At 39.6% G+C, this 52,037-nt stretch carries 43 protein-coding genes, 2 pseudogenes and 1 riboswitch; of the genes and pseudogenes, 23 read left to right on the forward strand and 22 right to left on the reverse strand.

The window, feature by feature from the left end; translation table 11 throughout:
* Positions 1-470: 470 nt before the first annotated feature.
* On the forward strand, positions 471-1,400 hold the full coding sequence (locus ACFQIC_RS09175) for an LCP family glycopolymer transferase (protein ID WP_204708968.1): 930 nt from the start codon (positions 471-473) through the stop codon (positions 1,398-1,400).
* Between the two features lie 229 nt (positions 1,401-1,629).
* Positions 1,630-2,001, forward strand: coding sequence for a hypothetical protein (locus tag ACFQIC_RS09180; protein ID WP_204708967.1), 372 nt, complete (start codon positions 1,630-1,632; stop codon positions 1,999-2,001).
* A 36-nt stretch (positions 2,002-2,037) separates the two neighbouring features.
* On the opposite strand, the gene ACFQIC_RS09185 is transcribed toward ACFQIC_RS09180, so the two are convergent.
* The 4 genes from ACFQIC_RS09185 to pxpB form a co-directional block, all read right to left on the reverse strand.
* The gene (locus ACFQIC_RS09185) at positions 2,038-3,225 is read right to left on the reverse strand and encodes an NRAMP family divalent metal transporter (protein ID WP_204708966.1); all 1,188 of its coding nucleotides are present in this window, start codon (positions 3,223-3,225) and stop codon (positions 2,038-2,040) included.
* A gap of 182 nt (positions 3,226-3,407) precedes the next feature.
* The gene (locus ACFQIC_RS09190) at positions 3,408-4,178 is read right to left on the reverse strand and encodes a LamB/YcsF family protein (RefSeq protein ID WP_204708965.1); all 771 of its coding nucleotides are present in this window, start codon (positions 4,176-4,178) and stop codon (positions 3,408-3,410) included.
* Positions 4,179-4,703: 525 nt separating this feature from the next.
* Positions 4,704-5,681: a 5-oxoprolinase subunit C family protein gene (locus ACFQIC_RS09195; RefSeq protein WP_204708964.1), complete on the reverse strand. Its 978-nt coding sequence runs from the start codon at positions 5,679-5,681 to the stop codon at positions 4,704-4,706.
* Positions 5,665-6,381, reverse strand: coding sequence for a 5-oxoprolinase subunit PxpB (gene pxpB, locus ACFQIC_RS09200; RefSeq protein ID WP_204708963.1), 717 nt, complete (start codon positions 6,379-6,381; stop codon positions 5,665-5,667). The genes ACFQIC_RS09195 and pxpB overlap by 17 nt, the downstream gene beginning before the upstream one ends.
* A gap of 268 nt (positions 6,382-6,649) precedes the next feature.
* Between pxpB and ACFQIC_RS09205 the strand changes: the two genes are divergently transcribed.
* Entirely contained in the window at positions 6,650-7,534 is an 885-nt protein-coding gene (locus ACFQIC_RS09205) for an NAD(P)-dependent oxidoreductase (RefSeq protein ID WP_204708962.1), read from the forward strand.
* 1,248 nt (positions 7,535-8,782) lie between these two features.
* On the opposite strand, the gene ACFQIC_RS09210 is transcribed toward ACFQIC_RS09205, so the two are convergent.
* Positions 8,783-9,184, reverse strand: coding sequence for a YkvA family protein (locus ACFQIC_RS09210; RefSeq protein WP_204708961.1), 402 nt, complete (start codon positions 9,182-9,184; stop codon positions 8,783-8,785).
* Positions 9,185-9,275: 91 nt separating this feature from the next.
* On the opposite strand from ACFQIC_RS09210, the gene ACFQIC_RS09215 reads away from it, so the two are divergent.
* Positions 9,276-10,298, forward strand: a complete 1,023-nt coding sequence (locus tag ACFQIC_RS09215; RefSeq protein ID WP_204708960.1) for a YecA family protein — start codon at positions 9,276-9,278, stop codon at positions 10,296-10,298.
* A 146-nt stretch (positions 10,299-10,444) separates the two neighbouring features.
* Complete coding sequence (locus ACFQIC_RS09220) at positions 10,445-11,329, forward strand: EamA family transporter (protein ID WP_204708959.1); 885 nt, start codon at positions 10,445-10,447, stop codon at positions 11,327-11,329.
* Positions 11,330-11,365: 36 nt separating this feature from the next.
* Here ACFQIC_RS09220 and ACFQIC_RS09225 read toward each other — a convergent pair whose 3' ends face one another.
* Positions 11,366-11,614, reverse strand: a complete 249-nt coding sequence (locus ACFQIC_RS09225; protein ID WP_204708958.1) for a GlsB/YeaQ/YmgE family stress response membrane protein — start codon at positions 11,612-11,614, stop codon at positions 11,366-11,368.
* Positions 11,615-11,765: 151 nt separating this feature from the next.
* On the opposite strand from ACFQIC_RS09225, the gene ACFQIC_RS09230 reads away from it, so the two are divergent.
* The 3 genes from ACFQIC_RS09230 (at position 11,766) to ACFQIC_RS09240 (ending at position 13,739) form a co-directional block, all read left to right on the forward strand.
* Positions 11,766-12,548: a sulfite exporter TauE/SafE family protein gene (locus ACFQIC_RS09230; protein WP_390217050.1), complete on the forward strand. Its 783-nt coding sequence runs from the start codon at positions 11,766-11,768 to the stop codon at positions 12,546-12,548.
* A 27-nt stretch (positions 12,549-12,575) separates the two neighbouring features.
* Complete coding sequence (locus ACFQIC_RS09235; protein ID WP_204708956.1) at positions 12,576-12,743, forward strand: Spo0E family sporulation regulatory protein-aspartic acid phosphatase; 168 nt, start codon at positions 12,576-12,578, stop codon at positions 12,741-12,743.
* A gap of 90 nt (positions 12,744-12,833) precedes the next feature.
* Positions 12,834-13,739, forward strand: a complete 906-nt coding sequence (locus tag ACFQIC_RS09240; protein ID WP_204708955.1) for an acetamidase/formamidase family protein — start codon at positions 12,834-12,836, stop codon at positions 13,737-13,739.
* A 51-nt stretch (positions 13,740-13,790) separates the two neighbouring features.
* Here the strand turns inward: ACFQIC_RS09240 and ACFQIC_RS09245 are convergent, their stop codons facing one another.
* The gene (locus ACFQIC_RS09245; RefSeq protein WP_204708954.1) at positions 13,791-15,158 is read right to left on the reverse strand and encodes a TrkH family potassium uptake protein; all 1,368 of its coding nucleotides are present in this window, start codon (positions 15,156-15,158) and stop codon (positions 13,791-13,793) included.
* A 382-nt stretch (positions 15,159-15,540) separates the two neighbouring features.
* Between ACFQIC_RS09245 and ACFQIC_RS09250 the strand changes: the two are divergent.
* A pseudogene (locus ACFQIC_RS09250) lies at positions 15,541-15,881 on the forward strand (transposase); the annotation flags it as partial.
* Positions 15,882-16,487: 606 nt separating this feature from the next.
* Positions 16,488-17,669 (forward strand): cation:proton antiporter, encoded by a 1,182-nt coding sequence (locus tag ACFQIC_RS09255; protein ID WP_204708953.1) that lies wholly within the window; start codon positions 16,488-16,490, stop codon positions 17,667-17,669.
* Positions 17,670-19,068: 1,399 nt separating this feature from the next.
* Here the strand turns inward: ACFQIC_RS09255 and ACFQIC_RS09260 are convergent.
* Positions 19,069-20,001 carry an LCP family glycopolymer transferase gene (locus tag ACFQIC_RS09260; protein ID WP_204708952.1) on the reverse strand — a complete coding sequence of 311 codons (933 nt, stop codon included), beginning with the start codon at positions 19,999-20,001 and terminating at the stop codon, positions 19,069-19,071.
* A gap of 161 nt (positions 20,002-20,162) precedes the next feature.
* On the opposite strand from ACFQIC_RS09260, the gene ACFQIC_RS09265 reads away from it, so the two are divergent.
* The 6 genes from ACFQIC_RS09265 to ACFQIC_RS09290 all read left to right on the forward strand — a co-directional run bounded on the left by ACFQIC_RS09265 (position 20,163) and on the right by ACFQIC_RS09290 (position 27,910).
* Positions 20,163-20,540: a hypothetical protein gene (locus ACFQIC_RS09265; protein ID WP_204708951.1), complete on the forward strand. Its 378-nt coding sequence runs from the start codon at positions 20,163-20,165 to the stop codon at positions 20,538-20,540.
* Between the two features lie 83 nt (positions 20,541-20,623).
* A complete protein-coding gene (locus ACFQIC_RS09270) occupies positions 20,624-22,762 on the forward strand; it encodes a type IA DNA topoisomerase (protein ID WP_204708950.1) in 2,139 nt (712 codons plus the stop codon).
* Between the two features lie 756 nt (positions 22,763-23,518).
* A complete protein-coding gene (locus ACFQIC_RS09275; protein WP_204708949.1) occupies positions 23,519-24,337 on the forward strand; it encodes a pyruvate, water dikinase regulatory protein in 819 nt (272 codons plus the stop codon).
* Complete coding sequence (ppdK, locus tag ACFQIC_RS09280) at positions 24,334-27,009, forward strand: pyruvate, phosphate dikinase (RefSeq protein WP_204708948.1); 2,676 nt, start codon at positions 24,334-24,336, stop codon at positions 27,007-27,009. The genes ACFQIC_RS09275 and ppdK overlap by 4 nt, the downstream gene beginning before the upstream one ends.
* Before the next feature lie 167 nt (positions 27,010-27,176).
* Positions 27,177-27,347, forward strand: a complete 171-nt coding sequence (locus tag ACFQIC_RS09285; RefSeq protein WP_390217057.1) for a beta-galactosidase trimerization domain-containing protein — start codon at positions 27,177-27,179, stop codon at positions 27,345-27,347.
* Between the two features lie 35 nt (positions 27,348-27,382).
* Positions 27,383-27,910: a beta-galactosidase trimerization domain-containing protein gene (locus tag ACFQIC_RS09290; protein WP_204708947.1), complete on the forward strand. Its 528-nt coding sequence runs from the start codon at positions 27,383-27,385 to the stop codon at positions 27,908-27,910.
* 11 nt (positions 27,911-27,921) lie between these two features.
* On the opposite strand, the gene ACFQIC_RS09295 is transcribed toward ACFQIC_RS09290, so the two are convergent.
* The gene (locus tag ACFQIC_RS09295) at positions 27,922-29,403 is read right to left on the reverse strand and encodes an esterase/lipase family protein (protein ID WP_204708946.1); all 1,482 of its coding nucleotides are present in this window, start codon (positions 29,401-29,403) and stop codon (positions 27,922-27,924) included.
* A gap of 422 nt (positions 29,404-29,825) precedes the next feature.
* Positions 29,826-30,013: riboswitch (cobalamin riboswitch) on the forward strand.
* Positions 30,014-30,145: 132 nt separating this feature from the next.
* Between ACFQIC_RS09295 and ACFQIC_RS09300 the strand changes: the two genes are divergently transcribed.
* Positions 30,146-30,619 (forward strand): acyl-CoA thioesterase, encoded by a 474-nt coding sequence (locus tag ACFQIC_RS09300; protein ID WP_204709046.1) that lies wholly within the window; start codon positions 30,146-30,148, stop codon positions 30,617-30,619.
* Between the two features lie 46 nt (positions 30,620-30,665).
* Here the strand turns inward: ACFQIC_RS09300 and ACFQIC_RS09305 are convergent, their stop codons facing one another.
* Positions 30,666-31,385 (reverse strand): DsbA family oxidoreductase, encoded by a 720-nt coding sequence (locus ACFQIC_RS09305; RefSeq protein ID WP_204708945.1) that lies wholly within the window; start codon positions 31,383-31,385, stop codon positions 30,666-30,668.
* 1,563 nt (positions 31,386-32,948) lie between these two features.
* On the opposite strand from ACFQIC_RS09305, the gene ACFQIC_RS09310 reads away from it, so the two are divergent.
* Positions 32,949-36,146, forward strand: a complete 3,198-nt coding sequence (locus ACFQIC_RS09310; protein ID WP_390217051.1) for a chitobiase/beta-hexosaminidase C-terminal domain-containing protein — start codon at positions 32,949-32,951, stop codon at positions 36,144-36,146.
* A 587-nt stretch (positions 36,147-36,733) separates the two neighbouring features.
* On the opposite strand, the gene ACFQIC_RS09315 is transcribed toward ACFQIC_RS09310, so the two are convergent.
* From ACFQIC_RS09315 to ACFQIC_RS09330, 4 genes are all read right to left on the reverse strand, one after another.
* On the reverse strand, positions 36,734-36,940 hold the full coding sequence (locus tag ACFQIC_RS09315; protein WP_204708944.1) for a hypothetical protein: 207 nt from the start codon (positions 36,938-36,940) through the stop codon (positions 36,734-36,736).
* A gap of 875 nt (positions 36,941-37,815) precedes the next feature.
* Entirely contained in the window at positions 37,816-38,115 is a 300-nt protein-coding gene (locus ACFQIC_RS09320; RefSeq protein WP_390217058.1) for a phospholipase, read from the reverse strand.
* 97 nt (positions 38,116-38,212) lie between these two features.
* On the reverse strand, positions 38,213-38,317 hold the full coding sequence (locus tag ACFQIC_RS09325; protein ID WP_204708943.1) for a YjcZ family sporulation protein: 105 nt from the start codon (positions 38,315-38,317) through the stop codon (positions 38,213-38,215).
* 493 nt (positions 38,318-38,810) lie between these two features.
* Positions 38,811-38,981, reverse strand: a complete 171-nt coding sequence (locus tag ACFQIC_RS09330; RefSeq protein ID WP_390217052.1) for a hypothetical protein — start codon at positions 38,979-38,981, stop codon at positions 38,811-38,813.
* Between the two features lie 1,045 nt (positions 38,982-40,026).
* Between ACFQIC_RS09330 and ACFQIC_RS09335 the strand changes: the two genes are divergently transcribed.
* The 3 genes from ACFQIC_RS09335 to ACFQIC_RS09345 all read left to right on the forward strand — a co-directional run bounded on the left by ACFQIC_RS09335 (position 40,027) and on the right by ACFQIC_RS09345 (position 43,335).
* A complete protein-coding gene (locus tag ACFQIC_RS09335) occupies positions 40,027-41,169 on the forward strand; it encodes a DUF2515 domain-containing protein (RefSeq protein WP_204708942.1) in 1,143 nt (380 codons plus the stop codon).
* Positions 41,105-41,560 carry a CBO0543 family protein gene (locus ACFQIC_RS09340; protein ID WP_390217053.1) on the forward strand — a complete coding sequence of 152 codons (456 nt, stop codon included), beginning with the start codon at positions 41,105-41,107 and terminating at the stop codon, positions 41,558-41,560. Before ACFQIC_RS09335 ends, ACFQIC_RS09340 begins: the two co-directional genes overlap by 65 nt.
* Positions 41,561-42,438: 878 nt before the next feature.
* On the forward strand, positions 42,439-43,335 hold the full coding sequence (locus ACFQIC_RS09345) for an AEC family transporter (protein WP_204708941.1): 897 nt from the start codon (positions 42,439-42,441) through the stop codon (positions 43,333-43,335).
* A gap of 22 nt (positions 43,336-43,357) precedes the next feature.
* Here ACFQIC_RS09345 and ACFQIC_RS09350 read toward each other — a convergent pair whose 3' ends face one another.
* The 3 genes from ACFQIC_RS09350 to ACFQIC_RS09360 form a co-directional block, all read right to left on the reverse strand.
* Positions 43,358-43,525, reverse strand: coding sequence for a hypothetical protein (locus tag ACFQIC_RS09350; RefSeq protein ID WP_390217054.1), 168 nt, complete (start codon positions 43,523-43,525; stop codon positions 43,358-43,360).
* Between the two features lie 91 nt (positions 43,526-43,616).
* Entirely contained in the window at positions 43,617-43,907 is a 291-nt protein-coding gene (locus tag ACFQIC_RS09355) for a hypothetical protein (protein ID WP_390217055.1), read from the reverse strand.
* 66 nt (positions 43,908-43,973) lie between these two features.
* Positions 43,974-44,495 carry a sigma-70 family RNA polymerase sigma factor gene (locus ACFQIC_RS09360; protein ID WP_390217056.1) on the reverse strand — a complete coding sequence of 174 codons (522 nt, stop codon included), beginning with the start codon at positions 44,493-44,495 and terminating at the stop codon, positions 43,974-43,976.
* Positions 44,496-44,673: 178 nt separating this feature from the next.
* Between ACFQIC_RS09360 and ACFQIC_RS09365 the strand changes: the two genes are divergently transcribed.
* A complete protein-coding gene (locus ACFQIC_RS09365) occupies positions 44,674-45,174 on the forward strand; it encodes a sigma-70 family RNA polymerase sigma factor (protein ID WP_204708937.1) in 501 nt (166 codons plus the stop codon).
* 39 nt (positions 45,175-45,213) lie between these two features.
* On the opposite strand, the gene ACFQIC_RS09370 is transcribed toward ACFQIC_RS09365, so the two are convergent.
* From ACFQIC_RS09370 to ACFQIC_RS09390, 5 genes and pseudogenes are all read right to left on the reverse strand, one after another.
* Positions 45,214-45,594 (reverse strand): hypothetical protein, encoded by a 381-nt coding sequence (locus tag ACFQIC_RS09370; RefSeq protein WP_204708936.1) that lies wholly within the window; start codon positions 45,592-45,594, stop codon positions 45,214-45,216.
* Positions 45,595-47,180: 1,586 nt separating this feature from the next.
* A pseudogene (locus tag ACFQIC_RS09375) lies at positions 47,181-47,418 on the reverse strand (IS1595 family transposase); the annotation flags it as partial.
* A gap of 490 nt (positions 47,419-47,908) precedes the next feature.
* A complete protein-coding gene (gene thrB / locus ACFQIC_RS09380) occupies positions 47,909-48,823 on the reverse strand; it encodes a homoserine kinase (RefSeq protein WP_204708935.1) in 915 nt (304 codons plus the stop codon).
* Entirely contained in the window at positions 48,820-49,872 is a 1,053-nt protein-coding gene (gene thrC / locus ACFQIC_RS09385; protein WP_204708934.1) for a threonine synthase, read from the reverse strand. Before thrC ends, thrB begins: the two co-directional genes overlap by 4 nt.
* Before the next feature lie 4 nt (positions 49,873-49,876).
* The gene (locus tag ACFQIC_RS09390) at positions 49,877-51,172 is read right to left on the reverse strand and encodes a homoserine dehydrogenase (RefSeq protein ID WP_204708933.1); all 1,296 of its coding nucleotides are present in this window, start codon (positions 51,170-51,172) and stop codon (positions 49,877-49,879) included.
* A 367-nt stretch (positions 51,173-51,539) separates the two neighbouring features.
* On the opposite strand from ACFQIC_RS09390, the gene ACFQIC_RS09395 reads away from it, so the two are divergent.
* The gene (locus ACFQIC_RS09395) at positions 51,540-51,770 is read left to right on the forward strand and encodes a hypothetical protein (protein ID WP_204708932.1); all 231 of its coding nucleotides are present in this window, start codon (positions 51,540-51,542) and stop codon (positions 51,768-51,770) included.
* The last annotated feature ends 267 nt before the right edge of the window (positions 51,771-52,037 follow it).

Consider the following 52,037-nt stretch of genomic DNA (forward strand, 5'->3'; position numbering starts at 1 on the left):
CAGGACGAAGTCCGAGGAGGCTCAGCGCCCGCCCCATGGAAAGCGAGCCGTTTCCCGCAGCCCCTACATTCACACAAACATCTCGAATTCAAGTCTTCAACAATACGGTTTCGTTAGTTTAATTGAAATCGTCCACAATATATATATATTTAATTGTGTGGTACCTGGTACCACACAACGTTAGCTTAAGTGCGTTTCGCATTCTCTATGCTTATTTTACGTAAACATCCTTTTTCCTATATAAATTTCCTATAGAATATTTCACTCTTGTACGGTTCCGTGAATAAACTCGAAATATTTTATCAAACCTTGCTTAAGTGGTATTTTTTTGTGACTTTGTTCAAAACCTAATACATAATAGTAATGTAAGGATTTGAAACATAAATCCTTTACCTATCCTCCTTTCATGATATATTAATTAGATGCAGAATAATTTATAATAGAGGTACTTAGGTCGAAGGGGTGTATGAATGGTAAGCAGATCAGACAAACATAAAGGGAAAAAAAAGAAATGGCTATGGATATCATTAGCGATCGTCTTATTTATAGGCGTGGGAGCATCTGCCTACGTGTATTCCATATATCATAATGTGAAATCAACAGTTGATAACGACATCCATGAATCAGTTACAAGTATTGACCCTGAAGCAACGAAAGAAAAAGTGGATGCTCAAGATCCGATTAACGTCTTATTATTAGGTGTGGATGAGCGTGAAAATGATAAAGGACGTTCTGATACGATGATTGTTATGACTTTAGATCCTGCAAATGAACAGATGCAAATGGTCAGTATTCCTCGAGATACACGAACGAAAATTATAGGGAAAGGTTTTGAGGATAAAATTAATCACGCTTATGCTTTCGGTGGTAGCGATATGTCTGTCGATACAGTTGAGAATTTTCTTGATATTGAACTAGACTATTACCTACGGATGAACATGGAAGGATTAGGACAGCTTGTAGATGCTGTTGGTGGAATCACAGTTACTAATGAATTTGCCTTTGATTATAAAGGAAAATCATTTCCTGAAGGAGAAATAAACTTGAATGGCAAAGAGGCCCTTGCCTGGGTACGTATGAGGTATGACGATCCTGAGGGAGACGCTGGTCGTAACAAACGTCAGCGCCAAGTGATTCAAGGTGTTATTGAACAAGGTGCTAATATTAATGCTGTCAACAAGATCGGTGATATTATGGATGTTCTTGGAGGTAATGTTGCAACAAATATGAAGTTTGAGGACATGCGTAATTTAGCTGCAAACTATCGAGGGGCTCGAAAAGATATTTCTACGTACCAAATGTCGGGGAATGGAACGAGGATTGATAACATTTACTACTTACAAGTTCCTGACTCTGAAGTTGAAAAAACAAATCAATTAATTCAAGACTTTAGTTCATAATATAAACACCTAGGACTCCTTACAGTAGTCCTAGGTGTTTATTGTGTTTTTTCTTAGTAAATTCGGGTATAGCCTAATGATAGAGAAGTGTGATAATGGAAAATTCACTCAATGAATTAGAAGTGTTTGTATTATTTCCGGGGAAATAAATAGAAAGTGTCGTCTAGTGACAAACTAAAAGGGTTACTTATTTTTAATAATTTTAACAAATTAAAAAGGAGAGAGTCCTATGACTACCAAAGTACTACTAGGCTGTCTTTTACTTTTGTTTCTAATGGGGTGTAGTTTAGAAAAACCTGTAGATGAAAAATCTATAGAAGATAATAACAGTGAGGTGTCAAACACTTCCGTTCGTCTTAAAGAAGGAGAGTGGGTATTTAGTGAGGATTTAGATAAAAGGTTAACAGCAGCTTTAGGAAAACAAAAAGATACAGCAGATGAGGAAGAACTGTATGAAGTTTTGGGAAATGATGTGGAATTGAGGAAACAGTATCTGTCTGAACTAAATCAATTATTGGACCATCAGGTAGAGGATGGGGAAATTAGCAAGGAAGAAGCAGTCGCTCAGATAAAAACGATGGAGTTTATATTTGATGAATAGAACCATGATGAGAAAATCATCATGGTTCTGTGAAATTTATTCGAATAATTGAGGTATTCCTTCAATCAGTGTAATGATACCCATGTAGGACATTGCTACGACAATAACGACTCCGAACACTGTCATCCATAGAGGGTGCTTATAATCACCAACAATTTTGGTCTTATGAGCGGCAAGAAGCATAACACCTAGAGCAATAGGAAGGATCAATCCATTAACTGAACCTACGAGTACTAGGATACTTACAGGACGTCCTACAAAAACAAATACAATAGTAGATATAGTAATAAAGCTAATGGTTAAGTATCTGTGGTACTTTTCTAATATAGGACTAAATGAACGAATAAAAGATACAGATGTATAAGCTGCTCCGACGACGGACGTTACTGCGGCTGCCCACATAACAATACCGAAGATCTTATATCCAATATTTCCGGCTGCATGTTGGAAAACAGAAGCAGGTGGGTTGCCTTCATCTAATGGCAAGCCTTGTGAAACAACTCCTAGTACAGCTAGGAATAGGAAAATCCTCATGATTGAAGCAACCCCAATGGCATATACTGAGCTTTTAGTTACTTCTGGGAGTGCTGCCTTCCCCTTTAATCCTGCATCAATTAGTCGGTGTCCACCAGCAAAGGTAATATATCCACCGACAGTACCTCCTACAAGAGTTACAATAGCTAGAAAATCAATTGTATCAGGTACGAATGTTTTGGTAACAGCTTCGCCAATGGGTGGTTGAGCTGTAAACATCACATAGATCGTTAAGGTGATCATGACAAAACCAAGCATTTGTGTGAAACGATCCATCACACGTCCCGCCTCTTTGACCATAAATATTCCAATAGCTAAAATCCCACTAAGAATAGCACCTAGTTCAGCGGAAATTCCAAATAATACGTTAGTACCAAGGCCAGCGCCGGCAATGTTTCCTATATTAAAAGCAAGTCCACCAGCTACAACTAGTGCTGCTAAAAAGTAACCTAAACCGGGGAAAACATCGTTGGCAATGTCTTGAGCTCGTTTTTCGCTGACTGCAATAATTCGCCAAATGTTCATTTGCGCCCCAATATCAATGATGATGGAGATAAGAATAACAAATCCGAAACTTGCTAATAATGTTTCAGTGAAAACGGTTGTTTGTGTTAAAAATCCTGGACCAATGGCTGAAGTTGCCATTAAAAAAGCCGCGCCAAGTAATATGCTGCGATTAGTATTTTTCATTGGAATCTCCAATCTTTGTTGTTATAGTGCGTGTTCAAAAAAGACGCCAAATTAGAAGCAAGCAGGTCGAGGCGGCGAAGTTTCTGAGGACCAGGGTGTAGGTCTTTCCTACATGAGGACCGGAAGAAAGAGTCAACGAATAGATGCGCCGCTTATCATTTGGTGACTTTTTGAACATCCTCTTATAGAATATCTTTAATTTTTTTAACTTGTATACCAGATTCAGCTAATGTGGATGAAATGTTCTTAGCAAAGTCTAAAGCATGGATTCCATCCCCGTGAATGCATATAGTATTTGCCTGGATAGATATATCTTGACCTTGTACAGTATTTACTTGGTTTTCTTTAACCATTCTCACAACTTGTTGAATGGCTTCGTTTGAGTCTGTAATAAGTGCATTAGATTCTAAACGGGAAGTAAGGGACCCGTCATTTTGATACGTTCGATCGGAAAAAACTTCATTTGCAGTTTTCAATCCGATTTTTTCACCAGCTTTAACTAGTTCGCTGCCTGATAGCCCAAATAATATGAGTTCGGGGTCAACGTTATACACTGCTTCTGCGATGGCTTCAGATAAAGCGGCATCTTTAGCGGCCATATTAAAAAGGGCGCCATGGGGCTTAACGTGTTGAAGTTGACCGCCTTCTGCCTTTACAAATGCGCTTAAAGACCCGATTTGATAGACCACCAATTCATAAGCTTCTTTTGGAGAGATATTCATATTTCTACGGCCGAAGCCAACCAAATCTTGTAAACCTGGGTGAACCCCGATCCCGACTCCTTTTTCTATCGCTAACTTTACAGTGGTTCTCATTGTTGCAGGATCGCCTGCGTGAAATCCACAGGCGATGTTAGCGGATGTTACATAGTCTAAGATTTCCTCATCTCGTCCTATAACGTAGGCACCAAAACTTTCTCCCATGTCACAATTAATATCTACAGAGTAACTCATAAAAATACCTCCTTATGTTCAGGTTGTGTTTTAAATTATAATACCGAGCTAGTGTCTGACCATAAAACATTCGCATCATGGTTCCGTTTTTATACACAGAGAAAGGGGTTTAGAGGAACGATTCGCTTTCCGCGGACGAGAACGGTCAAGCCTCCTCGTTACGATGCGGGGACTCGACACGTGCGTTTTTCCGCAGGAGTCTCACCGTTCCACTTCCCCCCTCTACCATATTGAAATGAACGGAATCGTTACAACTTCTAGCGTTTATCATTTATGCGACTCTAGTCACGTTAAAACTATCGATCACACGGTAAAATCGTTGAATCAATAGGCTACCGAAATCTTAGTATGATGAAGAAACCTTATAATGAAGAAGAGTTTTTTCTAATCGTTGTATTTGTTATCCACGGAACCCCGCAGTGAGGGACGAACGAGGAGACTCGCAGGTTTGTCCGCAAAAAGCGAGCTAAGATTCCCATCCAGTCAACAACACCATCCCTAGTCAGGGGACAACAACTCTTTAACTTAGCCATTTTTTAATGAAATTGATCGTTTTAACTGTTGGATAGCATGCTCTTGTTGAATATACGCTTTCTGTGCTTGTGCTAAAGTAATCTCTTTGAATGTCAACTGCTCTCCCGGTTTCATCTGACAAAGAATAGGTAAGTCTATGCTGGCTACTTGTCCAATTTTAGGGTACCCACCGGTGGTTTGTCGATCGGCTAATAAAATAATTGGATTGCCATCAGGCGGGACTTGAATCGATCCGAACGCAACAGCTTCAGAAATAAGCTCTTTAGAATTTTGTAAGGAAAGGGTAGGCCCGTTCATGCGGTACCCCATTCGATCTGATTGAGAAGAAACTTTAAATGCCTCTGAATAGAGGGAATGTTTGCTCTTCTCATCAAACCATTCGTATTGTGGCCCGTTGATTAGTGAAATAACCGGTCGGGAAGAATAGTTAGGAATCATGTGAGCTGCTATCGCCCAGTCAGTTTCAACAAAGTTACTACTACCTGTTTCAAATTGATAGTCAGGCGAAGAACGGAGAGAAATTTCATCATCTGTTTGTAAAGCCCTACCTTCATATCCCCCGATTTTTGCGCGTATGTAAGTCGAATGGCTTTCCATAACTTTAGCAATGTCCATTCCTCCGGCAATAGCAATGTAAGACCGACAACCGCTTTGAGGTCGGCCGAACTTTAACAAAGCCCCCGATTTAACAAAAATGGATTTCCACATGCCCACCTGCTGACCATCAATTGTAGGAGATAGATCGCCACCACATATAGAAATCAACGTATTTTTCTGGAATTTAATAACAGGACCAAGTAAAGTAGTCTCAATTGTGGCTTCATGTTCATCATTTCCTACGAGCAAATTAGCTATACGATGGGCATAAGTATCCATGCTTCCACTAGCAATTACACCATATTTTTGATAGCCTGTTCTACCTAAATCTTGAATCGTAGTTAAAAGTCCATCTTTAACGATTTTCATCATTGTGAGGACCTCCCCAGTTGTTATACTCTTCTTCGCTGATTTGCTTAAACGTAATCTTGTCTCCTGCACGTAGAAGACTAGGAATATCTTCTTCAGGCGTAAACAACTTCTTAGGTGTTCGACCAATTAACTGCCAGCCTCCTGGAGTTTCTATTGGATAAACGCCCGTCTGCATCCCGGCAATTCCAACCGTTCGTTCAGGTATTGCTAAACGAGGAGAGTCTCTCCGAGGTGCAGCAATTTTCTCTGACATTCCTCCTATAAATGGAAAACCGGGAGCGAAACCAATCATATAGACGGAATATTCTCCTGATCGGTGAATGTCGATTACTTCTTCTGGGCTCAAGTTATTATGTTCAGCAACGAAATGAAGGTCTGGCCCAAACTCTCCTCCATAACAGACTGGAATTTCTATCGTCCTCGGTTTTTCTACTTTCCCTGTTGTAACATTGGATAGTAACTGATTCACTTTCTCTTTTACAGCCTCATAAGGTAACAGGTCACAGTCGGCTAATTTAGTAGGAAGGTAGAATACAGTGACTGTTGTAAAGGCAGGGATGTACTCAACCATCCACTCTGGCTTTTGTTGATCTAACAAAGAAGACAGCAAACGAACTTTGGTTTGGGCTTCTTCATTAATTGTATCGCTTATCGTAATCACAATGGCTTGATCTCCCAAGGGGGATAGTGTGTAATCCAACCTCTCACCTCAAATCATATTAAAATATTCAAAAATATATAATAAATTATAGAGCATTGTTCAGGTAGTGACAAATGTATTTTCGTGTATCATATTGTTGAAAAACGGTTTAAGTAGTGAACGGGGTTAATATTCCCTTGTTTTCTGATAATCATTCTTAGTGAAAAATAAGATTTTGGGTAGAAAAGTTAGAGTATTTGTAATATTTATCTTAGGTGATTCTATGTTATATTATGGGAAAGATATATTGAGAGGAGCAGGATAATTTATGGGCATAAATGAGAAACCAACAATAGGATTTGTGGGAACTGGTGTTATGGGGAAAAGTATGGCTCATCGATTATTACATGCAGGTTATCCTTTACATATTTACACACGAACAAAGGAAAAAGCAGAAGAACTTATGACTAGTGGAGCCAATTGGCAGGCAAGTGTAGCAGATGTAGCTAACCATTCTGATGTGGTTATTACCATGGTTGGCTATCCTAGTGATGTTGAGGAGATTTACTTTGGTCAAAGAGGAATCATAGAAAATGCAAGACCTCAGTCGGTAGTGATCGATATGACGACTTCATCACCTGAACTTGCGAGTAAGATTGCAGAGGAAGCGGCCAAAAAAGAAGTCAGTGTTTTAGATGCACCAGTTTCTGGTGGGGACATAGGAGCGAGAAATGGCAAGCTATCGATTATGGTCGGTGGGGAACAAAAGATATTTGAAAAAGTTGCACCTATTTTTGAAGAGTTGGGGAGCCAGTATGTCTGGCAGGGACTTGCAGGTGCCGGTCAATTCACAAAGATGTGCAATCAAATTGCCATCGCATCAACTATGATTGGTGTAACAGAGGCATTGGTTTATGCAGAAAAATCAGGCCTGGACCCAGATACAGTTTTAGAAAGTATTAGTGGTGGGGCAGCAGGCAGTTGGTCTTTAAGTAACCTTACGCCTCGTGTTATTAAGAGAGACTTTTCGCCAGGGTTCTTTGTGAAACATTTCATTAAGGATATGAAAATTGCTCTTGATTCGGCAGAAAAAATGGAACTTGAACTTCCAGGGCTAAGACTTGCTAGACAAATGTATGAACAAATTGCAGAAAGTGGCGAAGAGAATAGTGGTACTCAAGCCTTATATAAATATTACGGATTACAAAACTAATGGGTCTCTTCGATAGAAACAGAGAAACGGGTTCAAGCATCGGTATTCCATATAACTGCCTTCATCTAAAGTAAGAAAAAAGCGACAATCTCTTAATTGAATAATCGCTCCGTTATTTGTAAGATCGGTTTCGTTGCTTTTGATTGAAGAAATGGGGTCTTGGAAATGGCTCGCTTTCCGCGGGGAAGACGGCAAGCCTCCTCGAGCTAAAGCTCTGCGGGGTCTCGCCAGTCTATCCCTTCCCGCAGGAGTCTCACCATTTCCAAGACCCCATTAACATGATTGGAGGAAGAAACTACCATTACAAATCATAAAGCGCTTTCTCCTCTAGATTACAAAATCCGCACAAAGCTCCCCCATCTTGGATGAAAAGATTGGATCCCCAAAGTTCTCGTCATGCACAGTTGCACGCGTCATTTCCCCGTTAAGATAATCGTACCTAATTGATATTGAACACCGGAACCACTTTTTTCAGGGTGAGAAGGATATTCTCCTTTCAAGGTGAACGATGTTGAATCCATAATTAAAATGTGTGAAAAGATTGCATTTAAATCTAAGGGACAGGCCAACCACCCTTGTTGTGTGTAGTTAACTTATGAAAGCATTCCTTCAGAAAAAATACGGCATTTTCATTAAATTTATTATGGATGGCTTGTTTATATATATTTTTTCGGAATGTTTAGAAAGATTATCGCAATGTGATCGAAGTGAACTTCCTCCCACGGTGGAGTCAAATAGGGTTCACAGAAGCAAAAAATATATGGGTCCACACTTTTTGACTCGCTGAATGAAGCATTTCTCTATGGAAAGGTCATTCATATAGGGTTTTGAAAACACTTCTTCCAATGTTTGAATTAAAGGTTGGATATCATTTTTGAAGTCCATGACAAAGCCTCCTTTATTCCTCCAAAATAAAGGAGGCTTTGTCATGATTTATAGGTTTGCTTAAGTTGACGGCTATGGGGTCTCGTCTACGTGCCGACTTCTAAGATTAGTTGATGTTCCGTACCTCTTCTTCATGGCAAGGTGGTCGGGGAAATGACGAGCCTCCTGTGGGATTAGAGGACATGGTGAGACCCCGTAGGACGAAGTCCAAGGAGGCTCACCGTACTCCCACGGAAAGCGAGTTATTTCCCCGACCACCTTCTCCTCATACCAATGACGGAACAGCCACACAATCTCGGAATCAAGTCTTCAACAATGCGGCCCGTTAGCCCAATTTACATATCTATTTTTTCTTCCTCTCACTTATCGTTCTTCACCAATCCACACCTTGTATTCGTTTAAGTCTGATTGGACCTGCTTAATAACTAAATGCAGGATATAGACGTCATCTAGTAAACCTGCAACGGGAATAAAATCAGGAATAGCATCTAAAGGTACTAATAAATATAGAATTCCGCCGATAATGGCGATAATCGATCGAGTGGGAGTGTTACGATAGTTTCCACGCATCCAATCACGAACTAAATCAAACATGAGTTGAAGCTCATGCCACACTTCTTCCAGCAGACTTTTATTATCCTGTGATTTCTCTTTTGCACGTTGGATCATTTCCATTGTTTTATCAGGATTATTAATAAGGCTTTGTGCTTTTTTCTTTGTCTTTTCAAAAATGAACTGACTTTTTTGTTTTTTAGTGCTTTTCATATTGGATTCTCCTAAACAAACAGTGTTTTTTCTCATTTCCTTAAAATCGTTTATACTAAACTATAAGACCATCTTTGAGAGGAGGATTTTTATGGCTAAAGTGGGAAGGAATGACCTTTGTCCTTGTGGTAGTGGCAAAAAATATAAAAAATGCCACGGTCAATCGAATGTACTCGAATTCCCAGTGAAAAGGGTAGAAAAGGAAGTTGATCGATACTTTTTACAATTTCAAGATTTTATGTATGATCACTATCCTGATCTTTTTCCTCATACGAAGCCAACTTCTGAAGAAGAAGAGGTAGAAGAATTCATACGTCTCCTGTATAAAGGAATTTTTGAAATACAAGAGGATGACGCTACGATCTATCAGCAATTCATTGATGAAGAAGAATCTACTATTCTAAGTTCTTCAACCCTTAAGACGTTAAAAAGCTGGAATTTTGCTAAGGCTAGTATATATAAAATGATTGAACAGAATGAGCAACGATTTATTCAGGTTGAAGATTTACTCTTTGGTGGAACGTTTAAAGTGGATCGTGAACGGATTCCTTTAGAGAACGAAGACTTTAAAGTGGCTCATTATCTTACAGGAATCTTGTTAAATTGGGGAGCCTATTACAAATTTGTTCCCATGGCTGTGCCTGTTGAGTCAGAAGCATATGCTAAACATCGAAAAAAACTAGATAATGAATTTAGTAATCAATCACAGTATGATTTATTGAGTGATTATTTTCATGCTACGTTTCTTAACCATCTTCCCTTATGGATTTATGGAATCAAGGAAGAGGAGTACGAAGCGGCAGCACCTGAAAATAAGGTGATCAATATTTTAGAGGCAAAAACAGATGCTCATGTCCTTGAAACAGTACGATATCACAGGCTTAGACAAATGTGGAACATGTATTGTGAACAAGAATCTCCGATCATTCGCAAACCTGCTGTATTTGCAGCAGCCTTAGAGTATGTGTATAAGAAATCTTCTTATTTTGATGGGGTACACCCTGTTTCTCTTAAAGAAGTTGCAGAGAAATATGAAGTGGGTACAAGTAGTATGTCCAAAAGACAAAAAGAATTAAAGAACTTTTTCTTTAATAATGAGGACCGCTTGAGTTAATTATAATAATGGAAAAAAGCCAGCATCGTTATCAAACGCGGTGCTGGCTTTTATTTAGGTATCGACACTGACGCTATATTTTTATGTGAAATATGTTAAGCTATGTTCGGCTGAAGAGTTTAATTGAGGAAGTATGGTGATTGTCTATGAGTCAAAAAAGAGCAATATTGTTTGTGCTAATTGGAGCGGCTAGTTTTGGCTTCACCCCTATATTTGTAAAATTAGGATTTAGACAAGGCTATTCCTTAGGAGAAATAAACATTACGCAAATGAGTGTAGCTTTCATTGTGCTGTGGTTATTAACATTTATCGTGAAAGCTAAAGCTTCCAACCTGAGAAAAAAGTCAATAGCTACCATTATGATTACAGGTACGTTTGTTGGATTAACTGGTATTTTTTATTATGGGGCTATTCAGTATTTGACGGCATCTCTAGCAATTATACTATTGTTTCAGTTTGTTTGGATGGGGATCTTTTTTGAATGGACATTTAATAGAAGAACACCTAGTATACGTACCCTTATGTCAATGGTAATTACGCTTGCCGGGGTTTTCTTAGCATCTAATATTTTAAGTGAAGGCCAACTTGAGCTTCCCTTGATAGGACTAATCTATGGGATGTTATCAGCTTTTACATATGCGGGGTTCATTTTCTTTAGTGGTCAAGTAGCTGTCGAGGTAACTTCGTGGATTCGCAGTTCATTAATGGTTACAGCTTCACTTATTTTAGTGCTGATTATATTTATGAAGGATATCCCCACATTGCCAGTCAATGATGGTAATCTCTGGTTAGTTGGGGGAGGAGTAGCTTTGTTTGGGGCGGTTTTACCTCCGTTGTTTTTTTCATTTGGTTCGCCGCATTTATCCGATGGTTTAGCTAACGTTCTCAGTTCTATCGAATTGCCTGTCGCTCTGATCTCAGCAAACTTAATTTTGGCAGAATCCATTACAATCTTGCAATGGAGTGGAGTAATGCTCATTATTCTAGCTATCATTTTAAATAACGTAGGGTCTGAACGTGAGTCAGTATAAATTGGCCCCAGACTATCGATAGTCTGGGGACTTTCATTATTTCTTTGAACCGCGGGAAATTAAACTGATTATAAAAATGAAGATGATCGCCCCAATCAGAGCAGGGATAATAGCGATCCCAGCCAGACTAGGTCCGAAACTACCAAATAATTCGCCGCCAATCCAGGCACCAACAATCCCAGCGATTATGTTACCGATGATCCCTAAAGGCATATCTCGACCAATGATGCCACCGGCAAGCCAACCTATTAAACCACCAACAATTAAATATAAAATAAGTCCCATAAACAATACCTCCTAACTATAATCATATTTATCCACTTTTTTATAAGTTAAAACATACGAATTTACTATCAATAACGGCATGATTATTTTTTATGACTTGTTATACATGAAAATTCAGGGGATACTAAAGAGTGGAATTTTTTTCTGTGAGTTGGCAGATTTGAAAGTTGGGATTACTATGGACGTCTTGCTATTGTTCTTCATAGGGTTATTTTCTGGAGCATATGGAATAATGGTAGGAGCAGGAGGGGGATTTATTTTCGTTCCCGCCTTGTTGCTCTTGTTTCAAATGTCACCGGCAATGGCTGCAGGTACAGGGTTACTTGTCGTATTAATAAATTCTGTATCTGGTTTATATGGCTATGTTAGGCAACATAGAATTGAATACAATATAGGAATTTGGCTTTCACTAGGGGCCATTCCGGGTTCTGTAATAGGTGTTTGGTTAGCAACAATCATACCAGTGAATTATTTTCATGGCATTTTTGCTATAGTACTCATAGGTTTAGGTCTTTTTTTGTTTATTAAAAAAGCTCCTGTGAAAACAAGTGACTCGTTAGATGGTGAAGAAGGAAAAACCTCTATCCCCATGTTTCCGATGATTGGATTTGGAATTGTCATGGGAGTCGTGTCTACTTTTTTTGGTATAGGCGGTGGGTGGTTAATCGTACCTGTATTGATTTATCTATTTAAAATGTCACCACATAAAGCTACGGCAACATCGATCTTTTCGTTAAGTTTGTATTCTGCAGTCGGAGTGGGAATTCATCTTTACTATGACCATATTGTGTGGTCTACTGCTTTAATAGGAGGCGCGGGGGCATTCTTAGGAGCGCAAATTGGTGTATATGCTTCAAATAGAGTTTCGGGGAAACTTCTTATTCAGCTACTCTCCATTTTACTCATAATAATAGGAGTTAGAATGTTTTTCTGATGAGCCCTATCTTTAGGAGGTCTATGTGTGAATAAAATTCAAATACTCGAAGATAAAATCGAACAAGTGAGATTTAAAATGTACAATTATTATACAAAGAACCCTTCTGATTTTCGTGTATTGGAAGTTTCTAGAGAATTGGATGAACTATTAAATCAACTAAATAAGGAAATGAATGTATTAGGCAATCACTAAGCGTTAGCGAACTTATAAATGGTCGCTAACGCTTTTTTTATTACAATTTATAATATTCTGTTAAAGTATAAATAAAAGGAGAGAGATTATATGACACAAACCATTTCAAGGGATACATTTGTCTATGCAATGAGCCAAGAACATAAGCCTTCATTGAGAGTATCAACAGGAGAATCAATTAAGATTGAAACATCGGACTGTTTCAATGATCAAATTAAGTCTGAAGACACTCCTTTTAATCGTGTGGACTGGGAGCGGATTAATCCTGCAACGGGTCCAATTTATATTGAAAATGCACAACCTGGAGATATTTTAAAAGTAAACATTGAACATATTGAATTAGGTGACCTTGGTGTGATGGCAACAGGTCCAAACCTTGGTGTGATGGGTCATCGTATTAATGAGTTTCAAGTGAAGATGGTGGAAATTAAAGATAATCAAGCTGTATTTAACGATCAAGTCTCTCTCCCTGTTCATCCGATGATTGGTGTAATAGGAGTAGCACCTGAGAAAGGGGCCGTTTCATGCGGTACACCCGGTGCTCATGGAGGAAATATGGATACAAAGTTAGTAACTACTGGTGCCTCCTTATATTTCCCAGTTTTTCACGAGGGGGGACTTTTTGCATTAGGAGATTTGCATGCTGCCATGGGAGATGGTGAGGTTGGTGTTACTGGGATCGAAATTCCGGCTGAAGTAACTGTATCCTTTGACATAATTAAAGGACAAAAAATTCAGTATCCTTTTTTGGAGAATGATGAGGGGATCGCTTCATTAGTTTCCAAGGAAACCCTTGATGAAGCAGCGGATTTTTCTGTTGAGCATATGATCGATATATTAATGCCTCAAACGGATTTATCGCTAGCTGAATTTACAATGTTAATGAGTGCAGCAGGAGAAGTGCAAGTGAGTCAGATTGTTGATCCCTTAAAAACCGCTCGCTTTTTTGTCCCAAGGAGAGTTTTAAATGCTTGTGGAATCCATTTATTTAAATAGAAAAAAATTCACCCCCATCTTTCATTTAATAATAAGGTGGGGGTGAATTTATTATCCAATAATCATCGGTTCTGTAGGATAACGATAATTCTCTGTTACCCCTTTCCCTCTTAAAATAAATAAGAAGGCAAAGATCCCAATTCTTCCGATAAACATAAGCGTGATAATAATAGCTTTCCCTGTCGAGTGAAGATCTGGAGTGATCCCTGTGGAGAGACCCGTTGTTCCAAAAGCAGAAGAGGCTTCAAATATAATCTCAATCAGTTTAAACTGAGGTTCAAAAACACTGAGTAAAATAACTCCAAAACCAACAATAACAATGGCTGTATTGATAACTATAAAAGATCGGAAAATATCTTCTTGAGCGATTTCTCTTCTGAAAATTCGTACATGGCTTTTTCCTCGTGCATAAGCAAATACACTTAGAAGACTTATCGCAAATGTTGTTGTTCGAATTCCCCCACCCACACTACTAGGTGAAGCACCGATAAACATAAGCACACAAATAACTAATAATGTAGGAGAAGTAAATTCACTTATATCCATTGTAGCAAGCCCGCCATTCCTCGTCGTCACAGACTGAAATAAACTAAAAAATAGAGATTCATGCCATGCTTTACCCGCAAAAAAATGCGTACGGTCAAACAAGTAAATAAGAATTGCGCCAACCACAACTAAAGCACCAAATGTCACAGAGGTTAACTTCGTAAATAATGAGAAAGAATAAAAGTCCTCATGACGATGAGTGATGTAATCTTTAATTTCTATCAGTACGGGAAAACCAATAGCTCCCAGTGTTAAAAGTAGAATATTAATAAATTGAACAAAATAATCATTTGAAAACATCTCAAGTGAATTACCTGTGATATCGAAACCCGCATTAGTAGTAGCACTAACAGAAGCGAAAAGTCCTTGAACAAAAGCTTCACCTATCGTTGGGAAGTATTGTATGAAATACGTACCAAGAATAAGAGCTCCAATAAGTTCGATAATTAAAATGATGATTAAGATTTGCCGAACGATCGTAACTAATCCAGAAAAAGTCGATCTGTTTTGGTCTGTTTTAATTAATTCACGTCTTCTTAAACCGATTTTTTTTCCTAGAACAAGCCAAATGAACGTTCCTAGCGACATGACTCCGATGCCACCAAACTGAAGAATAAACATAAGTACAAAATAGCCGGTTGTATTAAAAGTATCTGCTGTTGAGACAACGGTTAAACCTGTGACGCTTACTGCACTGACGGCTGTAAACAGGCTATCAATGAAGCTTAAATGCACTCCTTCTTGATGGAGGAAGGGGAGACTAATCAGTATCACTGATGCGGCTACTGCTGACAAGTAAAACAATACAATGATTTGAAAAGGTGTTAAATGATCGACGAAGTGTTTTTTATAAATAGGATAAGAACCAAACATACGTGTATTCTCCTTTACTAAGCCAACTATAATAGGATTCTATTCTTATAGAAAGGAATTGTAAAGCACCTTTAGAATTGTGTGGTATCTGGTACCACACAAAGGGATAGGGTGGCTTTGAAACAACTCGCTTTCCTGCGGGGGAATGGGCGAGCTTCCTCAGGCTTCGCCTTGCGGGATCTCGCCTAGCTCCTTCTCCCGCGGGAGTTTCGTCGTTACAAAGCCACCCTTTCGACATGGAAATGAACGAACCCCTGGCATAGGAGAATGGGTCTTACCTATGCTATAGGTTAAAGCTTCACCTGGATAGGTTATACTTAGACGGACATAATCGATAAGGTCATATAAACTTGATTCAATAAACGCTGGAGGAGAATCAATTATGGGCAAAAGAGAAAGAAGAATATTTTCAAAAGAATTTAAAGAACAAATTGTTCAGTTGCATGCTTCAGGTAAACCAAGAGTTGAGATTATCAAAGAATACGAGCTGACGCCATCTGCCTTTGATAAATGGGTGCGACAACATCAGTCAACTGGGTCTTTTGAAGAGAAAGACAATAGAACTCCAGAGCAAGAGGAATTAATTAAACTTCGCCAAGTAAATCAAAGATTAACGATGGAGAATGATATTTTAAAGCAAGCGGCGCTGATTATGGGACGAAAGTAGATGTGATTCGAAATAACAGTCATAAATACTCGGTAACAGCAATGTGTGCCGTCCTGCTTGTGTGGTACCTGGTACCACACAATTGGCCGTTAGATAAGGTTGTAAAAAATCGGGTGTGATAGCGTGATTATATGAAGTGTAGGAGCCTGGTGTGTATGCTTACCATCACCACATCTCCTTGTGAAGACCGTTTGAATTTATATTACACAGGATCTATTAATGGTAGAAGTGGATCATTTCAATGGCATTATTCACACAGCCCCCCTCCATAAAAAGGGTTCCGCTCCACTCTTCATAGTCATGGGGGATGGGAAACCATGAGACTCCTGCGGGAAAGGATAGACTGGCAAGACCCCGCAGAGCTTTTTAGCTCGAGGAGGCTTGCCGTCTTCCCCGCGGAAAGCGAGTGGTTTCCCATCCCCCATTCTCTGATGAAAAGCAACGGAACCGCCATTCAATCTGAGGCTTTATTTTACTGTTATTCTTGCGATGTCGGACGGAAGGGAATTTCGCTATCTTTGTCTTCCTGATTTGTAATCAGAACAGCTACGGAGAATAACTGTTGAAGGTGCTCAGCCAAATGTTTTAGATTCATGAGTGATTCCTCCTTCATTGTGGTATTTATAATCATAGCGTCAATTAGCTAGATGGAGGTGTGAAAGATGTCAGCCATACAAGCAATCGTACTCCTAATCATAGGATACACCGTATTCACATTGGATAAAAAGCAAGAAAACATTCCTGTACCTGTTGTATTACTATTGATCGGAATAGGTTTTTCCTATCTTCCTTTTTTCGACTCCGTATCAATTACAGAAGAATTAATCTATGATTACTTTTTACCCGCTTTATTATTTATATCAGCCTATCAATTTTCTCCTAAATCGTTAAGGAATCATGCAAAAATTATAGGATTTTTAAGCACGATTGGTTTAATATTAACAGCTCTTTTGTTAGGCCTCTTTATTTATATCGTAGGAGGAACGCTACTTTCTATTTCTTTTGTGGGGGCTCTCGTTATAGCGGCAATTTTAACTCCGACCGATCCTATTTCTGTTGTTTCTATTTTAAAAAAATCTTCTTCTGATCACGAAGTTGCGGATATTGTCGAAGGAGAGTCGATGATCAACGACGGTACAAGTATTGTTTGGTTTACTATGTTATCAACGATGCTTCTAAATGAAGAGCATTTTAAGTTCTTTCCATTCATTGGTGAATTCGTGTTTGTTTCTCTCGGTGGGGTCGTTATCGGCATACTTTTTGGTTGGGGTGTCAGCAAAGCGGTTCACATTACCCATCACCGTGAATATCAAGTAATGTTAAGTATTATATTGGCATATGGATCTTTTCATTTAGCAGAACATGTAGGTGTGTCTGGAATTCTTGCTACAGTAGCTTCGGGAATTATGCTTGCTTGGGAATTTGATCACACGAACAAAGCAGATCATTATCATGAATCACTATCGGGATTTTGGGATGTCGTTGAACCAACGATTTTATCCTTGGTGTTTTTAGTGATTGGAATAGAAGCAACTAAGCATTTAACGATCAACAATTGGTCATTTGCCCTTTTGATCTTTGTGGCTTCGTTAGTTGTCCGATTTATTGCGGTTGGAGGAACTATGCAGCTTTCCTCTGAATTTCGTGGGAAAATGAGTGCTAAGAAAGCAGGAATTATTACTTGGGCAGGAATTAAAGGAACAATGAGCGTTGTTCTTTTACTTAACTTGCATGCAGAATCAGGTGGACAAGCAAGCCAAATTCTTTCGATATCGTTCGCTGTAGTGATTTTATCTATCGTTATTCAAAGTATAGGTGTATACCCTTTATCTAAACGATTATAAATAAAAACAAAACGCTTGGAGTAATATTAACGGGTTCAGTTTTCGAGTACAAAACATGATATAACAAGGAATATCGGTATTTAACATATAAATTAGCATACAAAATCACACCACAAATAACATAGTGACAATAGCTATAGTCAACGTGCTAAATACTATACTAATTATGGTGCAATTTGTAATGTTGATTTTGGTAAACCAAAAGGAATATTGAAACGACAATATTGTTGAAGACTTGAATTCGAGATGTTTGTGTGAATGTAGGGGCTGCGGGAAACGGCTCGCTTTCCATGGGGCGGGCGCTGAGCCTCCTCGGACTTCGTCCTGTGGGGTCTCAGCTGTCCCGCACATCCCATAGGAGTCTCGCCGTTTCCCTCCGCCCTTTACCATATAAGTGTCTCGATACCCCTTCAAGAAAAGGCAGCCATTCCTAAGTTTGCATGCAAATCTTGATAGCGGGCGGTCCTATTAAATCCTTGATATAGAGAGGTTCATTGCCATAGAACACGGATAGTGGAAGATAGTCCTTCTGGGAAAGGGATTCGTTTCTAACACATCGAAGCGGGTGGCTTGGGAAGCTCCCCGTTTCCTAGCCACCCATCCTTTGCTTTTAATGAACGGCCCTATTGCCATGAGTCGTCTTCTGTGTTCGCTTCACCATATGGAACAAGTGTGCAGTTGCAAACTCCCATCTATGAATAGCCTACAATTTGAAGAACCAGTTACTGAGGTTTCCGTCTGCCTCACAATGGCAAGGAGGTCCGGGAAATCGCGAGACTCCACTTTTAAAAGCGGAGGCGCCTTGGTCAGCGGCGTATGGACTGGACTGAGCTGTCGGAGATAAAGGAAACACGAAGAACATCGTGATTCGATGTTGACTTATCGTACAGAAGCGAGGGAAGTCTCACTAGCCGCTAGGCGCTGGAGCTGGATAACGCCCGATAGGATTGATGAACTAGATTTAGCCTTCGTCTTTAAAAGGCGTAAGAGCTGGGATGAACATGATCGGTGAGATCCCGCAGGGCGATAGCCCGAGGAAGCTCGCCACATGCCCATGGAAAGCGAGTGATTTCCCGGACCTCCAAACGCTTTCAACCATAACGGAAACAACATCTCTCGAAGCTGAGTCTTCAAGTAAATTACTTGAAGAAGAAAATATAAAGAAAAACGCTTGGATATTAAAATATCCAAGCGTTTTGTTTTTTATATGTTGTTGTTAAATAAAAGAACACTTCATCTGCTAAGAAAGCAAAACGTTCGAAATAGGATTAGACAGGCACAAAAACATACAGGCATTTTAAATTAAGGAAAGTCCGTTGAAATAAATCCGAATTTATACCATGATATATTGTGTTTACTACACCGAAACAAAACTACTTATCATGAGGAAGGGCTTTTACTACGAACCAAAATTAACGATCATGTTATGTGTCTTTTCGATCTCGCTGTTCGACATTTCAATTAAGTACATCCCAGAACTTGTCTTGCTGCTACCAGACATTTGGTAGGTAGTTGCCTCTTTACGAGCTCCACTGTAATTAGCAGCCAATCGTCTCATGTCACTGAATTCCATATTAGTGCTTACGTTATCGCCTAATACATCCATAACCTCTCCAACCTGGTTTACCATATTCAAGCTGGCCCCTTTATCCATCACCCCTTGAATGACTTCTCTCTGTCTTTCATTACGTCCTAGGTCCCCTTGAGGATCTGCTTTTCTCATACGAACAAACGCAAGGGCTTCCTGTCCGGTCAGTTTAACTTGTCCTTCTGGAAATTGATAGCCATCATAATGAAAAGCAAGACTGTTATTTACGGTAATTCCATTAACAGAATCAACAAGTTGGGATAAACCTTCCATATTCACCCTAGTAAAATAATCAATCTCAATATTTAAGAAATTCTCGACGGTGTCAACCGCCATATTACTTCCACCATAAGCATACGAGTGATTGATTCTAGTAACCCGGCCATCACCAATGATTTTAGCCTCTGTATCTCTAGGGATACTGACCATTTGCATTTTTTCATTATTGGCATCAAGTGTCATTACAATCATAGTATCGGAACGTCCTTGATCATTCTCGCGTTCATCCACCCCAAGTAATAAAATATTAAGAGGGTCCTTATTATCCATTTTCTTTTTTGTAACGGTAGTGTCAATAGATTCTATATCTTCGTGAAGCTCATTATTGACCGTACTCCTCACATCCATAAATATATAGCCAGCATAGGTGCCGATACCCAAGAGTAAGAGTCCAAAAATGAGAAGAAAGATTTTTAATCCTCGCTTCCTTTTACCTTTAGTTTTTCGCCTATTCTTACGTCTCATCATATCCACCTCTATAAAATTAAATATCAATTACTTAATCTATTATACTGTGACTGGTGTAAATTGTAAAAGAATTTTCTGTAAATTAGTAACGGTAAACTAGTTGCTCAACCCGTATGGTAAAATATGAACTAGTTTAATAGAAAGCAGGGTGTTTTATAATGGGAGAAGTAATTCTGCTATTAGCTGACGTTGTTAACTTTTTTCATGAATTAATATGGGGAATATCACGGGGGCTAGGGTTGAATTTTACAGATAAACAACTTCACTTTTGGGTGATTGGAATTTTGGGGATTATTGGACTAATATTCATCGATATAATATTTCATATGTTGGCGAAATGGAGCATTACTTCTATTTCATTTTTATTTACGTTTGCGATGGTGCTTGTGTTTGTTTTTGCAGTAGAGATTCAACAGAGAATTACGGGAGCAGGAAATATGGAATTTGCTGATGCTGCATACAGTGTACTTGGTTTTCTAGCTTTTTGTGTAGTGTATTTAATGGTGAAAGGGGTTACGAAGTGGATTCGTCGATAAAATTTTAAGTTTCCCTTAATCATTTAGATACCATAATCATGCTGGTGAAAAGTGGATCCCGATAAAAAATAGGAGGTACCAAGATGACAACCGTGATTTTAGCAGAAAAACCAAGCCAGGCTAAAGCTTATGCCGCGGCCTTTAAACATACGAAAAACAAAGATGGCTATATTGAAGTGCAAGATGATCGTTTCTTCTCGAAAGCTTTCATCACCTATGGATTTGGTCATTTAACGCAGTTAGTGGAGCCCAGACATTATAAAGAAGAGTGGAAAAAATGGAGCCTTGAAACTCTCCCTATTCTACCGAAAGAGTATCATTTTGAAGTTCCAAAAGATAAAAAGAAACAATTCACTATTGTTCAAAACCTCCTCAAACAAGCTAGTGAAATTATTGTGGCGACCGACCCGGATCGAGAAGGAGAAAACATCGCTCGTAGCATTATTCAATTGGCAGGGCAAAGTCAAAAGCCGACCAAAAGGCTATGGATCAACTCCTTAGAAGTGGGAGCGATTCAAGAAGGGTTTCGCCATTTAAAAGAAGGAAACGAGTATCTATCGCTATATAAAGAAGCGCAAACCCGACAGATAGGCGATTGGCTTGTAGGCATGAACGGATCTCGCCTCTACAGCCTCTTGCTCCAGAAACAAGGGATACGGGATTCCTTTAGTATTGGCCGAGTTCAAACGCCCACCCTCTACATGATTTATCAGCGGAAACAAGAGATTGAACAATTTCAACCTACTCCATTTTTTGAATTATTTGCTGATGTAGAAGTTAAGGAAGGGGTATTTCAGGCAAAGTATGAGCAGCGATTCTCGAAAAAAGAGGATGGGCAAGCATTAATGATCCAACATGATATAAAAGAAGAAAATGAAGCTGCTATTAAAAAAGTAGACAAGAAGAAAAAGAAAACGGGTTCTCCCAAGTTACATAGCCTTTCCTCGTTGCAAACCAAAGCCAATAGGACATGGGGAGATAGTCCAAGTGATGTGCTGAAAACCATGCAATCCCTCTATGAAAAGAAAATTCTATCTTACCCAAGAACAGACACGCAACATATCACGGAAAATGAGTTTTCTTATCTCACGAAGCACTTACAAGACTACCAAAAGCTAGCCCATGTATCGTTTGACCCTACCTATACGAAACCTCGGAAAAAATATGTGGATCGTTCAAAAGTCCAAGAGCATTATGCGATCATTCCGACGAAAAAAATCCCAACCGTTCAGGAACTTCAAAGTTTAACGGGGAGAGAAAGACGGATGTACTTTGAAATCCTATTCACCACGTTAGCTATGTTTCATGATGATTACCACTACGAAGAAACAAAGGTAGAGGTTGATATTAACGGTGTAATTTTTAAAGCCACGGGAAAAGTAGAAATTGAAAAAGGGTGGAGACGTCTCTTTCAGAAAGAGAAAAAAGATTCCCAAGAAGAAATGCCAAAGCTTCCTTTGATTCAAGAAGGAGAAAAGGGTAGAGCTCACATTAATCTAAAAGAAGGGGAGACGAAACCTCCCAAACCTTATACAGAAGGTCAGCTGATTACCATGATGAAAACCGCAGGAAAAGCATTAGATGATGAAGAAGCGCAAGCCACATTAAAAGAAACTGAAGGAATTGGTACGGAAGCGACGCGAGCTAACATTATCGACACCCTGAAATATCAAAAGTACATCGACGTGAGAAAGAATCAAGTCAATGTAACGTCTAAAGGGGAAATGATCTGTCAGGTAGTAGCTAAAACATTATTATCAAGTCCGGAAATGACTGCTAAATGGGAACAATTCCTCGAAAAGATTGGAAAGGGCAGTGCACAACAACAAGGCTTCTTAGATAATATTGAAAAATTTGTGCTTCATTTAATAGAAAAAGCTCCAAAAGAAATGACAAATCATGATTTCACTTCATCAATTGAGCAGACTCAGAAGGAAGAACATGTTGCTTCTTGTCCCTCTTGTAACAAGGGCTCTTTGATCGACAAGGGAAAATTTTATGGCTGTAATCGATACAAAGAAGGATGCAAACAAACCTTGCCTAAAACGTTTCTTAAAAAGAAGATCAGTCCAACTAATATAAAGAAACTAGCCCAAGGGAAAAAAACAGGCCTGATCAAAGCGATGAAAGGAAAATCTAATAAACCTTTTGACGCTTATTTGAAATTGAATCAAGGTCAAATTGAGTTGGAATTCAAGAATAAAAGTTCGAATCCGAAGTAAGGAGTATTTGACTTAAATAAAAGATGCAAAGAGCCTCTTATGAGGGTAACAGGTTCCGTTCGTTTCCTATCACAAACAAAAAACGTAATGTAAAGTGGCCATCAATTTGTATGTTAATTAGATGGTCTTTTTTTGGCGGTATGATAGGATTTATGACTTAACTAAAGGAACAGTATTGTTGAAATGGTTCCGGTGGTAAAGACAAAGGAATAGGGCGGAGGAAAAGTCTCGCTTTCCGTGGGTATACGGTGAGCCTCAACGCTTCGCTGTGTCCACTTTAAACCATGTTCATCCGACTTTATGATAATAAGAAAAATCTCAGTTCACAGAACTGAGATTTTTCTTATTTGTTAACAACCAAAAGGATGGCGGTGATTTTGGACATCACCATAAATAAAAAAACTATCCCAAGGCTTTTTAATTCAAATTTGATGGGGGGATGCAATTTTCTGAAATATTTAAAAAAACCTAACAAAAAGGATTGTATGTAATCATTATTGATGATATTATACTATTCAAATAAATTGTATAACACATTTAATAATTTTTGTGTTTTAGTATGACATAATCTATTAGATAAACACATTTTGAGGAGGGGATGAAAAAAGTTGAGCTACTAGCTCGCTCGTTTTTACATAGATTCCCTGTTTGTTTCAAGTAAAGGGGAGTATGGATGATGAAGACCAACGATGATTAAATGAAGACTTGCTAAACGATTTCAAACGTACACGAAGCCAAAAGAATAGGAGCTCGGATGTGACTAATAAGGAAATTGTCTATGTAGTTTCTGACTCGGTGGGTGAAACAGCTGAGTTAATGGTAAAAGCAGTGACCAGTCAATTTAATGGGGGAAATGTTGAAATCCAGCATATTTCCTATGTTGAAGATATTCAGGATATTAAAAATATCATTAATATCGCAAAGTATAGTCATTCCATCATTGCCTATACGATCGTCATTCCATCCTTAAAGCAATATCTGGATCAGAAGGCACGAGAAGAAGGAATTATTGCCGTCGATTTAATGAATCCACTGATGGAAGCCTTCACTCAAAAATTTAATAAAGACCCCAAGCATCAACCAGGGTTAATGAGAAGAATGGATGATAACTATTTTCGAAGAGTTGAAGCTATTGAGTTCGCCGTGAAATATGATGATGGACAGGATATGCGAGGGATTCAACATGCCGATATTGTATTAATAGGGGTTTCTAGAACATCAAAGACACCGCTTTCAATGTATTTAGCCCATCAAAAGTTTAAGGTAGCCAATATACCTTTGGTACCAGAAGTTCCTCCTCCTGATGAACTTTTTGATATTCCAAGAAATAAATGTGTTGGTTTAATGATTACGCCAAATAAATTGAATGACATTCGTAAGGAACGGTTGAAAAGTTTAGGTTTACTAACCGAAGCGAATTATGCAAACTTTAATCGCATTCTTGAAGAATTAGATTATTCGGAAAAAATCATGAAACGAATAGGCTGTCCGGTCATTAATGTTTCAAATAAAGCAGTAGAAGAGACAGCCGATTTAATATTAGCAATGTTGAAAAAGAGAGGAGTTCAATTATGAGTAATCAATTTGTCTATAGGTTTGATCAGGGAAAAAACGCAAAAAAGGAACTTCTAGGTGGAAAGGGTGCGAACCTTGCAGAAATGACCCGCATTGGTTTGCCCGTTCCTTATGGTTTTACTATTTCAACAGAGGCTTGTAATTCATATTATAATGCAGGGGAATCTATTTCGAAAGAAGTTGAATACGAGGTGTTAGAAGCTCTTCAAACACTTGAAGAAAAAACAGGAAAACAACTTGGAAATCCATCAAACCCACTGCTTGTTTCCGTTCGTTCCGGTGCTGTTCATTCGATGCCAGGAATGATGGATACTGTTTTAAATCTTGGAATGAATAAGGAGACGGTAGAAGGGATGGCAATGCTGACAAACAACCCGCGTTTTGCCTATGACTCGTACCGTAGATTTATTCAAATGTTCAGTAATGTGGTCCTACATGTGGATGATTTTTATTTTGAGCAATTTTTAGAAGAAATCAGAGAAGAAAAAGGATATGCTTCCGATCCTGAAATGTCTGCAGAAGATTGGCAAGAAGTCATTCAAGGATACAAAGGGATAGTGAAGAAGCATGCTAAAATGAATTTTCCTGAGAACCCAAAAGAGCAATTATTCCTTTCCATCCGTGCTGTTTTTGATTCTTGGAATAACCAACGGGCTAAGGTATACCGACGTCTTCATAAAATTCCGGGTCATCTTGGAACAGCCGTGAACATTCAAAGCATGGTCTTTGGCAATATGAGTAATGATTCTGGTACGGGTGTAGCCTTTACACGGAATCCATCCACAGGGGAAGCTAAACTTTATGGTGAATATTTGATCAATGCTCAAGGGGAGGACGTTGTGGCAGGGACTCGTACCCCTCAACCCATCGCAACCCTCCAAGACGAAATGCCAGATGTCTATCAGCAGTTTGTAGAGACTTGTCTCCTTCTTGAAAAACATTATCAGGACATGCAGGACATTGAGTTTACGGTAGAGCGCGGGGAATTATTTATTCTGCAAACCCGGACCGGGAAACGAACAGCTCAAGCAGCCATTAGAATAGCCGTTGAATTAGCAGAAGAAAAAATTATTAATAAGAAAGAAGCGATACTACGTGTAGAGCCCGATCAGCTTAACCAGCTTCTTCATCATCGAATTGATGATTCCTATGAACGGAAAAGGTTAACTAAAGGTCTACCTGCCTCTCCTGGAGCAGCTACAGGACAAGTTATATTTGATGCAGATGAAGCAGAAAGATTAGCGAAAGATGGGAAAAAGGTTATTCTTGTTCGTCCAGAAACAACCCCTGATGATATTCATGGAATCGTTGCTGCACAAGCAACGGTCACTAGCCGTGGGGGAATGACTAGTCATGCAGCTGTAGTTGCAAGAGGAATGGGAAAAGCTTGTATATGTGGCTGTGAATCACTGACTATTGATTTAAAATTAAAGCAGTTCAAAGTAGGGGATACGATCGTATACCAAGGGGACATTATTACGATTGATGGTTCAACGGGTGAAATCATGTTAGGTGAGACTCCGATGATCGAGCCCAAGCTTTCGAATGAGTTTCAATTGTTGCTTACATGGGCAGATGAACAGAGAAAGCTTGGTGTAAGAGCCAATGCGGACAACCCAGAGGATGCCAAAAAATCACTTGAGTTTGGAGCGGGTGGCATCGGGTTATGTCGTACAGAACATATGTTTATGGATGCCCATCGAATCCCCATTGTTCAGGAAATGATACTTGCTGAAACATATGAGGAGCGAGAAGAGGCTCTGACTAAACTATTACCTATGCAACAAGAGGATTTTGAAGGAATCTTTGAAGCGATGCAGGGAAATCCTGTAACGATTCGCTTATTAGACCCCCCACTTCACGAGTTTTTGCCGGATAAGGAAGAACTGCTCGTTGAAGTGACAAAGCTTCAGATGACAGATCCAAATTCTCAGACATTAAAGGATAAGGAGCAACTTTTAAGAAAAGTCCGCCAATTAGATGAATCTAACCCTATGCTTGGGCATCGTGGCTGCCGATTGGGAATGATTTATCCTGAAATTTATGTCATGCAGGCGAAAGCCATCTTTTATGCAATTACAAAAGTAACGGAAAAAGGCATAAACGTAAAACCAGAAATTATGATTCCTTTAGTTGGCCATGTCAATGAGTTAAAGGAAATGCGTCAATTGGTTATCAATGCTGGGGTACAAGTGAAGGAAGAAACCGGACAAGAATACAATTACCTTATTGGTACGATGATTGAAGTTCCACGAGCAGCGATAACAGCTGATCAAATTGCTCAGGAGGCAGACTTTTTCTCCTTTGGAACTAATGATTTAACTCAAACCACTTTCGGATATAGTCGTGATGATGCAGAGGGAAAATTCCTTCAAAACTATATCGAAAACAAAGTTCTACCAGAAAATCCATTTGCTTCTCTTGACCAAGAGGGTGTAGGGAAACTTGTAGAAACTGGTGTGAAACTCGGGAGAGAAACAAAGAAAGATTTGAAAACAGGCATTTGCGGAGAGCATGGAGGAGATAAAGATTCAATCCAATTCTGTCATGATGTAGGGCTGGATTATGTAAGCTGTTCCCCCTACCGCGTCCCGCTTGCACGACTTGCAGCTGCTCAAGCTTGTATTAAAAATGAACAAAAACAAAGTATAAGTGATCCTCTACCTATATAAGATCTCTGGTAAAGTAAATCACACTCATTTTAGCAAGAGTACATAAATTTATGTGCTCTTGCTATTTGATGTGTTCAAACCATCTTTATTTACTGAGATTAGTAAGTATGAGCGGCTCTTAAAAGAACCGATTGAATCAGATATAGCTGCTGTATGATTACGAAAACATATGGTCATGGCGTGCACAGGTCCAGAGTAAAGCTTTTAATTTTAGTAAAGAGTTGTTGAGATTATACGAACCTTTTTATAAGTTAAACTCTCGTATTGACGTTGTTCCGACTGATCGTGATTTGTCCGCATATAAAGTAGTTCTTGTTCCTGTTGCAATTAATGGATGATATTTTGGCGGAAAAGTTAGAGAATTTTGCGCACAATGGGGACAGTTATTTTTTCTTTCCGTGCAGGTGTGAAGGACTCAGATAATAATGTGCGATTAGGTGAAATTCTCCCCGGTCCAGTTCGTTCAATGATCGGTGCACGCGTCGACGAAATAGAGTCTCTTACCAAAGAGCATAAATTGAAAGGAAACGGCGAGTTTGCTAATGTATCAGCAGAAATTTCCGTCTGGAGAGACTTACTCATTGCTGAAGAAGCAGAAGTACTATATCAATATTCAGATCAGTTTTATGATCAGTATGCAGCAGTAACTAGGAATTATTTTGGTAAAGGGACCGTGTTCTATATTGGAGGTGGCTTAAATAAAGAGCCTCTCGAGATCATGGCCAAGTCTATAGTAGAATCGAATAACATCCAATATGTGCAGTCACCTGATCAAGTAGAAGTGTACCAACGAGAAATCGATGATGAAACGTATGAATTTGTCATGAATCACAGTGATGAATTAAAGAGTTACCAAGGGGAAGAGTTAAAAGCCTTTGAAAGTAAAATTATAAAGAAGTAGTCGCAAAACAGCTATTTAACAATCTCACCATTACTATCTAAATAAAAGGAAGCAACAATAGATCGATTAAAGTCCTTATCTTGAGGAGTTTTTCCTTTTAGATCCATCGTAATGTTATAGATGCCCTCCCCTAAGTTGGGGATTTTTCGAAAAGAATTGCTACTAAGAGCCTGCCATTCTAATTTTCGAGAATCTCTCATATCAGCCTTGTAATATTCCAAATAAATGGTACTCATCATTTTCTTGTTATCGAGCGTATTAAAAGAAGCAATCCCAACTTGTAAAGGATCACGTACTTCTAAGTTAATGTACCTATTTATAGCACTATCAAAATGGACGCCCAGTAAATAATGCTCCTGATTAGACAGTGCTTTAATTTTCCAAACGCCTTCAGTAGGATTATGAATGGTTAGCATATGGTGATACGTTCCTTTAAAGATAGTCTCAGAGTCTGCAATTGGAATAAAGGATTTGTTCACGGATCCACCTGGGCTAATGAGAGATATGTTCGGCTTTTCGTGTTCACTCATCCAATTTACCGTAATAGTGTTCACGTCATTTTCTACAAAAAAGGTTTCAGTAGTTTCACCTCGGTAACTTCCTCCGTGAAAATAGGCATGTGCTGAGGGTTTTTGTTTTTCCAAGGATCTATTATTATGGCTGTCACTTTTAAAAGTACTAGATTCGTATAGGTGATCAGCGAACAAGTGGAACGTAGAATGACCTTTAATAATTTCTGAATGATTCCAATCACTAACACGTAACTCTGTAGTGTAGGGCAATCGGGATCTTTCAACTGTGATAGCTCCGTCATTTTCACCATAGCTGCTTAAATAGAGGCCACCCCAGTAAAGGGAAGAGCCAAAGGAGCCCCAGCCGGTCCCACTTAACGTATAAAATGGAATATGATCGACCATCGAACAGCTATCTGTCTTACTGCGAAAATAATCCATATAACCTGTTTGAAGGGATTTTATTGCTTCATTTTTATTACCAATGATGTCAGCAAGCCACCCAGCCCAAGTACTGAAAGCTAAATCTGCCAATTCTGAACCTTGATGGGGAACAGAGAGGTTTATGACTTTTGCAACGTAAGGAATTGCCTCATAGTGAATCATAGCAGATTGAGTATCAATTCCACCCTTACTATGGGCGACTACAATTAACTTTTCATTAAAATGTTGATAGATTTCCTCTAGTTTACTAGCTAGGAGTCTGCCGTTATCCCACATATCGAGAGTTGAGTGCAAATCAATAAATGCTGTTTTAAATCCATTAAAATAGGCTATTTCATACATGTCATTTCCATTCCACCATGTGTGGGAGGAACTATTTATTCCATGGATAAACACGATCGGTCGTTTAGAAGGGGCTACATATGGTGGAACTGTTCCTTTATACCATTGACCTGGGGTGCCAGAAGTTGAATTTTTTCTATATTTATCGGCTTGAAAAGGATAAGTGACAGGCAATGATCCGTTACGATTTGTCATAACAATCTCCTTTATAAATTGAGTGTGTTCAATGTTATGGTAGATAGTTGCCCGAGTTGAGTAATAAAGAGTTATAAAAGCCAGAGGAATGGGGGCGAGGGGGAAACGGCTCGCTTTTTCGTGGTTGGATCCTATGAGATAAACAACCTAGGAGTTTTCGTATATGCCAACAGAAAACGAGTGTTTTTTAAACTAAATTAAAGTAAGGGAATCGTTCTTCCACAATCGGGAGCTTTAACGGAATGAGATGAGCAACTTTCTTAATAAAAAAAATAATCAATATAGATACTATCATTATCTATGATTTAAAACTTTTGTAAAGCGATATTGTGATGAAGAACGATTCCCCCTAGAAAGAGAACGTCAAAGATTGACATCCACACCAGATTAATAGATATTAAGTAGAAGGGAAACATCCCTCCAAACTAAATGAGCTTTATGGTTGCTTCAATATAAAGAAGCTGAAAAGGGAAGTTGGTGTAAATCCACGCGGTCCCGCCACTGTAAGGAGTAGACATCTTTTAATTAACCACTGCTTTATCAAAAAGCGGGAAGGAAAAAGAAGTCGTTGACTCCAAGCCAGGAGACCTGCCATAAGGAAGAACATGATCATCCTACGGGAGATAGGAGTGTGTTACATGATGAGAAATCGCTATGGCTAGCAGAAGGATCTATTTTTCGAATCTCATGCATAATACGCACCTCCAGAAGGTGTATTTTTTATGAAAAAGGAGAAATGATGATGGATCAAATCCTGCCCGTAAGTCATTCAAAAATGGTACAGACGCGTCTAGTATTACCCCCAGACACCAATCATTTAGATACAATATTTGGTGGGAAAGTGTTAGCTTATATTGATGAAATTGCAGCATTATGCGCTATGAAACACAGTAATAGCGTTGTTGTGACAGCTTCTATTGATTCAGTTGATTTTTTAGCTTCTGCCAAGGTAGGAGATGCCTTGCAGTTAGAGGCAAACGTCACTGCCACTGGTCGAAGTTCAATGGAAGTCTATGTGAAAGTATTTGCTGACGATATGTTGCAAGCAAAAAAAGTAATGACGACAGAATCCTTTTTAACGATGGTAGCTGTGGATGAGAATGGTAAGCCGAAAGTTGTTCCAGGGATTTTGCCTGAAACTGAAGAGGAACAAAGATTATTTGAGACGGCTCCAGCACGCAAAGAGCATAGAAGGAGTCGGGCAAGTTTGAGATGAAAAAAAAGCTGTCTCATTTTGTGAGACAGCTTTACCTTGTCTAAGATTATTTCTCAGGCACGTCACAGTTATCATCTGTACAAGAAGCTCCGTTATCTTCAGGAGACAACGATTCAAAAGCTGGAGTAGATTTTTCCTCATCCAAAACCTTTTGTAAACTTTGCACAAAAACTTCTGTCGGTTGAGCCCCGGAAATGGCATATTTGCGATTAACGACAAAGAATGGAACGCCCTGCACACCAATCTCTTGAGCTTCTGCTTCCTCGGTGCGAACTTCCTTTGAATATTCCTCGCTCGCAAGTACTTTACGAATTTCTTCTTTATCTAAACCAATCTCACTTGCTAACTCTACTAGTGTTGTATGATCACCTACATCTTTAGCCTCTGTAAAAACAGCATGGAAGAAACGCTCGGCTACTTCTTTTCCGAACCCTTTAGTTTCAGCGAATTTAGCTAGGCGATGGGCGTCAAATGTATTCGTAGAAATCATTTGATCGAATTGAAAATCAAGTCCAACTTCCTCCGCTTGCTGAGTCATATTTGCAGTCATTTCTTTAGCTTCATCCAAGCTCTTTCCATATTTCGCAGCAAGTTTTTCGTGAATGGTTTGACCCGTATTTTTGATAGCTTGTGGGTCTAATTCAAAGCTTTTATAAACTATATCTATCGGTTGTTCGGCCGATAGTTGCTCTAATGATTGTTCTAATCGACGCTTTCCTATATAACAAAATGGACATACGAAATCGGACCATACTTCTATTCTCACTTTATCACCTCATGAATTATTGTACTCTTATTTTAATAGCATGGGCAGTTGAAAGCTATTATTCTGTTTGAATGCTGTTTGTTATTGCATGGATGAACATTTCAAGACTTAGAACATAACAAATATTTTTAAAAAGATGAGTAAAGGTCGAGCTCTCGTGGTATATAGATATCACTGTATATTAAAGATTCGATTCCAAGCTTGTGCGGCGGTTCCGTTGCTTTTCATCGGAGAATGGGGGATGGGAAACCACTCGCTTTCCGCGGGGAAGACGGCAAGCCTCCTCGAGCTAAATTTAATAGGGACGGTAGAACAGCGCGATTTCGATAGATACATAGGGATAGCGACTCCTTCTCCACCGCTTCTATCCCCACACTAGTATCTCGGAATCGAGTCTTCAACAATCCTGGCCTTATGTGGAAGACTCAATTTCGAGACATTCCGGTAATTTCCGTTACCAAGGATGGCGTTAGAAGGTCCGGGAAATCACTCGCTTTCCGTGGGCATGAGGTGAGCTTCCTCAGGCTACGCCTTGCGGGATCTCACCGATCATGTTCATCCCACAGGAGTCTCGCAATTTCCCGGACCTTCTTGCTTTCGTGAGGAGAACGGAAGCATCAGATGTGGTGATTCAAGTGAAAAAGCACTCCTTATGAGTGATGAGAATTGTGCTGGAAGTTGCTTTATTGCATATCGCATAAAGCCTCGGATTATTCAATAAAAGAATGGGCGGTTCCGTTGCTTCTTACCGGAGAATGGGGGATGCTGGGTGAATATTGCCATTGAAATGATCCACTTCTGCTATTAATAGATCCTGTACTATTGATCTGTACTATAAATTCAGAAACGGTCTTCACAAGGAGAGGTGGTGATGGTAGGCATACATCACCAGGTAAGCCTCCGTTTATGGCTTGAAATTATTGCCGGAGAGATTTTTTTCAAGGTCCCTTAATAGGTAACTTATATAAACAGGATATCACACCCGTGATGGCAATATTCCGTGGTCTGTATCGGGCTTCAATTGGCGTTATAACAGATATCTCATACTTTAACAGGGAAGGGACGGTAGAACAGCACGATTTCGATAGCAACATACGGCAAGGGGCGGTGGGGAAGGGGAAGACTCCTGTGGGATACGCGGGTTAGATGAGACCCCGCAAGGCGCCAGCCTGAGGAGGCTCAGCGCACGCCCACGGAAAGCGACTCCTTCCCCACCGCCCCTTTCTCCACACAATCATATCGGAGTCGAGTCTTCAACAATCCTGTTCTGGTAGTTTAGTAAAGTTATCCATTAATTTTAACAAAATATCCAGAATACCTTCGTAAAACCTGAATTTTAACTATGATATAAGCCACTCGTTTTAACACAAGAATTCAATTGATAAACTTCATAAAGCAAACGGATGTTCTTGTTGTATAGGCTTATATCCTTATTTCACTAAAGTTATTTATGCATAATATGATTCATTCTCGACTATTTTGAATTTTTTGATAGTTATTGACGGAATTTCTATTTATACTTGGGCAGAGGTTAATTATGGAAAAATGAGAAGGAGGAGTTGGATGTACAAAAAGAAATCATTAATTACAAGTATGATTGCTGTATTGGCATTAAGTCCTTTTTTAAGTACTATTCCTACAGCACAAGCAGAAACGGAAGGTGAAGTTGGCGAATTATTTTTCTCTGAATACATAGAGGGAAGTAGTAACAACAAAGCAGTCGAGATTTACAATGGTACAGATTCTGATGTTGATTTGTCGGAATATGAAGTGGAATTGTATTCAAATGGTGCTATTGAAGCCACAGGATCTTTTGAAATGGAAGGAACACTTGCAAGTGGTGACGTATTTGTAGCGGCAAATAGTCAAGCTGATCAGGAATTATTAGCTGTTGTTGATACAACCAATAATTCAGCGATTAATTTTAATGGAAATGACCCACTAGTCTTAAAGAAAAATGGAGAAATCATTGACTCCATTGGACAAGTTGGAAGTGAAGAGGATTTTGGAAGTAATGTAACTCTCGTACGCCAAGGAGACGTAATTTCGGGTGATGCGAATCCTGAAGATGATTTTTCTGTTAGTAATGAATGGGATAGTTATGCATCGAACACCTTTGACTATCTAGGTACCTATGATATGCCGGAAACAGAGCCAGTTGATCTTCAGACGATTGAAGAGGCAAGAGGAGAGGAAGCAGGCTCAACAGTAAAAGTAGAAGGGACAGTAACAGCTTCTATCGATACGGGTGGTCAAACGAATTATTACATTCAAGATGACTCTGCAGGAATTATCGTACGTGTGCCAGGGAAGCAAGCAAGCGTTGGTGATCAGATCACAGCGACGGGTGAGTTCTCTGACTATCACGGGATGCAACAAATCCTATCATCGTCCGCCAATATCGAGATTACCGAAGAAGGAGCAGGGGTTCCGAATTCGGAATTAGTAACAGCTGACGAGTTTACCGCTGATCAGGGAGAGGCGATCGAAGGTGAATTTGTTAAAGTAGAAAATGTTAAAGTTCTTTCAAAAAATAGCTATGGGGATTTTGCAGTTGAAGATAGCAATGGTACGTTCACCATCACTCCTGAGAATGAAGACTTATTAGAAGTTGGGAAAATTTATGAGCGGATTTCAGGAGTAGTAAACTATAGCTTTGAAGAATATAAGCTTGTCCCCCGCAATGAACAGGATATTGCTGAAGTTATCTTTGCGGTAACAGCTAATCCTCAATCCGGATCGATCGTTGAAGGTGGAGAAGTTACTTTGAATACGGCTGAAGATGGAGCGGCCATTCATTATACGACAGATGGCTCAGAACCAGATGCACAAAGCCAACAGTATGATGGACCTATCACAATTCAAGAAGATACTTCGCTCCAAGCTGTAGCTGTTCGTGCTAATGGTGACGTCAGTCCTGTAGCAACATATGAATATGAGTTATTAACTCCAATTGATGAAGTGGAGATTCACGACATTCAAGGTGCAGCTCATACCTCTCCATATGAAGGAGAAGTTGTTGAAGACGTGAGTGGAGTTGTTACGAAGGTTGATGGATCCAATGGTTTTTATATGCAGTCAACCAATCCTGATGATGAGGTAGCAACGTCTGAAGGGATTTATGTTTATAACCGACCTAGTGAGGTTCAAGAAGGTGATGCGGTAGAGGTTAATGGAGAAGTAACTGAATATAGAGAAGACGGGTATTCAGATGCTGATGATCTTCTAACAACACAGATTAGTGCGTTAAATGTAAACGTACAATCTTCTGATCATGAAATTCCTGCTCCCGTTATTATCGGGGAAGACCGGGAACAACCGACTGAAGTCATTGAAAATGATGGGATGGAGTCGTTTGACGCTCAAGAGGATGGCTTAGACTTTTATGAAAGCTTGGAAGGGATGTTGATTGCTGTAGAAGATGCTACGGTTTCTGGTCCAATCAACTATGATGAGCTTTCAGTTTATACCGAAACAAGTGAAGACCAACGAAAAACACAAGCTGGTGGACTGAGGGTATCCCCAGACGATTACAACCCAGAGCGCATCATGTTTGATGTGGACGGTATGAGTCTGGACGCCGTAACAGGTGATCAGTTGGATGGCACAGCTACAGGTGTTGTTAGTTACGACTTTAGTAATTTCAAGATTCGCCCGACAGGAGATTTTCCTGAGCTGGTCGATGGAGGTACAGAATCACAAGTAACTGAACTTAGTGGGACCGAGGATGAGTTATCAGTTGGAACATACAATATGGAAAATTTTTCAGCGGAAACAGATACAGACAAGGCTGAACGGATTGGTGAACAAATTGCTACCAACATGAATGCTCCTGATATTGTAGGATTAGTTGAAGTTCAAGATAATAATGGTTCGACTGATGACGGAACAGTGGAAGCGGATGAAAGCTACGAAGCTGTGATAGAATCAATCAAAGCAGCAGGAGGCCCAACTTACAAATATACAGATATTGCACCTGAAAATAATGTTGATGGAGGTCAGCCAGGCGGGAACATACGAGTGGGTTACATTTACAACCCAGAGCGTGTAACTTTACTTGACAAGCCAAAAGGTGATGCAACGACAGCTGTCGAAGTAAGCGAAGCTGGACTATCACATAACCCAGCTCGCATTGATCCTGCAAATTCAGCTTTCGATGATTCAAGAAAATCACTCGCGGCCGAATTCGAATTTAATGGAGAAACATTTATTTTAATAAATAACCACTTTAATTCTAAAGGTGGAGATGATGCGCTATTTGGAGCTAGTCATCCTGCAGAACTAGGTAGTGAGGAACAACGGATTCAGCAAGCGACAGTTCTAAATAACTTCGTTCAAAAAGCGGAATCAGCGGTAGAAGAGGCTAACGTTGTAGTAATGGGTGATTTGAATGATTTTGAATTCTCCAACCCGCTTCAAACTTTAAAAGGGGAGGAACTCGCTAATTTAACTGAAAACCTACCAGAAGAAGAACGCTACTCTTATATCTATCAAGGGAACTCTCAAACGCTAGATCATATTTTAGTAAGTAATTATTTAGAAGAGAGCACGCAAATCGATTCCATTCATATTAATGCAGACTTTTCTGAGGCAACGGGGCGTGCTAGTGATCATGATCCAATAGTGGCCCAAATAAATACGAATTTTGATAGTGATGAAGATAAAGGAAAAGGAAGTAATGGTAAAGCGAAAGGCCATGATAAAGGCAAAGGAAAAGGGCACGAAAAAGGTAAAGGACAAGGTCATAAAAAGCATCATTAAAAGGACATATCCCATGGAACGTTGTTGAGCGACGTTTCGTGGGGTTTTTTTCGTTAATAAGATTCCTGCTTTTATGGGGACGTATACCATCTATCAAAGAAATCTATTGTCTGGCTGGTGTGGAGTGCATTCGTTTGGTGGAATTGTTAGAGTCGTCGATATCTCATGAATAATCAGTGGTGATATAGGTGGGGCAGAAGGATCAACAGTAAGGCTTAACATAGCCATTTTTATCAATGGTTCAGCGTGATAGCGCTGGCAAAGTTTGAATAGCATTTTTTTGCCACAATCAATTTTTCCATTCGTGGCGGTTTCGTTCATCTCAATGTGGTAAGAGGGGAGAGGACGATGAGATTTTTGCGAAAAACTATGCGTCGAGACCCGACAGTGCAGCAAAGCGACTCAATGGCATGAGCTCTGTTTCTAACGACGGGACTATGATTTTATCCCCAATATTTATTACAGATAACTGCTTCAATTTTGGTTAAACGTCGCCTCTCAGCCTCTCATCAATGAACAACAACATTACACAGCCTTGATCTAAGGAAATTTTACCTGATTCTATTTACCACAATACCAGTTTCTGTTTATTTCTTGAATTTATTAACGAGCGGCTGGACTAAGGGAGAAACTGCCTTCCATGTTTTTTGACATTCCTTTGCAAGTGAAATCCAGTCAGCATTATTTTCTGTTTCAGGTCCTTTATTTTGTTCAGTTTCTTTGGGGGAATCGTTTGATGGATGTTGTCCTCCCCACATAAAGGAGTCAAAAGAAGAATGGCGTTCTTGTTTCATATTATCATCACCTCCTTCTTTACAGTATGTGGAATTCTTGTAGAATGTGGATGAATATGCCTACCATTAGTGTTTGTTTAAATAAAATCTACCAACTTGATGTTCGTTGATCTAAGTCCCTTTGATTAAAAAAGCAGTTAACCTGTTGATTTGGTTAGCTGTTTTTTAGTAACAGCTCATGATAGTTTAATCAGACATAATTTGAAGCTTATTGGGTTGGTGAAACGGTGCCTGGTTCGGAGGCCACTGAAAAAGTCCTTTTCTATTAATAATAAACTTTTGAAAAACACTATCCCAAAATCTAACGGGTTCAGTTTTCGAGTACAAAACATGAAATAACATACGAATGAAGAGACCAAATTGCATACAAAATCAGAGATTGTGTGAACTCGAGATGTTTGTGTGAATGTAGGGGCTGCGGGAAACGGCTCGCTTTCCATGGGGTGGGCGCTGAGCCTCCTCGGACTTTTTCAGTGGCCTTTTGGTTCGTGGGGGGGTGGCATGAAGAATGAATGGAAATTCCCTAGACGACTGAGCCTATACTGTCATTTTACACAAAACGTATGAAATGGAGAAGGGTTGAGTATATTCTGCACTGACATCTGTCACTTGAATACTAGGAATGATTATCTAGAATTATTTCCGCTTAAAGTGTCACGAGTGGTACCCGCAATAGCCCCTCCCAATTTGATTAAAGTCGCTTTTTTGAAATAAATCCCTTAAATGTTCAATATTATGAGGTAAGATGATTAGTAAAGAAGCTGATGGGCCTATCAATCACTTTGCAAAAGGCCATCTGGTATCAACTCACCACAAAAGACTTACTCTACATCTGGAAAATCAGGTAGTCCAAGAATAGAAAAATTACTTACAAATTAAAAAGAACATGTAAAAAAACGCTGTATTCTCATGTATTGTAGCATCATTCTAGCGTGGCGGCCTTCTTCTGTGTAGGGATTTTGAAGTGATAAGAGTTGCTTGATGAATGCTTGATCGCAAGCACAATAGTTTCCGTATTTCCGATAACATTCATCATGTGCTTTACAAGCTGCGTCGACAGCATTAACGGGAGTGCCTGGTCCACTACATCCCGGACCGCACCAGTTATATCCAGGGAAAATACAAAATTGTGGTGATATACCTCTTCTTCTATTATTAGGCCTAGGAATTGTAATCCTCTCCTTTTTATCGTAAAAATTTCATGTGTACATTCACGTCGGGGTTAAACATTTGTATACAAGAGACGTTGAACGTCTCTTGTAAAATTAAGAATTAATAGCCGTATCCACCATACCCGCCGTATGAAGCTCCAATAATAATTAACAAAATAAACAACACAACGATCAGAGCAAATCCTCCACCATAACCGTATGACATATTCTCAACTCCTTATAAATTTATACGAGGGCTGATTTTCCCTCTCCTTTACTATATGGTGGTAATTAATGATTTGAGTGGTTATTTGCCTTATTTGTTTTTAGATTAATGGGAGCGGTTTAAGAGTAAAAAACTTTAAATCAAAAGATCAGCGGCTTATAAATTGGCCGCTGATCTTTTGATTTAACAATGTTTATAGATGACAAGTGCTATTTATGGTTTCAATTTGCCTTTTATTTTTTTACAAGAGAACATAACATCTTGTCATCCGCATAGCTTCTGAAAGGCAGTATTGTGTAATAAAGAGTTGTAAAAAAAGAATGGTTCCGTTAGTAAAGATAGAGGAAGGACGGTCCGCTTCTCGTGGGTGCACTGAGGGTCTTATTCTGTTTAATTCCCACAGAAGTATTCCCGTTCATGCACCTTGTCCGAAAATTGCATTTCAATGGAATTCACTAACTTAAGTTGTTTTTAAATTGTTTTGCCAATTCCATCATGTACCATTTTCAATTTGTTTTGACTGAATACGTTTTACTAATTTCCATATCAATTCCTCGTCATTTATCACAAGGGACCTTAATAGAATAATCATATATGCATCTGTCATTGGACTGCCTTCAAAACAATATCGCCAAGTACCGTCCTTTGATTGCTTCTCTTGCAAACATTCAATTAGACGATTTTATTTATGTTTCGACACCATTCCTCATACACAATCAGCCCTTCTATGGCGTAATGTTATAGATTTACTTTATTTATTCGAAAAAAACCAATATAACAATGAACGGTGAATAGATGTAAATCTACATATATATGTATTTGGCATTTAATTCATGTATGAAATGGTAGTATGTTGAAGTTTTTTTGATTATGAAGTTTGTTAAAGTAAAGGATCAGATTATGGAAGACTCATTTTCGAGACATTCCGGTGGTTTCCGTTACAAAGGATGGCACTTGAAGGTCCGGGAAATCACTCGCTTTCCGTGGGCATGAGGTGAGCTTCCTCAGGCTACGCCTTGCGGGATCTCACCGATCATGTTCATCCCAGCTCTTACGCCTTATAAGGACGAAAGCTAAATCTAGTTCATCAATCCTATCGGGCGTTATCCAGCTCCAGCGCCTAGCGAGACTTCCCTCGCTTCTGTACGATAAGTCAACATCGAATCACGATGTTCTTCGTGTTTCCTTTATCTCCGACAGCTCAGTCCAGTCCATACGCCGCTGACCAAGGCGCCTCCGCTTTTAAAGGTGGAGTCTCGCAATTTCCCGGACCTTCTTGCTTTCATGAGGAGAACGGAAGTTTCGGATTAGCTGCTTAAAGTGAGCAGAACGTCTCATGCGTGAGCATCGTGTTGGGTGAAGTGAAGCTTTATTCTATAGCATAGGTAAGACGCATTTTCCTATGCCGGGGGTTTGTTCATTTCCATGTCGAATGGGGTGGCTTTGAAACAGCGAGACTCCCGCGGGAGAAGGAGGTAGGCGAGACCCCACAGGGAGTGACAACGACCGAGGAGGCTTGCCAGTTCCCCCGCAGGAAAGCGAGTTGTTTCAAAGCCAGCCCTACCCCTTATACGGTAACGAACCCCATGATCTCGGAAATGAATCTTCTAGATAACTACTCTATAACGTTTTTCTAATAAACATGCAGCCAAAACCCGCAAAGAATAAACACCATATACACATATTGAATCATATTAGAAGGTGAATAGATGGGAATTAGTTGTATTAAAAGGAAGTTGTTCTTCCATAACAAACTCTCACCAAGTGTAAAAGAAATAAAAAAAGATTTAATAAATTTCTATCCTCCTCCTATAACTGAGACAGATTTAAGTGCAGAAGAACAAGAAATCGTTCACCATATAAAAAATAAAACAACCAAAAAAAACATAAATAATACCACAAGAACTCGATGTTATTTAGACTACTTTAAACAATTTCCAGAAATTCATTGGGCATTTTTAGGACATATGGTATCTAGAAATGGTGGATGGAATATGACAGATCTAAAAGGAGACTTATTATCTAAATTATTATCAGTCGAAGAACAAAATAACTTCTTTACCTTTTTAGAACGAGGTAATTGGCTGATCTTTCAGGATGTTTATCCTCAATTGTTGCTATATCAAGAAAGTATAAAACGAAAAAACAATTTATTTCATCTTTTACCAGTAATCGGAGTTTCTATGTTTATGGAAATAATATGGAATCACTTTTGGGAACATGGAGATGAATATCTTTTGTCAATAGCACTTGTAATTAATGAACAAAGCTACTTAGAAAAAAGAGTCATTCAAAATCCACATTACCAAAACACGGTAATAGATACATTAGAATTCAAACTGCAAGATTTTTTAAGTTTGAATCAAATTTTATTTCCCTACACAAATGGGAAGGAAATAAAGATCATCGGTCAAACTATTCACCACTTTGCCTCCTTACATGATCGTATTTTACTAGGAATAAGATTATACAAGGTCCTTTTTGAAGGTGAAAACTCCCCTGATTTTTTCAAATGGGCTTCCCAACATCCTCACACCGGATCCAGAAGAGATTATTGGCCACAGTTATTTAATGACATCAATGAATCTACACCTGGAAAAGTCTTTAAACGGCGAACAAAAAATTGTCGTTTAAAGCCTGGTTCCCACCGAATATACAGTCCGAAACTAAAATATGCCTGGAAGAATGTAGAGCATGAAGAAGCGGAAAAAGGAGATTGGTATTCAAAATGGAATGTCGTAAGTTATCTAGAAAAAGACACTCAAAAAGTGGATGGGGATATTCTTGATGAATACTGTGAAACGTTGGAGAGACTTGAACTTGCAATCCTTGCCAAAGAAACCATCTTATAAGAAGAAAATTAATTTTAAAGCTTTAATATGTACTTTGATATTTTCTTCGCTGATTGGCACTTACTTGGACTTGTTGATGGTTGGAAATGGCTTTTATTCTTTTCCTGATCGACCTTTTCCAATGATATTTTCTATAAATATTTTATTTACGCTTTTCGTCTTACCAGTTCTAACCACTGTCATTATATATTTATTTAAACAACTTCCAACCTTGTTATATCGGGGCTTTATTCTTATATGTTTCTTTTTTTTCCTTCCTATACTCGAACATTTTTCTGAACTCTTTAGCGTTTTCACACATTCGAATGATTGGAATCATCTGTATTCAGGTTTTGGTTACGTTATCTTCATTTTAATCATATGGAAGTTTTATGTATGGCTATCTTCCTAAAAGTATTCGACTCAATTCCAGATCATGGGGGTTCGTTACCGTATAAGGGGAGGGGTGGATTTGAAACAACTCGCTTTCCTGCGGGGGACCCGGCAAGCCTCCTCGGTCGTTGTCACTCCCTGTGGGGTCTCGCCTACCTCCTTCTCCCGCGGGAGTCTCGTCGTTTCAAAGCCACCCCATTCGACATGAAAATGAACGACCCCCCCGACATAGGACAATACGTCTTACCTATGCTATAGAATAAAGACTAATCCAACATGTTGCTCACGCATGAGGCGTTCTGCTCACGTGAAGCAGCTTATTCAATGTTTCCGTTCTCTCACGAAAGCAAGAAGGTCCGGGAAATCGCAAGACTCCTGTGGGATGAACATGATCGGTGAGATCCCGCAAGGCGTAGCCTGAAGAAACTCACCTCATGCCCACGGAAAGCGAGTGATTTCCCGGACCTTCTAACGCCATCCTTTGTAACGGAAACCACCGGAATGTCTCGAAGTTGAACATTCCGTAATATGGGGCTTTACTTTAACAAACTTCATAATCAAAAGACCTTCAACATACACCATTTTATAGATTTTTGATATATTGAGGGTGTTTTTATATGATAAAAAGTAAACTGCCATAAATGCCAAATAAAGGCACCTTTCTTAGGAAGGTGCCTTTTAATCGTCTGGACCATATACATCGTCGATAAGCCACCCCAGCGCATTAGCACGCCTAAGCACCACCAGAATACCCCAAGCAAACCAGGTCAATTGAAGCGACAATAACAACGTCAGACCTAAACACCATCAAAATCAAGTAAACAAAACCTTCGCAACCTCCAAAAAATTTGATAGACTAATAGAATCACACAAAAATTGACGGGAGGCACCAGGCAGATGGCGATATTTTTTCAAGTTGTATTACCGGTAATACTCGTATTTTTTGCGGGGTTCGTTGTACAAAAATTCATTCGTCTTGAGGTTAAGTCTATATCAACAGTTGTTGTTTACATATTGCTTCCATGCCTCGTTTTTGATACATTTTACCATGCTGAATTTGATAATGAGTATTTAATGATGCTTGCTTTTTCAGTGATCTTATTATTTTCCATATTGTTGGTGAATAAGGTAGTGGCTAAGATAGCTAATTATCATACTTCGATTGAAAGTGGGTTGATTCTTTCGACCGCTTTTATGAATGCGGGGAATTATGGAGCTCCGATTGTGTTGTTTGCTTTTGGGGAACAGGGTTTTGTTTATTCGGTATCTTTTATGGTTATTCAGCAGATCGTAATGAATTTCTTTGGCGTTTATTATGCGGCTAAGGGAGCTGCGGGGGTTCGGTTAGCTCTGACTACGGTGATGAAGATGCCGCCGACGTATGCTGTTATAATAGCTCTTTTGGCCAAGCTAATGTCCGTTCCTATCTCGGAAAATATAATGTCGAGTATTACTTTGGTTGGTGATGCTACGATTCCAATCGTGATGATTTTGCTAGGCATGCAATTGGCGAATATTACGGTGAAAAATTTGGAGTGGAGTAAAATTAGTTATGCGGCGACACTGAGACTTGTCGGCTCTCCTTTGATTGCATGGGGGCTTACGTTTGTCCTTCCTATGAGTGATCTAATGGCTAACGTTCTTATTATTTCTGCGGCCATGCCGTCAGCTGCAACAACGACGATGTATGCTGTACAATTTGATTCCAGGCCCGACTTAGTTTCAAGCATTACATTAATTACCACGTTATTAAGTGTTGTGACCATCCCAATTGTACTTAATATTTTGACATAACAAAAAAGCCGCGAGTTCATCATCAGTTTCCTGGTGATGAATCGTGGCTTTTTGCTTCTTTCCTTTTCTTCACGAACATATATAAATTACCGATGATCAAAGCAATGGATAAAGACATGCCTAACGGAGTAAGTTCTAACGGTGTAAAAACTCCGGCCAGCATGTAAAGTAGGAAAAAAAATGCAAACACTAAATAAAACAAGGCCATCTTCCTTTCACATTACGACAATCTTACTACTGTTAGAATAACATATCCTGAAGTGAAGAAGAAGGAATTATCGTTATCCTTCTTGAGGGTAGAAGAAAAATCGGTACGTAGTAAATTCTTCTCCTTTTTCCATATCAAAATATTGAATGTCTACGCTTTCGTAAGACATCCCGTCTGATTGATCAAAAGAGATTTGTGCTACGTATTCTTTATTCTCAATTAAAGGGATAGGTAAAGGATTTACGATTTCGATCATCCATTCATACGCCTGCCTTTCAATGAAAGCATGACTGAATGTGACTTCCATGTTATCTAACCAGATGTTTGTCAAAGGGATGAGTCCTTTCGCATCATTGTTCAACAAGATGACATCCTCCTCCATTCCCTCTTACTCGTTACCCTTCCTGCAAGTTTTTAACCATTTGATTAGTTACAAAGCATGATATCTTAAGATTTTTTGCTTTAAAGATTTTCGCGTTCGCTTCACCGTAGATACGCTTATCCCTAATTGAAACGCTACTTCTTGAACGGTGTATTCTTCAAGTGAAAGTGTCACAACCATTTTTTCAATATTTGTTAAATGACAGTGATCATAAATGTCGTGCAGTGTCATAACATCGAAAATTGGATCATCGATAGGTTCGGTCATATAAGCAGCGCGAAGTTGTTGACTGTTTTTCCGAAGAAGGGACTTGTAGTAATAAAGAAGCTGATGAGTAAAGTAAGTAGAAAATTTGGCGAGTGAAGGGTCATATCGATTAGTGCAATGGTCGTACACGAAGTATGCTTCCTGTATATAATCCTCGTGGGGATCTGGTACGTTAAGCTTACGGAGTGTGTAATAAATAAGAGATTCGTAGCTTTCAAATGCGGAGGGTTGTTCATTCACAATAGTCTCTTTTCTAATTGAATATTCAATTGTCATTTTGCGCGCATATCTATTATTACTCAAAATAACGAAAAAGGGAATATTTTTCTGAAAATTACATCGTTTTATTGAAAATTCGTTTTTCTATACACTTTTTTTGTCTAAAATTGAATTTTTATTAAAAAAGGTGACACCAAAATGGGTACTTCTTACGATCATTAGTTTAGAAGGATAAAAAACACCTCATAAGGAGCTAATACTAATGACGTATGAAGATCTCGAATTCGAAACGATTGTAAGAGAAAATGAACGACTGATTTATTATCACATTCGCAATTTACATATTAACGATGAAGAAGGAGAATTTTTTGCAGAAGGTTTAGAGGCTCTTTGGAAAGCCTACTACTCGTATGACCCCTCTCTTGGAAAATTTTCAACGTATATTAGTTGGAAAATCCGCAATGCCCTCATTGATCTTATCCGCAAAGACTCTAAATATTTAGATCACCAATTATCGTTTATTCAACAGTATATTCATTCGGAAAGCTTTTTAACAGAAGATATTGTAGAAGATCATTATTTATGGACAAATATAAAAAGTATGTTGACGTTACCACAGTGGAAGTGGGTTTTTATTTATTATTTCATTATTCATGACTTATCTGTTGAGCAAATCGCTGCTATAGAAGGGGTTTCTAAAGATGCTGTGAAAAATTGGGGTAGGCATGCCCGGAAAAAACTCCGAGAACGTCTAGAACTATAAAAAAGTACGTTCTAACTTGAGAGTTAGAACGTACTTTGATTACTTTTCAATCGTAATGTTGATTTTGCTAAGGCCGAGTGCTTTAGCAGCTTTAATCATTCGAGCAGCTTCATGTTCAGCATCCTGAATGGAGATATTATTTCTGGAAATATTTAATGTTGTTCCACCAAAGAGAGGGAGTCTTTCCACTGTATTTTCGGTAGCAGGTGGTGTCTCTTCGTTTGTTGGTTTCATTTCCGTGGCATTATTATCTTGTTTGCTTCGGTTGACTTTGCCGCGAATCTTCCGTCCATGATAAACAACACTTGCGTAGGGACAACCTGTTTCTTCTGAAATTACCCGGTAGTTTTTCTTCGTTTCTTTAATGAGTCTTTTTACTTCGTTTAGATCATAATCATATTGTTTGCGCTTTTTCCCCATAAAACTGTAAGCTCCTTTACCTGAAATCTAATTCATATTCTATACAAAATTTTATTACTTTTATAGTATTATTTAAATTTTGTTAATAAATACTTGATTATCAGGTATGGGATGGTTGATTTGCTAGGAATTTGATTGTTCTGTAGGAGTCTCACAGATTCGAGATATTCCGGTGGTTTCCGTTACCAAGGATGGCGCTTGAAGGTCCGGGAAATCACTCGCTTTCCGTGGGCATGAGGTGAGCTTCCTCAGGCTACGCCTTGCGGGATCTCACTGATCATGTTCATCCCACTGGAGTCTCGCAATTTCCCGGACCTTCTTGCTTTCGTAAGGAGAACGGAAACATCTTCACGTGAGCAGAAGGTTCATACGTGAGGATTGTGTAGGGTGGTGATGCTCTATTTTATCCCTATACGGTAACGAACCACCATGATCTCGGAATGAGCCAACTACCCGCTAGTACAAGCGATAGCAACAGTGCAACTATAGCCCCGGATTATGAAAGGCTCAAATTTAGATATTCCGGTGGTTTCCGTTACCAAGGATGGCGTTTGAAGGTCCGGGAAATCACTCGCTTTCCGTGGGCATGTGGTGAGCTTCCACAGGCTACGCCTTGCGGGATCTCACCGATCATGTTCATCCCACAGGAGTCTCGCGATTTCCCGGACCTTCTTGCTTTCGTGAGGAGAACGGAAACATCAGAAGTGGTGCTTCAAGTGAAAAGGCCTCCTTATGAGTGAGAATTGTGCTGGAAGGTGCTTTCTTGCATATCGCTTAAAGCCTCTGATTATTCAATAAAAGAATGACGGTTCCGTTGCTTTTTATCGGAGCATGGTGGAAGGGAAACCACTCGCTTTCCGCGGGGAAGACGGCAAGCCTCCTCGAGCTAAAGCTGAGGCCACTGAAAAACTGATAAGGTGAGAGAACAAAAATTAAACCAATCAATATGTAGAAGTAAATGTCAATGATATCGTCAATATATAGTAGGTGGTCCCATTGTAGTAAAGACTTTTTCAGTGGCCTCCTAAAGCTCTGCGGGGTCTCGCCAGTCTATCCTTTCCCGCAGGAGTCTCGAGGTTTCCCTTCCCTCATGACTATGAAGAGTAGAACGGAATCCTTTTTATGAAAATCGGGGGTGCTGTGTGAATATTGCCATTGAAATGATCTACTTGTGCCATTAATAGATCCTATACTATTGATCTGTACTATAAATTCAGAAATGGTCTTCACAAGGGAGGTAGTGATGGTAGGCATACACACTAGATAAGCTCCTAGCTGCCGGTTTATGCCCTAATGGCTCAATAGATCTGTGTGATGGCCATATTCCCTGGTCTGTATTAGGCTTCAATAAGCTTTATATGATATCTCATGCTTTAACAGGGACGGTAGAACAGCACGTTTCCGATAGAAATACACGGCAAGGGGCGGTGGGGAAGGGGAAGACTCCAGTGGGATACGCGGGTTAGATGAGACCCCGGAAGGCGCCAGCCTGAGGAGGCTCAGCGCACGCCCACGGAAAGCGACTCCTTCCCCAACGCCCCTTTCTCCACACCAATCATCTCGGAATCGAGTCTTCAACAATACTGCTAGCTTAGTTGAATAAAGAAATAAACTTTATACACTAAACTTAGATAACTTAAGCGTATCATATCGTTCATTGTCACTTTATTTCGTTGAAGATGGATGCTCTCTAGCACTTGGAACCACGCAAGATAAATGATTAGATACTTGGTTGCCACACCATTAAATCGCTGTATCCACCCTTTAAGTGCGGTGGTAGTTGTTGACTAGACCCATTGTGCGAACTTTTCCGTCAGACTTGAATATTGAATAGGTGGTTCTAGCGTGATTACCGTTGATAAACGATAAAAGCAGGATTTTGTAGCGGTTCCGTTCATCTCAACGAAAGTAAGGGGCTAAGGGGAACGATGAGACTCCTGTGGAAAAAACGAAAGAGACAAGACCCCGCAGCGCAGCGAGGAGGCTTGCCCTTCGTCCACGGAAAGCGAATCGTTCCCCAGAGTCCCATTCACTGACTCTAGCAACGGAACCATGCTCCTTAGTTATATCAAGCTCAACGATAATCGTTTTTTTGATGTCCTTATACACCTATGCTCTATAAATTTAATGCATAAATCTGTTGCCGCAATGCAATGATTAGTATGAATTTTCACTACTCCGAAGGGTCCGTTCATCTCAACAAAGGCAAGGGGCTAAGGGGAACGATAGAGACTCAATCCCGACCGCTCCTTTCTCCACACCATTATCTCGGAATCGAATCGTTATTGAACAAAAAAAAGAACCAGTGAACTCGTCACTGATTCATAGCTGCCGTATTGGTAGCGGCGACACCGCTTGTATCTGCTTGTAAAATTTCAACCTGATAAGACGGTAATTGTTTTTTTAGCTTTTGAAGGTAAGACTCACTGACCCCCTCAAAAAGTCCAATCATTGTAGGTCCTGCACCACTAATGTAATAACCCAATGAACCGTGCTCCTCAAGAACAGAGGACACGTGCGGGAAATCGGGAATTAAATGACTTCGATAAGGCTGATGCCATTTATCCTCTTTCATCATCCGTCCCACTAAAGCCCAATCTTGTTCGGCTAAAGCAGCAACGAGAACATTGGCCATTCCACTCGCATGAACAGCATCCTTATAAGAGAATTCCGTCGGTAAAATCGAGCGCGCTTCTTCGGTTTCTACGTGGTAATCCGGAATAACGGCGACCCACGTTAAGGAGTCTAATCCTTTAGAAAAACGAACAGATTCTAGATTTGTGCCATCATAGCTTGATACAGTAATTCCACCGTAAATAGCTGGAGCAACGTTGTCAGGGTGTCCTTCAATGTCACAGGCGATTCTTAGTTTTTCACGCTCTGTCAGCTGTAGGTTTAAGATTTGGTTGGCTAGTTCAATGCCGCCCACAACTGCAGTGGATGAGCTGCCGAGGCCGCGAGCGATCGGGACCTCGTTCGTCATCGTGACTTGATGGGGGGGCAGATGTTCGATGGCGTATTGATTCGCTGTGAACAAGGCTGATTTATAAATAAGATTTGTTCGATCATTCGGGATGAAAGGCTGATCTTTTTTTTGTAAAATAAATGACCAGTCTTCAGCGGGTTCGCATTGTAAGGTTACATATTGGTTTAGTGCCATGCCGACCGAGTCAAATCCTGGTCCAAGGTTTGCGGATGTGGCTGGGACTCGGATGTTTATGTGATTCATGATCGGATCCCTGCGGCTTTGGCGAATTGTTGTAGGTCGTTTTCTATGATTGTTGGTTTGATGGAACTTTTTTCAATGGCTGTTGTTGGGTCTTTAAGTCCATTTCCTGTAAGTACGTGGACGACGCGAGAGCCTTTTGGAATCGTTCCGTCTTTTACTTTTTGGATTGTTCCTGCGAGGGAGGCGCAAGATGCGGGTTCGGCAAAGACTCCCTCGGCGCGTGCTAACCATTGGTAGGCTTCTACGATGTCTTCGTCGGTGACTTCGTTGATGCTTCCTTTGGATTCTTCTGCAGCTTGTAAGGCTGGCTGCCAACTGGCTGGATTTCCGATTCTTATGGCTGTTGCGATGGTTTCTGGGTTCTCTATAATTTGATTGCGTACGATGGCTGCGGATCCTGTGGCTTCAAATCCGATCATCTTCGGCAGTGTCGTTCCATGAGACTCATGATATTCTTTAAATCCGCGCCAATAAGCTGTGATATTCCCTGCGTTTCCTACTGGGATGGAAAGGAAGTCTGGAGCTTCTCCTAATACGTCACATACTTCAAATGCGGCGGTTTTTTGTCCTTCAATACGATAAGGGTTAACCGAATTTACTAGTGTAATGGGTTCTTTCTCAGCGATTTCACGGACAATTTTTAAGGCTTGATCGAAATTCCCTTTGATTGAAAAAATTTCAGCACCATACATAACAGCTTGTGCAAGTTTTCCTTCAGCGATTTTTCCATCTGGGATGACAACGATACAACGAAGACCGGCTCGTGCTGCGAAGGCTGCAGCTGAAGCGGATGTGTTGCCTGTTGAAGCACAAATGACGGCTTTTGATCCTTCTTCAATTGCTTTGGCCATCGCAAGTACCATGCCGCGGTCTTTGAATGATCCTGTTGGGTTTGCACCTTCAATTTTTACATAGGCATCAATACCGAGTTCTTTTGAGATGGTCGGGATAGGTAAGAGGGGAGTATTTCCCTCGTGCAATGTTAACTTCGGTGTTTCGGAAGTGACGGGTAATAAATCCTCGTATTTATCTAATAAACCATTCCACATTTTCTTAGTTGCTCCCTTCTACGCGGAATACGCTATCTACCGAACGAATGGAAGGCAAACTTTCCAAATCTTGATAGGCTCTTTGGAAATCCTCTTCACTAACTCGGTGGGTGATCATCATGAGTTCACGTTCATCATCTTTATCAGCTTCACGTTGGATAATTTGGTCGAAGGATATTCCATATTGAGCAAAAACCTTCGTAAGTTCCATGAGCATTCCTGTTTGATCATGGACATGAAGACGCAAATATTTCTTCGTTAGCTGATCTTTTTTGGTTTTCACTTGTTTAGGGAACTGTGGTTGCACGTATGCTGTACCTGAAGTTCCTAAGCGAAGACTTTTGACAACTGCAATTAAGTCGGAGACAACTGCTGTTGCTGTAGGTAATTTTCCTGCTCCAGGACCATAGAACATCGTTTCACCGACGGCATCTCCGTATACGTATACAGCATTATATTCATCGTTCACAGAAGAGAGAGGGTGTTCAATTGGAAGTAAAGTAGGCTCAACGCTTACAGACGCTCCTGTATCATCGTGATCCGCTACACCAATTAGTTTAACTGAATACCCTAATTGTTTTGCATATTGAATGTCGTCAAGAGATAGTCCACGAATTCCTTTAACCTCAACATCTTCTAAGTTAAAAGGCATAGAAAATCCTAAGATGGAAAGAATCGTCATTTTTCGAGCTGCGTCCAGTCCATCTACGTCAGCAGTCGGATCAGCTTCAGCAAATCCTAAATCCTGAGCTTCTTGTAGGACGGAGTCGAAATCAACGCCTTCTTTCGACATTTTCGTTAGGATATAGTTTGTTGTCCCATTCACAATACCCATCATTTTGCGGATATGGTCGGATGCTAATCCATCCATAATGGACCGGATAATTGGTATTCCACCGGCAACACTAGCTTCATAGAATAGATCGCAGCGATTTCGATGGCTTGCCTCAAAAAGCTCCGCCCCATGCTGGGCAACTAGATCTTTGTTTGCAGTTACTATATGTTTTCCATTTTCGATGGCTTCCATTAATATGTTTAAAGTGTGATCGATTCCACCCATGAGCTCAACAACGACATCAATTTCAGGATCTTGAGTAATATCCTCATAGCGATTCGTCAGCTTTGTTGATTGATTGTTAAGTTCGCGAGGTTTAGATAGGTTATGAACGAGAACCGTTTTAATGGTGACGTTACACCCTGTTTTATGTTGAATGCTTTCTTTGTGGTCTTCAAGAATTTCAATGACACCACTTCCTACGGTACCCAATCCTAATAAACCAACTGTAATTGTTTCCTTCATCGTTCACACTCCTTGTCCACTTGAAATATACATTTTTTTATTTGTAATGGACATTGTAACGGAAAGATAAAGGATGTACAAGGTTTTATCGATGGTAATTTAAAGAATTGCTAGTAAATAAACAAAAATCAGATTATTTTTTTATTGCAAGCTATGTCATTTCATCTAAATAAAAGGTTCGTAAGCTGTCCATGGCCCGCTTTTTCATGACAATTCCAACAAAAATAGACACTATCAATTAAATTTCGACATAAATAAAAAATAGAAGGGTTGCATAAACAGCTTTGACAAAATTATAAATATATTGACAAATTTTTCAATATATATTATAAGTAATAAGACCTAAGTAGAAAGGAGGGTGAGTCGAATGAAAAAATTTTTTGATTCTTGGCATATGTATGAAGCGATCATTATTCGAACTATGAATGAAATGGGCATATCAGGAAAAAGGGATGTGTTTTTGCAAGAAGGAATGAATGTTATTCGTAATCATCGGGCGATACATAGTGAGACTGAAACAAGTTACTATCAATTATATATTGTGTTAACTGATCATTTCCGCTCCCTTATTAATGGATCAAACGAATCAATGGAATAGAAAAGAAAAGCTGTCGCTAGTTTTTTATAACGGGTTCAGTTTTTGAGTACAAAACATGAAAAAACATACGAATGAAGAGACCAAATCGCATATGATTTGGTCTCTTAGTATTCCTTGTTATATCAACGATTATCGGTATTTAACATATAAATTAGCATACAAAATCAGAGATTGTGCTTGAATTCGAGATGTTTGTGTAAATGTAGGGGCTGCGGGAAACGGTTCGCTTTCCATGGGGCGGGCGCTGAGCCTCCTCGGACTTCGTCC

This window comes from Halobacillus seohaensis (genome assembly GCF_042663045.1).
GTDB lineage: Bacteria > Bacillota > Bacilli > Bacillales > Halobacillaceae > Halobacillus_A > Halobacillus_A seohaensis.

Excerpts from the sequence above, each read along its gene's own strand:
- ACFQIC_RS09295 (WP_204708946.1), bottom strand. The coding sequence starts at position 29,403 with ATGACAAATCGTAACGGATCATTGCCTGTCACTTATCCTTTTCAAGCC.
- ACFQIC_RS09210 (WP_204708961.1), bottom strand. The coding sequence starts at position 9,184 with ATGAAAAGCACTAAAAAACAAAAAAGTCAGTTCATTTTTGAAAAGACA.
- ACFQIC_RS09390 (WP_204708933.1), bottom strand. The coding sequence starts at position 51,172 with ATGAAGGAAACAATTACAGTTGGTTTATTAGGATTGGGTACCGTAGGA.
- ACFQIC_RS09180 (WP_204708967.1), top strand. The coding sequence starts at position 1,630 with ATGACTACCAAAGTACTACTAGGCTGTCTTTTACTTTTGTTTCTAATG.
- ACFQIC_RS09255 (WP_204708953.1), top strand. The coding sequence starts at position 16,488 with ATGTCAGCCATACAAGCAATCGTACTCCTAATCATAGGATACACCGTA.
- ACFQIC_RS09185 (WP_204708966.1), bottom strand. The coding sequence starts at position 3,225 with ATGAAAAATACTAATCGCAGCATATTACTTGGCGCGGCTTTTTTAATG.
- ACFQIC_RS09245 (WP_204708954.1), bottom strand. The coding sequence starts at position 15,158 with ATGTTTGGTTCTTATCCTATTTATAAAAAACACTTCGTCGATCATTTA.
- ACFQIC_RS09340 (WP_390217053.1), top strand. The coding sequence starts at position 41,105 with ATGAATACTGTGAAACGTTGGAGAGACTTGAACTTGCAATCCTTGCCA.
- ACFQIC_RS09370 (WP_204708936.1), bottom strand. The coding sequence starts at position 45,594 with ATGGGGAAAAAGCGCAAACAATATGATTATGATCTAAACGAAGTAAAA.
- ACFQIC_RS09290 (WP_204708947.1), top strand. The coding sequence starts at position 27,383 with ATGGGGACAGTTATTTTTTCTTTCCGTGCAGGTGTGAAGGACTCAGAT.
- ACFQIC_RS09335 (WP_204708942.1), top strand. The coding sequence starts at position 40,027 with ATGGGAATTAGTTGTATTAAAAGGAAGTTGTTCTTCCATAACAAACTC.
- ACFQIC_RS09190 (WP_204708965.1), bottom strand. The coding sequence starts at position 4,178 with ATGAGTTACTCTGTAGATATTAATTGTGACATGGGAGAAAGTTTTGGT.
- ACFQIC_RS09265 (WP_204708951.1), top strand. The coding sequence starts at position 20,163 with ATGGGAGAAGTAATTCTGCTATTAGCTGACGTTGTTAACTTTTTTCAT.
- ACFQIC_RS09300 (WP_204709046.1), top strand. The coding sequence starts at position 30,146 with ATGGATCAAATCCTGCCCGTAAGTCATTCAAAAATGGTACAGACGCGT.
- ACFQIC_RS09215 (WP_204708960.1), top strand. The coding sequence starts at position 9,276 with ATGGCTAAAGTGGGAAGGAATGACCTTTGTCCTTGTGGTAGTGGCAAA.
- thrC (WP_204708934.1), bottom strand. The coding sequence starts at position 49,872 with ATGTGGAATGGTTTATTAGATAAATACGAGGATTTATTACCCGTCACT.
- ACFQIC_RS09220 (WP_204708959.1), top strand. The coding sequence starts at position 10,445 with ATGAGTCAAAAAAGAGCAATATTGTTTGTGCTAATTGGAGCGGCTAGT.
- ACFQIC_RS09365 (WP_204708937.1), top strand. The coding sequence starts at position 44,674 with ATGACGTATGAAGATCTCGAATTCGAAACGATTGTAAGAGAAAATGAA.
- ACFQIC_RS09310 (WP_390217051.1), top strand. The coding sequence starts at position 32,949 with ATGTACAAAAAGAAATCATTAATTACAAGTATGATTGCTGTATTGGCA.
- ACFQIC_RS09345 (WP_204708941.1), top strand. The coding sequence starts at position 42,439 with ATGGCGATATTTTTTCAAGTTGTATTACCGGTAATACTCGTATTTTTT.
- ACFQIC_RS09240 (WP_204708955.1), top strand. The coding sequence starts at position 12,834 with ATGACACAAACCATTTCAAGGGATACATTTGTCTATGCAATGAGCCAA.
- ACFQIC_RS09260 (WP_204708952.1), bottom strand. The coding sequence starts at position 20,001 with ATGAGACGTAAGAATAGGCGAAAAACTAAAGGTAAAAGGAAGCGAGGA.
- ACFQIC_RS09395 (WP_204708932.1), top strand. The coding sequence starts at position 51,540 with ATGAAAAAATTTTTTGATTCTTGGCATATGTATGAAGCGATCATTATT.
- ACFQIC_RS09175 (WP_204708968.1), top strand. The coding sequence starts at position 471 with ATGGTAAGCAGATCAGACAAACATAAAGGGAAAAAAAAGAAATGGCTA.
- ACFQIC_RS09195 (WP_204708964.1), bottom strand. The coding sequence starts at position 5,681 with ATGATGAAAATCGTTAAAGATGGACTTTTAACTACGATTCAAGATTTA.
- ppdK (WP_204708948.1), top strand. The coding sequence starts at position 24,334 with ATGAGTAATCAATTTGTCTATAGGTTTGATCAGGGAAAAAACGCAAAA.
- ACFQIC_RS09325 (WP_204708943.1), bottom strand. The coding sequence starts at position 38,317 with ATGTCATACGGTTATGGTGGAGGATTTGCTCTGATCGTTGTGTTGTTT.
- ACFQIC_RS09315 (WP_204708944.1), bottom strand. The coding sequence starts at position 36,940 with ATGAAACAAGAACGCCATTCTTCTTTTGACTCCTTTATGTGGGGAGGA.
- ACFQIC_RS09225 (WP_204708958.1), bottom strand. The coding sequence starts at position 11,614 with ATGGGACTTATTTTATATTTAATTGTTGGTGGTTTAATAGGTTGGCTT.
- ACFQIC_RS09270 (WP_204708950.1), top strand. The coding sequence starts at position 20,624 with ATGACAACCGTGATTTTAGCAGAAAAACCAAGCCAGGCTAAAGCTTAT.
- ACFQIC_RS09205 (WP_204708962.1), top strand. The coding sequence starts at position 6,650 with ATGGGCATAAATGAGAAACCAACAATAGGATTTGTGGGAACTGGTGTT.
- thrB (WP_204708935.1), bottom strand. The coding sequence starts at position 48,823 with ATGAATCACATAAACATCCGAGTCCCAGCCACATCCGCAAACCTTGGA.